Here is a 55683-nt window from a genome sequence, read left to right on the forward strand (position 1 = left end):
GTCGACAGCGAATTGCTGCCAGCCAAAACAGCGGTCGGTATCTCTAAAGGTAACAAAGACCTCAAGGCGCTTTTGGATAAAGGTATCAAAGCGTTACACGACGATGGCACCTACGCCACCATTCAGAAGAAACACTTTGGCGATCTGAATCTGTACAGCGGCAAATAATGCCCGGCGCCCATCTCGCGATGGGCGCTTTTTTCACCCGATCAGGTTGCTGATTTATGTTCGAAAACCTATTACAAAGCCTGGGGCTTTCTGCCTTCAGCCTCCAGGGCTTCGGTCCGTTGCTGATGGAAGGCACCTGGATGACCATCAAATTATCGGTGTTGTCGCTGTTGGTGGCCGTGTTGCTCGGCCTGCTGGGCGCCAGTGCCAAGCTGTCAAAAGTCAAACTGCTGCGCGTACCGGCCCAGCTCTACACCACGCTGATTCGCGGCGTGCCCGACCTGGTGCTGATGCTGCTGATTTTCTACAGCCTGCAAACTTGGCTGACCTCGTTTACCGATTTCATGGAATGGGAATACATCGAGATCAACCCGTTCAGCGCCGGGGTCATCACCCTGGGCTTCATTTATGGCGCGTACTTCACCGAAACCTTCCGTGGGGCGATCCTCGCCGTACCGCGGGGCCAGGTTGAAGCCGCCACCGCCTATGGCCTCAAACGCGGCCAACGTTTTCGTCTCGTGGTGTTTCCGCAAATGATGCGCTTCGCCTTGCCAGGCATCGGCAACAACTGGATGGTAATGCTCAAGGCCACCGCGCTGGTTTCGATCATCGGCCTCGCCGATTTGGTCAAAGCCGCGCAGGACGCCGGTAAAAGCACTTATCAACTGTTCTACTTCCTGGTGCTGGCAGCCCTGATTTACCTGCTGATCACCAGCGCTTCCAACGTCGTCCTGCGCTGGCTCGAACGCCGCTACGCCGCCGGTTCCCGGGAGGCCGTACGATGATCGAACTCTTGCAGGAATACTGGAAACCCTTCCTTTATACCGACGGCTACAACATCACTGGCCTGGCCATGACCATGTGGCTGCTCAGCGCCTCGATCTTCATCGGTTTTCTGGTGTCGATCCCGCTGTCCATCGCCAGGGTTTCGCCCAAGGTCTACATCCGCTGGCCGGTGCAGTTTTACACCTACCTGTTCCGGGGTACGCCGCTGTATATCCAGTTGCTGATTTGCTACACCGGCATCTACAGCCTGGCCGCCGTGCGTGCTCAGCCAGTACTCGATGCGTTCTTTCGCGATGCGATGAACTGCACGATCCTGGCCTTCGCCCTGAACACCTGCGCCTACACCACGGAGATCTTCGCCGGGGCGATTCGCAGCATGGCGCACGGTGAAGTCGAAGCGGCCAAGGCCTACGGCCTGTCAGGCTGGAAGCTCTACGCTTATGTGATCATGCCGTCGGCCTTGCGTCGCTCGTTGCCTTACTACAGCAACGAAGTGATCCTGATGCTGCACTCCACCACCGTGGCATTCACCGCGACCATCCCGGATGTATTGAAAGTCGCTCGCGATGCGAACTCTGCGACCTTCCTGACATTCCAGTCGTTCGGCATCGCCGCGCTGATCTACCTGACCGTTACCTTTGCGCTGGTCGGCCTGTTCCGTCTCGCCGAACGCCGATGGCTGGCCTTCCTCGGGCCGACTCACTAGGACAATTCGTACATGCGCCACCAGATTCATGACCTGCTGGCCCCGCTGCCGGGGACCGTGCGACAGATTCACAGCTTCCACTTCGGCCCGCAGTCGGCCAAAGGCAAGATTTACATCCAGTCCTCCCTGCACGCCGATGAATTGCCCGGCATGTTGGTGGCCTGGCACCTCAAGCAACGTCTGGCGGAGCTGGAAGCCGCCGGCCGGCTGCGCAGCGAAATCGTGCTGGTGCCCGTGGCCAACCCGGTCGGCCTGGAACAAGTGTTGATGGACGTTCCACTGGGCCGCTACGAGCTGGAAAGCGGGCAGAACTTCAATCGCTGGTTCGTCGACTTGAGTGAAGAAGTCGGCAACGAGATCGAAGGCCTGCTCGGCGACGATCCGCAACGTAACCTCGAACTGATCCGCGACAGCCTGCGCAAGGCGTTGGCGCGGCAGACCGCAGCCACGCAGCTGCAATCCCAACGCCTGACCCTGCAACGGCTGGCCTGCGATGCGGACATGGTGCTGGACCTGCATTGCGATTTCGAAGCCGTGGCGCACCTTTACACCACGCCTGAGGCCTGGCCGCAGGTCGAGCCGCTGGCGCGCTACATCGGTTCCGAAGCCAGCCTGCTGGCCACCGATTCTGGCGGCCAATCGTTCGATGAATGCTTCACCCTGCTCTGGTGGCAGCTGAAAGAGCGCTTCGGCGAGCAGTTCGAGATTCCGCCGGGCAGTTTTTCAGTCACCGTCGAATTGCGCGGCCAGGGTGACGTCAATCACCCGCTGGCCAGCCTCGACTGTCAGGCGCTGATCGATTATCTGATTCATTTCGGCGCGATTGCCGGTGAGCCGGCGCCATTACCCGAACTGCCCTACCCGGCCACACCGCTGGCCGGCGTCGAACCGGTGGCGACGCCGGTGGGCGGGCTGCTGGTGTTCACTGCCCTGCCTGGGGAATACCTGGAGGCCGGGCAACTGATTGCCGAAATCATCGACCCGATCAATGATCGCGTCACCCCTGTTCATTGCACCGCCGCCGGGCTGATGTATGCCCGTTCGCTGCGGCGCATGGCCACTGCCGGCATGGTGATCGCCCACGTCGCGGGCACCGAAGCCTATCGCAGCGGCTACCTACTTTCGCCTTGAGGATGCATGCCCCATGTACAAATTGACCATCGAAGGCCTGCATAAAAGCTATGGCGATCATCAGGTGCTCAAAGGCGTTTCGCTCAAGGCCAAAACCGGCGACGTCATCAGCCTGATCGGCGCCAGCGGCTCGGGCAAAAGCACCTTTTTGCGCTGCATCAACTTTCTCGAACAACCCAACGACGGCGCCATGAGCCTGGACGGTCAGACGGTCCGCATGATCCACGACCGTCACGGAATGCGCGTCGCCGATGACGATGAACTGCAAAGAATCCGCACCCGCCTGGCCATGGTATTCCAGCACTTCAACCTGTGGAGCCACATGACAGTGCTGGAAAACATCACCATGGCCCCGCGCCGGGTACTGGGTTGCAGCAAGAAAGAGGCCGAAGACCGTGCCCGACGTTACCTCGACAAGGTTGGCCTGGCGGCACGCGTGGCGGATCAGTACCCGGCGTTCCTTTCAGGCGGTCAGCAACAACGGGTAGCCATTGCCCGCGCGCTGGCCATGGAACCGGAAGTCATGCTGTTCGACGAACCGACCTCGGCGCTCGACCCGGAACTGGTCGGCGAAGTGCTCAAGGTCATCCAGGGCCTGGCCGAAGAAGGCCGGACCATGATCATGGTCACCCACGAAATGAGCTTCGCCCGCAAGGTATCGAGCCAGGTGCTGTTCCTGCACCAGGGGCTGGTGGAAGAAGAAGGGGCGCCGGAGGATGTGCTGGGCAATCCGAAGAGCGAGCGACTGAAGCAGTTCTTGAGCGGCAACCTGAAATAAAAAGATCGCAGGTTTCGCCCCCCCCTACAGATCGCTCTGTAGGAGCTGGCGAAGCCTGCGATCTTTTGATCTGGCTTTTCGGCTGTGAAATCTCGCAACCCACCAAAGATCGCAGCCTTCGGTAGCTCCTACAGGTATCAGGCAACAGGCGCAGGAGGCGGCTCATCCGGCAGGGTGGGCTCTCCAGGTTCTGTCGGTTGTTCGTTGGGGGTGTCAGGATCAGGCTGGCCGGGGATGCCCCCTGCCATGCTGACGGGCGGATGTGCCAACAAGGACCAGGCCAGCACGCCAACCTGATTGGGCTCAAGCCTTGCCAGTTCGGCACTTATTCGCGGATCGATCTTCATGAAGCACTCCTGAGCGATGGCCCGATCCGCCTTGCGCGAATCGGAGCAGTACATTCCATAGAGTGTACGCCCGCTCAGGAATTCCAACGGTTTGTCAGACGGCTGACTCAGGTACGCGGCAGGGTCACGCCACGCTGGCCCTGGTACTTGCCGCCACGGTCCTTGTAGGAGACTTCGCACTCTTCGTCCGACTCAAGGAACAACATCTGCGCCACGCCTTCGTTCGCGTAGATTTTCGCCGGCAGATTGGTGGTGTTGGAGAACTCCAGGGTCACGTGACCTTCCCACTCAGGCTCGAGCGGCGTGACGTTGACGATGATGCCGCAACGCGCGTAGGTGCTTTTACCCAGGCAAATGGTCAATACATTACGCGGGATGCGGAAGTATTCGACGGTGCTGGCCAGAGCGAAGGAGTTCGGCGGAATGATGCACACGTCGCTGTGGATATCGACGAAGCTGCCAGCATCGAAGTTTTTCGGGTCGACGATCGCCGAATTGATGTTGGTAAACACCTTGAAGTGATTGGTGCAACGCACATCGTAGCCGTAGCTGGACACGCCGTAGGAGATCACACGGCTATCGTCGCTGCCGCGCACCTGGCGCTCGACGAAGGGCTCGATCATGCCGTGCTCTTGCGCCATGCGGCGAATCCACTTGTCCGATTTGATGCTCATGGCGGGTGTCCTGAATAGCGAGGTGGAAAAATTCTGTCCGGCATCTTACCGGGCAGGCGCTCCGGGTTCAAAGTCCGGGAGACAATTCTCGACGATCCCCCGTGAATTCAGGGCCTTCACCGCCATTCGATGCACCGTCAGTCATGAAAACAGAGAAACCTTCGCACGAACCATTGGCACGTTCCGGAAAAAGGGTTAAGGTGGCGCCACTGTGCTGCTTGTGTCACTGAGAATCTCTACACGATATGTTGAATTTCGATCCAACCATCTACAAGAATTTTTCCTGCTCTTTGCACTCAGTCTCGGCCAGGGTTCTTCCTGCGTCGCAGTTATCTTTGTTCAAGGAGTTACACCATGTCTAATCGCCAAACCGGTACCGTTAAGTGGTTCAACGATGAAAAAGGCTTCGGCTTCATCACTCCACAATCCGGTGACGACCTGTTCGTTCACTTCAAAGCTATCCAATCCGACGGCTTCAAAAGCCTGAAAGAAGGCCAACAGGTTTCTTTCATCGCTACCCGCGGTCAGAAAGGCATGCAAGCTGAAGAAGTTCAAGTTATCTAACTTGTAACTGCTTTAGTAAAAAGCCCCGCCCTCAAAAGCGGGGCTTTTTTGTGCCTGAATGTTTTGCATCGCCCTATCTCCGCTTCACCTCTATATGATTCGCGCCCTGGAAAATCACATGGAAGAAGCAGGATGCAATTCATCTCCTGGAAGTCATTCGGCACCGCGCTGCTGATCCTCACACAGCCACTCACAACCCACGCGGAAACGCCTCCTGAGCATCCGACAGTAATTGTCGGCATGAACCCTCGAGCAACCTATTTGGCGAAGGGGCCCGAGGTAAATGGTCACGCCCCTATTCAGCTAAGAGCAGCGGCACTTTTGACGCTTTCGACTCCTCATGCTTGCGGGAGCAATGAGGTTTACATGACCCCCGAGTCTGCGGGCATCCCCAACGATTCGTTTCGCCGAGCCCTCGACGAAATCCAGCAACTAATCGATCAGAAAACCCCTCTTCTACTTACACATTCGGCCTGCGAACGCAAACGAGCGTTTCTCGAGAAGGTGCGCCCCTGTACGCCTGAAGCATGCGGTGAACTCATGGCATCCCTTGTGGATGGAAAACAGTACCTGAATCGCGATTTTTCACCCATAGGTCAAGGGCAAGCGTCTTACTACCTGAAGATGCCAATGGACTACGACAGCAAACGCAAGGCATGGGCAGCACAGATCTTCTATGTCGAAACCCAAACTCCGAGTCATGAATATTTCGTCGATGCCGAGGATTTTGTTTCAGGTAAGGCAGTCCATGCCTACAGAAGCTATTACCGAAGCGGCAAGCTCCGCCGAAGCTATCAGCACGACGCTAATGGCATGCGCCAAGGCAAGGCACTGACGTATTCTGAGAACCTCACCGTAATCAAACGCGAAAGCTATCTAAACAACGAGCTGGAAGGCTGGCAGACCGTTTACCACGACAATGGCAAGATATCGGAGTCGTACAACTGGCGCCAAGGCAAACGGGTGGATGGCGAATATTTGGAATACGACGAGAACGGCGCACTAATCGGCCGCATCAGTTATCGCAACGACGTATTGCACGGACCCATTTTTGGGTATTTCCCCGACGGCCAGATCAAGCATCGCGGACAGTATGTCGAGGGCAAAATGGTCGGCCCGAGCACGCATTATCACCCAGACGGCACACTCCAACACAGCGGGGATTACGTTGACAGCAAACCGCTGGGCTGGCACACCGAGTATCACCCCAACGGAAAAGTACGACAGAAAGTCTTCAACGACGAACAAAACGTGCGGCGCAGCTACGCCACCTGGAATGACCAAGGCATCCAAACTGTGCAATGGCAGTGGGATAAGCAGGGCCGCGAGCAAGGCGACTTCAAGGAATGGTACAAAAATGGCCAACTCAAGGAACAAAAGACCTACAAGGACGGCAAACTTGAAGGGTCGCTTCGCACTTGGTACGACAACGGACAGATGAACACGTCAGTTGCATACCGGGATGACCTGACGCAGGGTATTGGCCGTTTCTGGGCACAAGACGGCAGCCTGACTCTCGAGTGTCACTACGAGTCAGGTGAACGCCAAGGCGAATGCAGGCGAATGAATTAACTGAGGACTAGAGAACAATCCATCTGGTAAAAAGCCCCGCCCTTAGGCGTAATGCTGTTCACTTAAGCGCGACTCTTCAGTCATGCCTACCTTTGTGGCGAGCGAGCTTGCTCGCGTTGGGCTGCGTAGCGGCCCCAAAAATCTGATAACAATCGCCGATTTTTGTGAGCGCTACGCACTCAAGTGGGAGCAAGCTCCCTCGCCACAGGTTACTCACTGACTCAAGACTCTTAAGTGAACAGCATTACACCCTTAAGCGGGAGCTATGCTTTTGCCGGGCAAAAAAAGATCGCAGCCTTCGGCAGCTCCTACAGGACGTACCTCAATCCCGCGCAGGAGCTGCCCAAGGCTGCGATCTTTTGATCTTTCAGCGTGTTACCAGGCCACGCCAAACCCTGCGGTGTATCGGGTTTTGCTCAGGTCAGCCTCATCGCTGCCGCTGATGATATCTCTCTCGGCCTTCAGGTTCAGCGACGCCCAATCGGTGACTTTGTAGCGCAGGCCGACCTCGGCATCGAGGGCGTAATCCGCCACGCCCGACAATGGTTTTCCGACCTCACCATTGGTGAAGAACTCGACCTTCTTGCCGACCAGATAACGGTTGTAGTCCCACTTCATCGCCAAGGAATAGAAGTTTTCCTTTCTGCCGTTGGAATACTCATAATCCGTGTTATTCAGCAGCGAACCCAAGGAGAAGGCGCCCAGTTCGTTATCCCAGAATTGATAACCGGGGCCGGTGCCGATGGTGCGCTGACGGGAAAGCTCTTCGACCTTGTCGCGCTTATAGTTCAAACGACCTTGCCAGAACCACTTCTCGGTGAGGAAGCGGTCGAGAGAATATTCGGCACGCCAGTTATCAGTGGTAACGACGTCATCCTGGAACTCGCGGTTGTATTCACCTTCCGCCGTATGACGCCACCGACCGTGACGCGCGCTGGTTTTGAAGCCGACGTCATAATCATCGGTATCTTTTTCGGCCCGCCGATAATCCAGCGCCATGTCGACATTACCTTTCCACACCAGATCCTCGACCACCGGTTTGGGCTTGAGCATCTGCTGAATACTGGCCAGCTCCACGGTCTTGGGGCCATCGCCGTTGGCCAGGGTGACTTTGCCATCTTCTGCCGCGTGCAGCGACTTGGCCTTCTCGCCGGTGTAGGCATCCTGCTTGACGAGCATTTGCTGATCGCTTTCCAGGGTTTTGACCTCTTTCCAGTCAATTGGAACCGCCCCGGCATACTGGGTCTCGATCAACAGCTTGCCACCGTCGAAGAGGGTGATTTTGCCGCTCAATTTGTCACCGTTCTTCAACCAGACGGTATCGGCAAGCAAGGGAGTGGAAGCAATGACGAGAGCAAGGCACAGCAAGGTTCTGGACAACATAAGCGAATCGAAGGCTCAACTTTGCGAAAAAAAGTCGGCATTATCCTTACGAATAAGGCCCTGACAAGGACTGACCCGACTATTTCTATGGAGTTCATTTCTCAATAGGCGATCCAGGATTTACTCTACAGACGGTCAATGCGCATTTTTTCAGGAAGCCCGGGACGTGACCGATTCAACCTCTGAAACCGAAAGCGCAGCGCAAATCCGACGCACGGCGCTCTACCTGACCCTGGCACAAGTGCCCGAGGGCAAAGTCGTGAGTTATGGTCAGCTCGCCGAGCTGGCGGGATTGGGTCGTGCTGCCCGCTGGGTCGGGCGCACACTGAGCCAATTGCCCGGCGACACCAAATTGCCCTGGCACCGCGTGCTGGGTGCCGGCGGACGAATCAGCCTGCCCGTGGGCAGCCCCTCGGGGGATGAACAACGAGCCCGATTGCGCATGGAAGGCATCAGTATCCTGAACAATCGTGTTGATATTCAGCGCCATGGCTGGCGCCCGGTAGAGCACAGCGGTTAGAGTGCGCGCTTTGTTTCCGTAATTCTTGAGGCAGACTCCAGCCCATGCCCCGTAAAACCTGGCGCGCCGCGCTCGCCGCCTATGCCAGCCCCTCGACGCTCGTGCTGTTACTGCTTGGTTTCGCCGCCGGCCTGCCCTACATGCTGGTGTTTTCGACGCTTTCAGTCTGGCTGCGCGAGGCCGGTGTTGCCCGCGAAACCATCGGCTATGCAAGCCTGATCGGCCTGGCCTACGCCTTTAAATGGGTCTGGTCCCCGCTGCTCGACCAATGGCGCCTGCCACTGCTCGGCAAGCTCGGTCGACGACGCTCCTGGCTGGTATTGTCCCAGGCGCTGGTGATCCTCGGCCTGGTCGGCATGGGCTTCTGCGACCCGCAGAAACATCTGTCCTGGCTGATCGCTATTGCAGTGGTTGTCGCCTTCGCCTCCGCGACGCAAGACATCGCCGTCGACGCCTATCGCCTGGAAATCGCTGAAGACAGCCGTCAAGCAGCGCTCGCCGCCAGCTATATGTCCGGCTATCGGATTGCCGCACTGCTGGCCACCGCCGGCGCCCTGTTCTTCGCCGAAGGCTTCGGCTCCACCGGTTTCAACTATAAGCATTCGGCATGGGCCGGCACTTACCTGCTGTTTGGCGCACTGATGGTCCCGGCACTGCTGACGTCCCTCTTCATGCGTGAACCGCCGGTGCCGTTGCGAACCCAACTTCAGGCCGGGCGCTATAGCTTTGCGCATCAATTGGCCTCAGTGTTTGTACTTATCGTGCTGCTGGTGTCCGTACCGGCCATGTTCACCCAGCTCTACAACACTGACTTCGCCAGCGTACTGTTCGAAGGCGTCAGCGTGCTCGACCTGTTGCTCGAAGACCGCGCGTTCCTGCGGGCGATCCTCTATATCACGCTTACCGGCCTGTGCTTGTCGGCCATGGGCCGCCGTGGCCTGGCGCCGGTGCTGACGCCGGTCAACGACTTTATCCTGCGTTACCGCTGGCAAGCCCTGCTGCTGCTCGGGCTGATCGCCACCTATCGGATGTCCGATACGGTCATGGGCGTGATGGCCAACGTGTTCTACATCGACCAGGGGTTCACCAAGGATCAGATTGCCAGCGTCAGCAAGATATTCGGCCTGATCATGACACTGGTCGGCGCCGGCATGGGCGGCCTGCTGATCGTGCGTTTCGGCATTCTGCCCATTCTGTTCATTGGCGGTGTGACATCGGCCGGCACTAACCTGCTGTTCCTGATGCTCACGGACATGGGGGCCAATCTGCAGATGCTGATTGTCACCATTTCACTGGATAACTTCAGTTCGGGCCTGGCGACTTCTGCATTTGTCGCTTACCTGTCGAGCCTGACCAATCTCAAGTTCTCCGCCACCCAGTACGCCCTGCTCAGCTCGATCATGCTCCTGCTGCCCCGCTTGATTGGCGGCTATTCAGGGGTCATGGTGGAGAAATTCGGTTATCACAACTTCTTCCTGATCACCGCCCTGCTGGGTGTTCCGACCTTGCTGTTGATCGCCTTGCACTGGTTCCAGGAGAACCGTCGCGCAGGTCCGACACCGACGCCGGAACCGGTTCAGACCCAGGTCGCGGAAGAATCGTAGGCTCTTCACGCAGGAAGCATGGCAGAGGGCGGGCAGATTCTCGCCCTCTGCCACACAGCCGGCCGGACTCCTGTACGCCAGCAGATCTCGCCCGTACAATGTTCCGTCATTTCTCGTCATCAGCAACCGACAACGGCCAACCATGCGCACCAGTCAATTTTTGCTCGCCACACAGAAAGAAACGCCTTCCGACGCGGTCGTCATCAGCCATCAGCTGATGCTGCGCGCCGGCATGATCCGCAAACTCGCCTCGGGCCTGTACACCTGGCTGCCCATGGGCTTGCGAGTGATGCGCAAGGTCGAAGCCATCGTGCGTGAAGAAATGAACGCCGCCGGCTCTCTTGAAGTGTTGATGCCGAGCACCCAACCGGCTGAGCTGTGGCAGGAGTCCGGTCGCTGGGAAGAATACGGCCCGGAATTGCTGCGCTTCAAGGATCGCCATGGTCGCGACTTCTGCGCCGGCCCGACTCACGAGGAAGTCATCACCGACCTGATGCGTAACGAGCTGAGCAGCTACAAACAGCTGCCGATCAACCTGTATCAGATCCAGACCAAATTCCGTGACGAAATCCGCCCACGCTTCGGTTTGATGCGCGGCCGCGAATTCATCATGAAGGACGCCTATTCGTTCCACGCTGATCAGCCTTCGCTGCAGATCACCTACGACCGCATGCACCAGGCGTACTGCAACGTGTTCACCCGCCTGGGCCTGAAGTTCCGTCCGGTTGAAGCCGACAACGGCTCGATCGGTGGCGCCGGCTCCCACGAGTTCCACGTGCTGGCCGAATCCGGCGAAGACGATATCGTTTTCAGCAACGGTTCCGACTACGCTGCGAACATCGAAAAGGCCGAAGCCGTACCGCGCGAAACTTCTCGTGCCGCGCCTACCGAAGAGCTGCGCCTGGTCGACACGCCGAACGCCAAGACCATTGCGCAACTGGTCGAAGGCTTCAATCTGCCGATCGAGAAAACCATCAAGACCCTGGTGGTGCATGCTGAAGAGCAAGGCAAACTGATTGCCCTGATCATCCGTGGCGACCACGAGCTGAACGAAATCAAGGCCGCCAACCAGCCTGGCGTTGCCAGCCCGCTGGTCATGGCGTCTGAAGCCGAATTGCGCGACGCCATTGGTGCTGGCGCCGGCTCCCTTGGCCCGTTGAACCTGCCACTGCCGATCATCATCGACCGTTCCGTCGAGCTGATGAGCGACTTCGGCATCGGTGCCAATATCGACGACAAGCACTACTTCGGCGTGAACTGGGAGCGCGATCTACCGGTTCCGACCGTTGCCGACCTGCGCAACGTCGTGGCCGGTGATCCGAGCCCTGACGGCAAAGGCACCCTGGAAATCAAGCGCGGCATTGAAGTCGGGCACATCTTCCAGCTGGGCAACAAGTACAGCAAAGCGATGAAGTGTGAAGTGCTGGGCGAGAACGGCAAGCCAGTCACCCTGGAAATGGGCTGCTATGGCATTGGCGTGTCCCGCGTGGTGGCTGCCGCCATCGAACAGAACAACGACGAGAACGGGATTATCTGGAGCGACGCTCTGGCTCCGTTCCAGGTAGCCCTGGTTCCGCTGCGCTACGAAACCGAACAGGTTCGCGAAGCCACTGACAAGCTCTACGCAGAACTGACTGCCGCCGGCTTCGAAGTGCTGCTGGACGACCGCGACAAGAAAACCAGCCCGGGCATCAAGTTCGCGGACATGGAGCTGATCGGCATTCCACACCGGATCGTGGTCAGTGACCGCGGCCTCGCCGACGGCAATCTGGAATACAAGAGCCGCACAGAGGCCGAGGCGCAAGCGCTGCCGGTCGCCGACGTGTTGTCTTTCCTCCAGGCCCGTATCCGCCGCTGACACCAGATAGAGACGTCATGTTCAAGCGAAACACCTTAGGCCTCGGTAGCGCCGCCCTGTGCGGCGCGCTGCTGGTCAGCGGCTGTGCCAATCAAATGTCACAACGCAGCGAGCACGAGGAACGGGTCGAGCGCAAATTGCTCGATCACAGCCTGCAGATCGATGTCGGCGAGCCTAAGGTGCTTGAGCTGCCGCAACGTCGGGTGAAAATCCACGAGCAGAAAACCTTCGAAGTCACCGAGTTCGAAGTCACGCGTCGTTATGATCGCTATACGCCTTACCAACCCTGGAGGGAGGTGTACGAGATCCCGCTGGGCGCGGTAGCCGTGGTGGCCGGTGTCGGTGCGAACGTGGTCAACGTGTTCGCCCTCGGCAATCTGCCGGACAGCGTGACGAAGGACTGGCTCAGCTATGGTTTCGCCGGGCTCAACCCGTTCATGAACGCGCAATCTCATGGTCGGGCGCAACAGAACCTGGCGGGTATCGACGAAGTCCAGCGCGACAAGCGCACGGAATACTCGAGCCTGCCGTGGAGCGAGCGCCCGGTGCAGGTCAAGGCCGGCAAGAACACCTTCGAGCTGAGCACTGACCGTAACGGCGTGTTGCGCCTGAACCTGCTGGACAGCCCGTTCGCCGAACATGACCTCAATCATCTGGGCAAGCTGCAGATCAGTGTCGAGGACAACAAGGACGATGTGCATACTGATTCGTCCCTGGCTATCAGCAGCACCTTGCGCAGCAAGTTGCTCGAAGCGCACGGGCTGATTTACGACGACCTCGAAGACGACGAAGTGAGCCAGTGGGTACACCGGGTCAAACGTCTGTCGGAGCTGGGTCTGGAAGAAGAAGCCAGCGAGCTGGAACAGAGCCTGATCGAACTGACCCGCAACGATCCCGAGTTGCAGACCGAATTCCTCAAGTCATTGACCAAGGATGCCGGGCGACTGGTGGCGGATCCGGGGCCGAATTAAGGCCGAAAAGCATCGCGAGCAGGCTCGCTCCCACAGTTGACCGAGTTGTTCAGACGAACGCGGTCTAATGTGGGAGCGAGCCTGCTCGCGATGAGGCCCTTAAATCCCCCCCCAAACTACCGCTCAAACAACTCCATCTGCTCAAACCCGCCCCGCAAATCCTCCAGCCTCACCCCAATCCCCAACAACCGCACCGGTTTCCCGCCTCGATTAAAGGCCTGGGTCAGCAGCAACTGATAGCTCCCCAGATCCCGCCCTGCCCCGGCCTGTTCCAAAGTAGTCTGGGTAAAGTCATGGAATTTCACTTTGACGAACGGCTTGCCCGGTCGATAGCTGCTGTCGATCCGCGCCATGCGGCCATTCAGGGACTCCAGCAACTCGGGCAATTTATCCAGACAACTCACCAGATCCGGCAGATCCACGTCGTACGTGTTTTCGACGCTGATCGACTGCCGGCGACTGTCGTTATGCACCAACCGCTCATCGATCCCACGGGCCAGGCTCCAGAGTCGCTCACCAAAGCTGCCGAATTCCCGCACCAGCGCCAACTTGTCCCACTCACGTAAATGCGAGCAATCGACGATGCCGAGCCTGCCGAGTTTGTCGGCGGTCACTTTGCCAACCCCGTGCAGCTTGCTCACCGGCAAACCACTGACGAAGTCTTCCACCTGATCCGGCGTGATCACGAACAAGCCGTTAGGCTTCTTCCAGTCACTGGCGATTTTGGCGAGAAACTTGTTCGGCGCCACGCCAGCTGACACGGTGATGTGCAACTGGTTGGAGACCCGGCGACGAATGTCTTGGGCGATTCGCGTGGCGCTGCCGCCGAAATGCGCGCTGTCCGACACGTCGAGGTAGGCCTCATCCAGGGAAAGCGGTTCGATCAGGTCGGTGTAATCGCGAAAAATCGTATGAATTTCCTTCGACGCTTCTCGATAGGCCTCCATGCGCGGCTTGACGATGGTCAAGTCCGGACAGAGCTTCAAGGCATGCCCGGAAGACATGGCCGAGCGTACGCCATAAGCCCGCGCTTCATAGTTACAGGTGGCAATCACCCCCCGCCGATCCGCCGAGCCGCCCACCGCCAATGGCTTACCGGCCAAGCGCGGGTCGTCACGCATCTCGATGGCGGCGTAGAAACAGTCACAATCGACGTGGATGATTTTTCGCTGCGTCATATAAAAGCAGTGTTCATGGCGAAGAAATGAGGTGTTGGTGAGTCGTACCGGCAGTATCTCACTGACACCTGTATATAGCACCAGTACTCTGAATGTTCTTTTTCCTTTGTAGGAAAAGCGCCGGAGGAATTTATTTTCTCAATCGAAAGAGCCCTACCGATAGAGCCACAAGCCTTGCCCTGCCTGCGTTTCAGGCCGGTCAGCCATTGCTTTTTTCACCTAAGCGCTTGAACAGGAACAGGTTTTACCGAGATTGAAGGTTGACAGCCCTGCGATCCTCTGTAGAATGCCGACACACAGACGCGGGATGGAGCAGTCTGGTAGCTCGTCGGGCTCATAACCCGAAGGTCGTCGGTTCAAATCCGGCTCCCGCAACCAAACATCAAAAAAGGCTACTCGAAAGAGTGGCCTTTTTTGTATCTGTTGAAAAAGTCCTTTCGCAACAAAGACCTGTCACTGTGCAGTGAGCCGTTCGGGATCTCCAGACTGTGAGTTCAGAGCAGACTGAACCGCAGATGAAACCTTCTACGACTGATGACGCGCCATCGCCCACATCCGGTGAGAGGCGTTAATATTTGTGATTATTTTTTTCTACAGGGATTGGTAACTTGGCTGGATACCTCCATCCTGTCGCGCACAATCCAAGAGGTGATTGATGCGCGCCAACTCGTCTGATTCACAAGACACCGTCACAGCGACACAACCGATCAAAGCCGAGCGTCTGCGCTTGCTGGATCGAATCAGCAAATATCGTCAGCCCATCGGGCTGGCGGTCACTTTGCTGTTGTTCGCCATTGCGCTGATTGCCTGTCGTCACCTGCTGAGCGAACTCGATCTGTACGCATTGCACGACTCGATTCTGGAAGTGCCGAAACCGGCCTTGCTGGGTGCGCTCGGCGCGACTGTCATCGGCTTCATCATTCTGCTGGGTTACGAATGGTCGGCCAGCCGTTATGCCGGCGTGACGCTGGCGCCGCGAATATTGGCATTGGGTGGCTTCACCGCGTTTGCCATTGGCAATGCTATCGGCCTTTCGCTGCTGTCAGGCGGCTCGGTTCGCTACCGTTTATATGCACGTCATGGCGTGGGGGCTTCGGAAGTCGCGCACATGACCTTGTTTGCCAGCCTCTCGCTCGGCTGTGCCCTTCCGCCCCTGGCCGCCCTCGCCACCCTCAGTAACCTGCCCGCCGCCTCCATGGCCCTGGGCTTCTCCGAAACATTGCTGGGTGCGATTGCAGTGGCCGTGCTGCTGCTCTCCACCGTACTGGCCATCGGCATCTATCGCCGTCGCTTGCCGGAACAGCCTTACCCCGACAACCTGCTGGTCAAGGTCGGCCGTCGCACCTTGCGCCTGCCGGGTCGGCGCCTGACGTTCCTGCAACTGGTCATCACCGCTCTGGACGTGGCCGCCGCCGCGACGGTGCTCTATTTGTTGCTGCCGGAAGCACCGCCCTTTGGTGCGTTCCTGCTGGTCTATCTATTAGCCCTGGCCGCTGGCGTGCTCAGCCATGTACCGGGCGGTGTCGGGGTATTCGAGGCGATTTTGCTCGCGGCCTTCGCCGACAAGCTCGGTGCCGCGCCACTGGCTGCGGCCCTGCTGCTCTACCGCCTGATCTACGTGGTGTTGCCGCTGCTGGTGGCTTGCGTACTGCTGCTGGTCAATGAAGGCCAGCGCCTGTTTCAATCGCGCCAGTCCTTGCGTGCTGCATCTGGCATGGCCGCGCCGATTCTGGCGGTGCTGGTGTTCCTGTCCGGCGTGGTGTTGCTGTTTTCCGGCGTGACGCCGGAGATCGATACCCGCCTTGAACACATCGGCTTTCTGATTCCGCATCGATTGGTCGACGCCTCGCACTTCGGCGCCAGCCTGGTGGGCGTGCTCTGCCTGCTGCTGGCTCAGGGGCTGCGTCGCCGCCTGTCAGCCGCGTGGATGCTGACTACCATTCTGTTGTTGGTCGGCGCCCTGCTCTCTCTGCTTAAAGGCTTCGACTGGGAAGAGGCTTGCCTGATGACCCTGACGGCGAGTTTGCTGGGGGTATTCCGGCGCTCGTTCTATCGCCCCAGTCGCCTGACCGAAGTGCCGTTTTCGCCGCTGTATCTTGTATCCAGCCTCTGCGTACTCGGCGCGTCGATCTGGTTGCTGCTGTTCGCCTATCAGGACGTTCCCTACAGCCATCAACTCTGGTGGCAGTTCACCCTCGACGCCGATGCTCCCCGTGGCCTGCGCTCGCTGCTCGGCGCCGCGGTCCTGCTGGTGGTGGTGTCCCTGACCTGGCTGCTGCGTACCGCGCGCCCGGTGATCCATCAGCCAACGCCCGATGAGCTGGAGCGCGCGGTAAAGATTCTCATGGCCTCGTCCCAACCGGATGGCGGCCTGGCCCTGACCGGTGACAAGGCGCTGCTGTTTCACCCCAACGACGAGGCGTTTCTGATGTACGCCCGCCGCGGCCGCAGCCTGGTGGCGCTGTATGACCCGATCGGCCCGACCCAGCAACGGGCGGAAATGATCTGGCAGTTCCGCGACCTGTGCGATATCCATCACGCCCGCCCCGTGTTCTATCAAGTACGCGCCGAGAATCTGCCGTACTACATGGACATCGGCCTGACCGCGATCAAGCTCGGCGAAGAAGCCCGGGTCGATCTGCACCGCTTTGATCTCGAAGCCAAGGGCAAAGAGATGAAGGACCTGCGCTACACCTGGAACCGCGGCACCCGTGACGGCCTGTCGCTGGAGATCCATGAGCCGGGGCAAGCGCCGATGGACGAGCTCAAGGTGATTTCCAATGCCTGGCTGACCGGCAAGAACGTGCGCGAGAAAGGCTTCTCGCTCGGGCGTTTCAGTGATGACTACCTCAAGCACTTCCGTGTCGCGGTGATTCGTTTCGAAGGGCGCCCGGTGGCGTTCGCCAACCTGCTCGAGACCTACGGCCATGAACTGGCCAGCCTCGACCTGATGCGCGCGCACCCCGACGCCCCGAAGCTGACCATGGAGTTCATGATGGTTGGCCTGATTCAACATTATAAAAATCATGGATACGCGCGCTTCAGCCTGGGCATGGTGCCGTTGTCGGGGTTGCAACCCCGGCGCGGCGCACCATTGACCCAGCGCCTGGGCTCGATGGTATTCCGCCGTGGTGAGCAGCTGTACAACTTCCAAGGTTTGCGCCGCTTCAAAGACAAGTTCCAGCCCGACTGGGAACCCCGTTATATGGCCGTGCCCGCCGGACTCGATCCGCTGGTTGCCCTGGCCGACACTGCCGCCCTGATTGCGGGCGGCTTGACTGGATTGGTGAAACGCTGATGATTCAACGCTCCCTGCGGTACGTACTGGCCACACTGGTAGTGCTGGCCCTGATTGTCGGTGGCGGTTACTGGTACCTGAAACGCCCGGCACCGGAACCGACCCTCGAACGGCTGACGCCGGCCGATGGCGCCGCGATGACCCGCGTCATCCCCGGCAGCACGCCGAAGGCTCAGGTGCTGGTGGCGGTCAATGAAGACCAGAAACTCAATGACAAGCAATTGACCACCCTGAGCCGCAGCGCCTCGGCACAGATCGTCCAGGTGATTCTGCCCAAAGACTGCCTGCTGCAAAGCCGCGCCCTGCAAGCGGGCCTGCGCGAACTGAAAGGCCCGGCCACTCTGGTTAGCGGCATCGGCCCTGGTGCCGTGCTGGCGTGGCGCTGGCTGGCCGAGCAGAAGGACGACAAGGCCCAGGCCATTTCGGTTGACCTGGCCCTGGAAAAACCCGAGGGCTGCACTCACCTGCTGCCAAAAGGCGCCGCCCACGGCCACTGGCTCGTGGCATGGAACGACAACCCGGACGACACCAGCGCCGGCTTCGTGCGTGACCAGCCCAACGCCGAAACCAGCATCAGCGACTACGACATCAACCTGCCGCAAGTGCTGAACAACGAACTGCGCAAAATCCTCGTCGGTGGCGATAAAGCCGCCGGTGGCCTGCAGATTCCGGTGGTCGAAGTACCGGCCGGCCAGGCCAAGGACACCGTCACCCTGTTCCTTTCCGGCGACGGCGGCTGGCGCGACCTGGACCGCGACGTGGCCGGCGAGATGGCGAAGATCGGCTACCCGGTGGTGGGCATCGACACCCTGCGCTACTACTGGCAGCACAAGAGTCCAGAGCAAAGCGCTCTGGACCTGACTGAACTGATGCAGCACTACCGGCAGAAATGGGGTACCAAGCGCTTCATCCTGACCGGTTACTCGTTCGGCGCGGACGTATTGCCCGCCATCTACAACCGCCTGCCTGAAGCCGAACAGCAGCGCATCGACGCAATCATCCTGCTGGCCTTCGCCCGCACCGGCAGCTTCGAAATCGAAGTCGAAGGCTGGCTCGGCAACGCCGGCAAAGAAGCCGCCACCGGCCCGGAAATGGCCAAGCTACCGCCTGCAAAAGTGGTGTGCATCTACGGTGAAGAAGAAGTCGACGAGAGCGGCTGCACCGACAAGACTGCCGTGGGCGAAGCGATGAAACTGCCTGGCGGCCATCACTTCGACGAGAACTACCCGGCCTTGGCCCAACGGTTGGTCGATGCTATCGAGAAGCGTCAAGCGAAGGACACGGCGGCTCAAGAGTGATCTGAGCCGCGCTCACAAAAAAGCCCCCGCAGCCTTATGGTTGCGGGGGCTTTTTCATTCTCGCAGATGCCACAGATCCCTTGTGGGAGCGAGCCTGCTCGCGATATCGAGCTGACCTTCACCATTGGTGTATCTGACAGACCGCTATCGCGAGCAGGCTCGCTCCCACAGGGATAACCTCTAACTTCAAGGGTTTCGTCGTTAAAGACGGCGCTCTGCTGCGTCGTAAACCTCTTCGTCACGTCGCGCACCGACGGCGACGATCAAAACCTGGATCGCTTGTCCATCGACTCGATAAACAATTCGCGTGTCACCTGTGCGGATACGCCTACAACCCGCGAGACTGGCCCTTAGGGGCTTACCGCTCTTGTCTGGCTCGCCATTGATAATCCGCTCTTCGATAACATCAAGAATGCGATTCGCCGCCACAGCTCCCAGCAGATCCAGATCCTTCTGGACCTCTGGATGATAGATAACGCCCCAAACCATCCATAGCTCCTTTAGTCTTTCCTGGCATACCGCGCCCGCATATCGTCGTGGCTGATGGCCTTGGCCTGATCAAAACCGATCAATCGCTCCCGAGCCGCTGCTTCAACCCGAAGGTCCTCAAGCTCGTCGAGCATTTCCTGATACGCGTCGACATTGATGATGACCGCTGCTGGCTGATTGTCTTTGAAAATGACCAGCCGCTCAGTGGCTCGGCTGGAAATTTCTTTTAGCCTCGCGCTGAACCCCCTGACCATTGCCGTCACCGAAATCGCTTGGTCAGCACGCTCCAGTAATGCCGTCATACTCACCTCTCTACACATTCATGCAAATTTGAACATACAGTTCTACGCAGAGTATCGCGTCGAATTAGACATACAGCAAGCTGCAAAAAAACGCGAATCTACCAACCTGCGTTTTTCCATTCCTACAAAAAATGAGCCGAACGGCTTGTGAATGCTCTGCCCCGTTTAGTTTCGTTTACTTAAGGTGTCGCAATATCAGATGACGCCCGCAGACCTTGTAGGCAAACTCCTAATCTTGCCAATTGGGTGCATTTGGGCACTTTGCCGCCTTGTTGCGTTTTTCTTCGAAGGGATACTCTCCGGACGTCGCTGAACCTTCAGCGATCGGGCTTGGAAACCCGTCGGATACTAGCCGCAACAGCGCCCCGTCATGATTGCATGCGTTTTGTGATCATGAGTTATGGCAGCTGTGCGTGGGACGTCCTCGGGCGTGCCGGTTCCTAGTTCCCGGTTTTCCAACCTGCGTACAGCTGTCACCCATTCGCTTGGAAACGAATGTGTCAGCTCCTCGACTAGGATTTTGATATGACTAAAATAGATTCATCCGCGATTTCAGAACTAAAAACCATCGGCTTCACCCCGCTCATCTACTGCTCGGATCAAGCGTTGTTCAACGTCCGCGCCGGCGTCCCCATCGTTGATGCATTGTCACAAGCCTCCGATCTGCTGTTCCTCGCCAAATCATTTACCGAGGATGCAGCCTACGCAAAAAACACCGACCGCCACGCCTGGGCCGCGCATTATTTGACGGCTATGTCCAAGGCAGTGATTGATGATGTGGTGAAGGTGCTGACACCGCGACCTGCCCGGACAAAGACCGAATCTGAAGAAGAGCTGCCTGAAAGCAAGTAAAGGCGCCAACACCGCAGATCCCTCGTGGGAGCGAGCCTGCTCGCGATGAGGCCATTACATTCAACATCTGCGTTGGCTGACAGATCCTCATCGCGAGCAGGCTCGCTCCCACAGGGGATTGTCAGTGGATTCAAGTCACCGGACACAAAAAAGCCCCCGATACCTTCATGGCAACGGGGGCTTTTTGATGGGGCTTACATCTCGACTTGCGTACCCAGCTCAATCACCCGGTTCAGCGGCAAATTGAAGAACCGCAGGTTACCGTTGGCATTCTTCAACATGAAGGCAAACAACGCCTCGCGCCAGCGAGCCATGCCTTCGAGTTTGGAGGCGATGACCGTTTCGCGGCTGAGGAAGTAGGTCGTGCGCATCGGGCTGAAATTCAGGTCATCCAGATGGCACAGTTTCAAGGCCTCAGGCACGTCCGGCTCGTCGGTGAAGCCGAAGTGCAGGATCACCCGGAAGAAGCCTTCGCCGTAGGAATCGACATCGAAACGTCGTTGTGGCGGGACGCGCGGAATGTCTTCGTACACCACCGTCAGCAGCACCACTTGCTCGTGCAGCACCTGGTTATGCAGCAGGTTGTGCAACAGCGCGTGAGGCACGGCATCCGGGCGAGCGGTAAGGAACACAGCCGTGCCCTGGACCCGATGCGGCGGTTGCACGCGGATACTGCTGATGAAGATCGGCAGCGGTAATCCGCCTTCGTCGAGACGCTCCACCAGCAGTTGCTTGCCGCGTTTCCAGGTAGTCATCAGTACGAACAGCACGATACCGGCGATCACAGGGAAGGCACCGCCCTGAACAATTTTTGGCACGTTGGCAGCGAAGTACAAACCGTCTACCAGCAGGAAGCCAAGCAACACCGGGACCGCGAGAACCGGTGGCCATTTCCACAGCAGCAGCATCACCGCCGACACCAGAATCGTGGTCATCAGCATGGTCCCGGTCACTGCCACGCCATAGGCCGAGGCCAGGGCGCCGGAGGACTCGAAGCCCAGCACCAACAGAATGACGCCAACCATCAACGACCAGTTCACCGCGCCGATATAGATCTGGCCTTGCTCGGCACTGGACGTGTGCTGGATGTGCATGCGCGGAATGTAGCCGAGCTGGATCGCCTGACGGGTCAGGGAGAACGCACCGGAGATGACCGCCTGCGAGGCAATCACCGTGGCCATCGTCGACAACCCCACCAACGGAATCAACGCCCAGCTTGGCGCCAGAAGATAGAACGGGTTACGCGCGGCTTCCGGATCACCAAGCAGCAATGCGCCCTGCCCGAAGTAGTTCAGCACCAGGGCCGGCAGAACCAGAATGAACCAGGCCCGCGCGATCGGCTTGCGACCGAAGTGGCCCATGTCGGCGTACAACGCCTCGGCACCGGTCAATGCCAGCACCACGGCGCCAAGAATCGCAATCCCCATGCCCGTGTGGACCATGAAAAAGCGCACGCCCCACACTGGATTGATCGCTTGCAACACTTCTGGATGCTGACTGATGCCATAGACACCCAGTGCGCCCAGCACCAGAAACCAGGTGACCATGATCGGCCCGAACAGAATGCCGATCCGCGCCGTACCGTGGCGCTGAATCAGGAACAACGCCACCAGCACGACCAGCGACAGCGGCACCACCCAATGGTCGATGCCCTCGAATGCCAGTCCCAGGCCTTCAATCGCCGACAGCACGGAAATCGCCGGGGTGATCATGCTGTCGCCATAGAACAGCGCCGCGCCGATCAGCCCGCAGACCACCAGCAACGTGCGCAATTTTGGATGCCCCGCCGCTGCTCGCCGTGCCAGTGCGGTCAGGGCCATAATTCCGCCCTCACCCTGGTTGTCGGCACGCAGCACGAACAGCATGTATTTGATCGAGACGACCCAGATCAGCGACCAGAAGATCAGTGCCAGAATACCCAGCACGCCGTCATGGTTGACCGGCACGCCATAGCCACCGGAAAACACTTCTTTGAGGGTGTACAGCGGGCTCGTGCCGATATCGCCATAAACCACCCCGACTGCCGCGACCAGCATGCCGATCGGCTTCGCCGCCGAATGCTCGGCGCCCGCCGCCTGACTACTTGCCTGCCCCATCCAAAACTCCTACTACTCAGACCCGGACTTCTTATAAGAAGCACTATGCTTTGCCGTGGCAGCATGCGCTGTTTTACTTAAGGTTACAGACGTTTTGTTGACTGTAAAAATTCGGTAAAACGTAACGGCGCGAAGCATAGCGCAGCACTCGTCGTAATTCCCTGCATAAAGCTGGTCAAGTGCGCCTCTCACCGCTAGAATTGCGCACTTTTTGACCAGAGGCGCAACATAGCGCCCGTCTGTCGCCTTGCCGTCTTCGGCTGGAGGCGTCCCAAAACACCGAGGTTAGACATGTCCACCACTCCTGCGCCGGCCAATCCAAAGGTTGGCTTCGTTTCCCTGGGTTGCCCGAAAGCACTGGTCGACTCCGAGCGCATCCTTACCCAGCTGCGCATGGAAGGCTATGACGTTGTGTCCACTTATCAGGACGCCGACGTCGTGGTGGTCAACACCTGCGGCTTCATCGACTCGGCCAAGGCTGAGTCCCTGGAAGTGATCGGCGAAGCCATCAAGGAAAACGGCAAGGTCATCGTGACCGGCTGCATGGGCGTCGAAGAAGGCAACATCCGCAACGTGCATCCAAGTGTGCTGGCCGTGACCGGTCCGCAGCAGTACGAGCAAGTGGTCAACGCCGTGCATGACGCCGTGCCGCCGCGTCAGGATCACAACCCGCTGATCGACCTGGTGCCGCCGCAAGGGATCAAACTGACCCCGCGCCACTACGCCTACCTGAAGATTTCCGAAGGCTGCAACCACAGCTGCAGCTTCTGCATTATCCCGTCGATGCGCGGCAAGCTGGTCAGCCGCCCGGTCGGTGACGTGCTCGACGAGGCCCAGCGCCTGGTCAAGGCCGGCGTCAAAGAGCTGTTGGTGATTTCCCAGGACACCAGCGCCTACGGCGTCGACGTGAAATACCGCACCGGCTTCTGGAACGGCGCGCCGGTGAAAACCCGCATGACCGAACTCTGCGAAGCCCTGAGCACCCTCGGTGTCTGGGTGCGTCTGCACTACGTTTACCCGTACCCGCACGTCGATGAGCTGATCCCGCTGATGGCCGCCGGGAAAGTCCTGCCGTACCTGGACATCCCGTTCCAGCACGCCAGCCCGAAAGTCCTGAAAGCCATGAAACGCCCGGCCTTCGAAGACAAGACCCTGGCGCGGATCAAGAACTGGCGCGAGATCTGCCCGGACCTGATCATCCGTTCGACCTTCATCGTCGGCTTCCCTGGCGAAACCGAAGAAGACTTCCAGTACCTGCTGAACTGGCTGACCGAAGCGCAGCTGGATCGCGTTGGCTGCTTCCAGTACTCGCCGGTCGAAGGAGCACCAGCCAACCTGCTGGACGCAGCCATCGTGCCGGACGACGTCAAGCAAGACCGCTGGGACCGCTTCATGGCGCACCAACAGGCCATCAGCTCGGCGCGCCTGCAAATGCGCATCGGCCGTGAAATCGAAGTGCTGGTCGATGAAGTCGACGAGCAAGGCGCGGTCGGCCGTTGCTTCTTCGATGCCCCGGAAATCGACGGCAACGTGTTCATCGACAACGGCAGCAACTTGAAGCCGGGCGACAAGGTCTGGTGCAAAGTGACCGACGCCGACGAATACGACCTGTGGGCTGAACAGATCTAAACGCAAAAAATACAAAAAGCCCCGCTCTCTTGACGAGATGCGGGGCTTTTTTACGTCTATTGTTTTGTGAGAGAAAGAACTCGCGTCATCCACGCAAGAGAGGCCAGCGGGCATGCGTCAACACTCGGTCATTCACACACCGAAACAGAGCGACTACGAAGAACTTACCCAAGTGTGGGAAGCCTCGGTGCGCGCCACCCATGACTTTTTGCCCGACAGCTACATCGACCTGCTGAAAAATCTGGTGCTGACCCGCTACCTCGACGCGGTGATGCTGATCTGCACCAAAGACTCGCGCCAGCGCATCACCGGGTTCGCCGGCGTGGCGGCGGGCAAGATCGAAATGCTCTTCATCGACCCGGCACATCGGGGCAAGGGCCTGGGCAAGCAATTGCTGCGCTATGCCATGGAACACCTGAACGCCGATGAGCTGGACGTCAACGAGCAAAACCCGCAGGCGTTGGGGTTTTACTTCAAACAGGGCTTTGAGGTGATCGGTCGCTCGGAAGTCGATGGCATGGGGCAGCCGTATCCGTTGCTGCACATGCGTTTGCGCCAGTCTCAACAACTGACGCGTAATGGCTGACACAACATGAAACCCTTGTGGGAGCGAGCCTGCTCGCGAAAGCGGCCTATCAATCGACATTGATGTTGAAGCTGATGACGCTTTCGCGAGCAGGCTCGCTCCCACATTAAAAGCACATGCGGCAAATGGAGCCGGGATTAACCGGCGCCAGACAGGTACAATGCCCACCCCTTTTTTGTTACGGCCCTGTCATGACTGACCCGATTCGTCTCTCCAAACGCCTCATCGAACTCGTCGGCTGTTCCCGTCGGGAGGCTGAGCTGTTCATCGAGGGCGGCTGGGTCACCGTGGACGGCGAAGTCATCGACGAGCCGCAGTTCAAGGTCGACACCCAAAAAGTCGAGCTTGACCCAGAGGCCAAGGCCACTGCACCGGAGCCCGTGACCATTCTGTTCAACGTCCCTGCGGGCATGGACGCGGACACGGCCATGGCGGCCATCAGCGCCGAGACCCTGAGCGAAGAACACCGCTACGGCAAACGTCCGCTCAAGGGCCACTTCCTGCGCCTGACCGCCAGTACCGATCTGCAGGCCAATGCCAGCGGTCTGCTGGTGTTCACCCAAGACTGGAAGATCCTGCGCAAACTCACCGCAGACTCCGCCAAGATCGAGCAAGAGTATGTGGTCGAAGTTGAAGGCGACATGGTGGCTCACGGCCTCAACCGCCTGAATCACGGCCTGACCTACAAAGGCAAGGAACTGCCGCCGGTCAAAGCCAGCTGGCAGAACGAAAACCGCCTGCGTTTTGCGATGAAGAACCCACAACCGGGCGTGATCGCCCTGTTTTGCCAGGCCGTGGGCCTGAAGGTCGTCGCCATCCGCCGCATCCGCATCGGCGGCGTGTCCATCGGCAAAGTGCCGTTGGGGCAATGGCGCTACCTGTCCGGCAAAGAGAAGTTCTAAGACTTTTCACGCCGCCATACATTTCGGCGCCGCTGCTTATGCGGCGCCCACTGCTGAATATCAGGATTGCACACCATGATTCATAACGACGTACTGCGCAGCGTGCGCTACATGCTCGACATCAGCGACAAGAAAGTCATCGAGATCATCAAGCTCGGCGGCATGGACGTGTCCATGGAAGACCTGCTGACCTACCTCGACAAGAAAGAGGAAGACGAGGAAGGCTTCGTACGCTGCCCGGACGAGGTCATGGCGCATTTCCTCGATGGCCTGGTGATCTTCAAGCGCGGCAAGGACGAAAGCCGTCCACCGCAGCCGATCGAAGTGCCGGTGACCAACAACATCATCCTGAAGAAGCTGCGTGTGGCCTTCGAACTGAAGGAAGACGACATGCACGCCATCCTCAAGGCCGCCGAGTTCCCGGTGTCCAAGCCTGAACTGAGCGCGCTGTTCCGCAAGTTCGGCCACACCAACTACCGTACCTGCGGCGACCAGTTGCTGCGCAACTTCCTCAAGGGCCTGACCCTGCGCGTTCGCCCGCAGTAACGTGCGAGACGGATCTACTTTGTAGGAGCTGTCGAGAGCAACGAGGCTGCGATCTTTTGAATTTCACTGGGCCGAAAAAGGTCAAGATCAAAAGATCGCAGCCTCGTTGCACTCGACAGCTCCTACAGGGCTGTATAGACCCTCATTCCTCGCAAAAATAGTGGCTCCGCTTCTGGCGGCTGACGACTAGGGTGTATTGACCCTCAGCTCTCAGGACTCGCCATGCATCCCTACTTTTCCCTGCAAGGCCGCACCGCTCTGGTGACCGGCGGCACCCGTGGTATCGGCAAAATGATCGCCAAGGCTTATGTCGAGGCTGGCGCCACTGTGTACGTGTGTGCCCGCGATGCCGACGCCTGTCAGCAAACTGCCAACGAACTGAGTGCCTTAGGGGTTTGTCACGCGGTAGCTGCCAACCTGGCCCATGAAGAAGGCGCCCAGCAATTGGCTGCGCACCTGAGTGAACAGATCGGTCAGCTGGATATTCTGGTGAACAACGCCGGTACCACGTGGGGCGCGCCGCTGGAGAGTTACCCGGTCAAGGGCTGGGAAAAGGTTATGCAGCTCAACTTGACCTCGGTGTTCACCTGCATCCAGCAGTTTCTGCCGCTGCTGCGCAAGGCCGGGTCCGAAGCGAATCCGGCGCGAATCATCAACATTGGTTCGGTGGCCGGGATTTCGTCCTTTGGCGAACAGGCGTATGCCTACGGCCCGAGTAAAGCCGCCCTACATCAACTGTCGCGGATTCTGGCGCGGGAGCTGGTGAGCCAGCACATCAACGTCAACGTGATTGCACCGGGGCGGTTCCCGAGCAAGATGACTCAGCATATTGGCAATGATGAGCAGGCATTGGCGGAAGATACCGCGCTGATTCCGATGAAGCGCTGGGGGCGGGAGGAGGAAATGGCGGCGTTGGCGATCAGTTTGGCGAGTACGGCCGGGGCGTATATGACTGGGAATATTATTCCTTTGGATGGTGGGTTCAGTCTCTGAGATTGGTGGTGCGGCTATCGCGAGCAGGCTCGCTCCCACAGGGGCCTGCTGTGACCACAACATTTGTGCCCGCCGCAAATCAAATGTGGGAGCGAGCCTGCTCGCGATGGCCGAGAGACAGGCGCCACCGATCTTCCGGTCGATCGGGTTATCATGCCAGCCCACACCCCGCCTCGACCCCAAACCATGACCTACAGCGTTTCCCCCATCGGCTTCGTGCGCTCCTGTTTCAAGGAGAAGTTCGCCATTCCGCGCCAGCCGCAACTGGCCCCGGCCGCTCGAGGCGTGCTGGAGCTGGTGGCGCCGTTCGATCAGGGTGATGCGGTGCAGGGACTCGAGCAGGTCAGCCATGTCTGGCTGCTGTTCCTGTTCCATCAGGCCCTGGAAGAAAAGCCACGCCTGAAAGTCCGCCCTCCGCGTCTGGGTGGCAACAAATCCATGGGCGTGTTCGCCACTCGGGCGACGCACCGGCCCAATGGCATTGGTCAATCGGTGGTCAAACTGGACAAGGTCGAAGCCAATCGGCTGTGGATCTCCGGCATCGACCTACTCGACGGGACGCCGATTCTCGACATCAAACCCTACGTGCCCTACGCCGACATCATCGACACAGCGTCCAACAGCATCGCCAGCGCCCCGCCATTGCTGATTCCCGTGCAGTGGACAGACTCAGCGCTGCAACAGGCTCATGGCCACGCTCAGCGGCTTGATGAGCCCTTGATCGAGCTGATCGAGCAATGCCTGGCACAAGACCCACGCCCGGCGTACCAGACTCCTGCACCGGAAAGGGAATATGGCGCGCAGTTCTGGGATGTGGATGTGCGCTGGCATTACCCCACGCCTGACCTGATCCGCGTCCTCGAAGTCATTCCTGTGTACAACACGTAGGAAATTTCGTCCGGCATAAAAAAGCCCGCGCAGCCTTAAGGCTATGCGGGCTTTTTATGGTCAACACCAAACCAATGTGGGAGCGGGCTTGCTCGCGATGGCGGCGTAACATTCAACGATTGACTGACAGTCCGCTATCGCGAGCAGGCTCGCTCCCACAGGTAGAGCAGTGCTGCGGCTTCTTACTTCTCGACGAACGCACGCTCGATCAGGTAATCACCCGGCTCGCGCATCCGCGGCGAAACTTTCAGGCCGAAGCTGTTCAACACTTCGCTGGTCTCGTCGAGCATGCTCGGGCTGCCGCACAGCATGGCGCGGTCGTCCTGCGGGTTGATCGGTGGCAGACCGATGTCGCTGAACAGCTTGCCGCTGCGCATCAGGTCGGTCAGACGGCCTTCGTTCTCGAATGGCTCGCGGGTCACGGTCGGGTAGTAGATCAACTTGTCACGCAGGGCCTCGCCGAAGAACTCGTTCTGCGGCAAGTGCTCGGTGATGAACTCGCGGTAAGCGACTTCATTGACGTAACGCACGCCGTGGCACAGGATCACTTTTTCGAAACGCTCGTAGGTTTCCGGGTCCTGGATGACGCTCATGAATGGCGCCAGACCGGTACCGGTGCTGAGCAGGTACAAATGTTTGCCAGGCTTCAAGTCGTCCAGTACCAGCGTGCCGGTAGGCTTCTTGCTGATGATGATCTCGTCGCCTTCCTTCAGATGCTGCAACTGGGAAGTCAGCGGGCCATCAGGCACCTTGATGCTGAAGAACTCGAGATGCTCTTCCCAGTTCGGGCTGGCAATCGAGTAAGCGCGCATAAGCGGGCGGCCGTTGGGCTGTTGCAGGCCGATCATCACGAACTGACCGTTCTCGAAGCGCAGGCCCGGATCGCGGGTGCACTTGAAGCTGAACAGAGTGTCGTTCCAGTGGTGAACACTGAGGACACGCTCGTGGTTCATGTTGCTCATGTACGTGGGACTCCTGGAGATTTGCCTGCGCCGATGATGTGCGCAATTGCAGCGCATTCTAATGGCAGCGACAATATCTGTTAACTGGATTATTAAGATAAGGGTTATCGGTTATATCGATATGCGATTTACTCTCCGTCAACTTCAAGTATTCGTCGCCGTCGCCCAGCAGGAAAGCGTATCCCGTGCTGCCTTGACGCTCAACCTCTCGCAATCGGCGGCGAGCACCTCGATCACCGAGCTAGAGCGTCAGTGCAGCTGTCAGCTGTTCGATCGCGCCGGCAAACGGCTGAGCCTCAACGCCCTCGGCAAACAGCTGTTGCCGCAGGCGGTGGCCCTGCTCGATCAGGCCAAGGAGATCGAAGACTTGCTCAACGGCAAGTCCGGTTTCGGCTCTTTGGCGGTCGGCGCGACCCTGACCATCGGCAATTACCTCGCCACCCTGCTGATCGGCAGCTTCATGCAGCGCCATCCGGAAAGCCAGGTGAAGCTGCATGTGCAGAACACCGCCAACATCGTGCAACAGGTCGCGCACTATGAAATTGATCTGGGTCTAATCGAAGGCGATTGCAGTCATCCGGACATCGAAGTGCAGAGTTGGGTCGAGGATGAGCTGGTGGTGTTCTGTGCGCCTCAGCATCCGCTGGCCAAACGCGGCATAGCAACCATGGAGGAGTTGAGTCATGAGGCGTGGATTCTCCGCGAACAAGGTTCGGGCACCCGGCTGACGTTCGACCAGGCCATGCGACACCATCGCAGCGCGTTGAACATTCGCCTGGAGCTGGAACACACCGAAGCGATCAAGCGCGCGGTGGAATCAGGTTTGGGGATTGGTTGCATTTCGCGCCTGGCGCTGCGCGACGCGTTCCGCCGCGGCAGCCTGGTGCCGGTGGAAACGCCGGATCTGGACCTGGCGCGGCAGTTCTATTTCATCTGGCACAAACAGAAATATCAGACATCAGCCATGCGCGAGTTCCTTGAACTGTGCCGCGCGTTCACCGCCGGGGTTCAGCGCAGCGACGAGATCGTCCTGCCCACCATCGCTTAAAGCAGGATCACCGCCCACACCAGCGCAATCATGCTCAGCGCCACCAATTGAGCGGCGCTGCCCATGTCCTTGGCGTTCTTGGACAGCGGGTGCAACTCAAGGGAAATGCGGTCGATGGCCGCTTCCACCGCCGAATTGAGCAACTCGACGATCAAGGCCAACAGGCAGACCGCAATCAGCAGCGCCTGCTCGACGCGGCTGACGTTCAGGAAGAACGACAGCGGAATCAGGATGACGTTAAGCAACACCAGTTGCCGGAAGGCCGCTTCACCGGTGAAGGCCGCGCGCAGGCCGTCCAGGGAGTAGCCGGAGGCGTTGAGGATGCGTTTGAGGCCGGTCTGGCCTTTGAAAGGTGACATAAAGTGGGCAACTGACAAAAAAGGAGTGGGAAAGCTAGATCAAGCAAAGTCAAAAAAGCGTGAACATGTAGCACTTAGTGGCTCGAAATTGACTCCAGTTGTTGCAAGAGCAGCGCTGCCTGAGTCCGGGTCCGCACATTCAGCTTACGGAAAATTGCCGTGACGTGGGCCTTGATCGTCGCTTCGGAAACGCTCAACTCGTAAGCAATCTGTTTGTTCAGCAAACCTTCACAGACCATGGTCAACACCCTGAACTGCTGAGGTGTCAGGCTGGCAAGGCCTTCGCTGGCAGCCTTGGCTTCGGCGGAAACGCTGACCGCTTCAAAGGCCTGGGGTGGCCAGAAAACGTCGCCATCGAGCACCGCGCGTACGGCCTTCTGAATGACGCTCAAATCACTGGACTTGGGAATGAAACCGCTAGCGCCGAATTCACGGGATTTCACCATGATCGACGCTTCTTCCTGAGCCGACACCATCACCACCGGAATCTGCGGGTACTGCCCACGCAACAGCACCAACCCGGAAAAACCGTAAGCCCCCGGCATGTTCAGGTCCAGCAATACCAGATCCCAGTCGGCCTTTTCGTCCAGGCGGGTTTCCAGCTCGGCGATGCTCGCCACTTCCACCAGACGGACATCCGGGCCCAGGCCCAGGGTCAACGCTTGATGCAGGGCGCTACGAAAAAGAGGGTGATCATCGGCAATCAGGATTTCGTATGTGGCCATTTTTCAAATGATCCTGTTTTTTTATGGGACGCCTGATGCATTTCAGGCCTCGCCAAAACAACTCGAGGTGCAGCCACGCAGCAGCACCAACAGGGCACGTTCAACGCCAATTACGTAAAAAAAAGCAGCGTTTCAAACCTTGGCCGCGCCCTAATCGGCGCCAAGCATGCCCAGCGAAGCCGGGGTGGTCAAGTTGCATGGCCCTGCCAGCAAGCCTGGTTCTTTTGCAGTATGGGCGACTCTCAGCAAACGACGGGAGCCGCGTGCTGCACAAAGGGCATCAGCTCGGCATGGGCCGGTGTTGCAACATTCATATCCAGCTGATGTTTAGCGTCCAGGTAATGCTGACTGAACACATCAAAATAAGCGTCCAGCGCCGAGGCAGCGTCTGTATCACCGGCAAGATCAAGGCACAGCGCCGCCACTTCAGCCGTGCACAGGTGCTCGCTGCGAGTGGACCTGCGCAATCGGTACCGTGAAAGCTTCTCAGGAAGCAGGCTCAGAATCGGGAACGCATCAAAATAGGGGCTTTTACGGAAAATCTTCCGGGCTTCGGTCCAGGTGGCATCCAGCAGAATAAACAGTGGGCGCTTGGTGCTATCGACCTCGACGCTGTGGGTCACTCGCTCGGGCTCGACGTATTCGCCCGGAAACACCAGATAGGGCTGCCATTGCGGGTCGGCCAACAGCGCCAGCAGTTGTTCATCGACTTCCGTGCGCGACCAGATGAATGCATGGTTGTCGCGCACCACATCGGCAATCAGCCAACCGGTGTTGCTTGGTTTAAACACTTCTTTATTGGTCATGATCAGGCACACGCCGCTACGGGTGTCGACTTGCGGGCGCCAGGCGCATAGGCAGTGGCTCTCGATCACACGGCAGGCACGGCAACGGGGTGCTCGCCAGCCACGGGCCTGAATCGGCTTGATGCCCTCTTCCTCTCGCTGATCACGCAATCGGGCTACGGCGTTGGGAGCTTGGTTCATCGTGGGCAACACCGGCAGACAGGAAAACTCGACACAAACGGCACTCGGCAAGGCAATAAAGGCCAGCAGTTTACCAGAGCGGCCGGCGCAAGCCTGTACCGACCAGGCCACCTCCCCTATAATTCGCCGCCACTGAACGCACAGTCACGTGACGGGTCGAACCACCAGTCACTGAACCAGGAGAGTTTCATGCTGCGCCTTATCGTTCCCACCGCTGCCATTCTGCTGGCGTCGTCCTTCAATGCTCAGGCTGCGTCCTTGAGTGAGCAGAATCTCAACAGAGAGCTGCGAAACGTCGCCGTACAAAGCAGTGTCGGCACGCCACGGGCGATCAACGAAGACCTTCTGGATCAGGGTTATACCGTCGAAGGCAAACAGCTGATCAACCATCTGAGCGTTCAAAGCAGCCACGCCGACAAGATGCGCGCCGATCCGAAAGCCGTGTACTTCCAGCTTGGCGCCTCCGTCTGCAGAAACGAGGGGTTCCGCAAGCTGATGGCCAAGGGTGCGATCATGCGTTACGACTTTACCGAAGTGAAAACCAATCGCCCGGTCGGCTCCGCAAGCTTCCAGGAATCGGATTGCCCGAAAGCCACACCGGCCAAGAAAAAGTAATCAACGGGAATTGGCGCGTCGCTGTTCATCCTCGGCGCGCAGTTCTGCCAACAGCGCCTGTAAGTAGCGCGAACGTCGCTCTCCGCCCTCCAGACGTCGGCAGCACTCCTCTTCAAGACTCAAATGATTGGTCTCGGCTGATAATTTCAGCAATCGATACAGTTGCGCATCGATCTCCAGAGTGACTCTGGGCATGGTTTCCCGCCTCCTTGCACGCATTGATCGTCGTTGATCACGCGAAAAATCCCTGAATTGCTAAAACGTTGCGTCCTGCCATTGACGCAAAGTTGTCGTGTCACGCCTGTAACTTAGTAAATCAGAGCGCAGGACATACGGCTTGTGTTCAGACGAGCGGTGAAAGCACCTTGCAAATCGTCAATAAGCGGTTGCCAGGAAAGACTTTGCGGCGCAATGATCAAGCAGCAAAAATCGTTGCGAGGGTCTAAATTCAAAGTGTTCACGTTGATTTTTTTCAGGACAGAAAAGGGGCTGCCCATTGCGTGTCTTATTGTGCAAACGTTTCTTTCATTCAAGGGATAAGCAGAGCCCGTATGGATGGCTCGATTGCAAACGAGTCAGGTGGAGCGCCCAGGCAAGGGCCTGGGCAGACAGCGACACAAGGGGTGTCGCGGCGCCGACGATTGTTTTGTCGGGCCAAGGGTTCTGCGCAGAAGGAGAAGTTGAATGCCTTACCAACCGAATGACCTCCTGAGCCGTCATTTTCAAGAAAGCGGCCACGACCTCACCAGCAAGGTCGAAGAACAACTCAACCTGGTTTCACCCAACAGTCCCAACATCCCGATTTACCGCGACATGATCCTGACTGTGCTGCGCATGGCCCAGGAAGATCACAACCGCTGGAATGCCAAGATCACCCTGCAAGCCTTGCGCGAACTCGAGCATGCCTTCCGTGTGATGGAGCAGTTCAAGGGACGACGCAAAGTCACTGTTTTCGGCTCGGCCCGCACGCCGATAGAACACCCACTGTATGGTTTGGCCCGAGAACTTGGCGCCGCTCTGGCGCGCTCGGACATGATGGTCATCACCGGTGCCGGTGGCGGCATCATGGCAGCGGCCCATGAAGGTGCCGGCCTGGAACACAGCTTGGGATTCAACATCACCCTGCCCTTCGAGCAGCATGCCAATCCCACGGTCAATGGCACCGGGAATCTACTGCCCTTCCACTTTTTCTTTACCCGCAAGCTGTTCTTCGTCAAAGAAGCCGATGCGCTGGTCCTGTGCCCAGGCGGTTTCGGTACGCTGGATGAAGCGCTGGAAGTGCTGACCCTGATCCAGACCGGCAAAAGCCCATTGGTGCCCGTGGTGCTACTGGATGCGCCGGGCGGCAAGTTCTGGCAAGGCGCGCTGGACTTCATTCACCATCAACTGGAGGAAAATCGCTACATCCTGCCAACCGACATGAAGCTGTTGAGTCTGGTCTACAGTGCCGAAGAGGCAGTGGAGCAGATCAATCAGTTCTACAGTAACTTCCACTCCAGCCGCTGGCTCAAACATCAGTTCGTGATTCGCATGAACCACAAACTCAGCGACCGGGCGCTTGAACACATGCAGGAGGCATTCGCCGACCTGTGCCTGAGCGATCATTTCCATCAGCACGCCTACAGCGGTGAGGAGCACGACGAACCGCAATTCAGTCATCTGGCGCGACTTTCCTTCACCTTCAACGCCCGTGATCATGGTCGCCTGCGGGAGTTGGTGGATTACATCAACCTGCCGGAAAACTGGGCCCAATCCAAACCCCAGGCGCAACAACGCACACGGGAACCGTCCAAGGTAACGTGAGGCAAAAAAAACGGCCCGCTATCGAAATAGCGAGCCGTTTCAGTCAATCGTCCATCCCTCGGCCGCTGAACAAGCGGCTGATCATTTCCATGGAATACCCCCGATAACTCAGGAACCTGCCCTGTTTGGCACGTTCCCGGGCATCTATCGGTAGGTGCCCAGCAAATTTGCGCCGCCAGGTGTCTTCCAGTTGTTCCTGCCAGTTGATACCGCTCTCGCGTAATGCCAGTTCGATGTCGGTACGTTGCAGGCCGCGCTGGCTCAACTCTTCACGAATTCGCAAAGGGCCATAACCGGAACGGGCACGGTAGGAAACAAAGCTTTCGAGGTAACGGGACTCGGACAGCAGGCCCTCTTCCGTTAAGCGGTCGAGTGCTGTGTCGATCATTTCAGGGAGGGCGCCGCGCTGACGCAGTTTACGCGTCAGCTCGACTCGACCGTGCTCGCGTCGCGCGAGCAGGTCCATTGCGGTTCGCCGCACCGCGACGAGTGTATCGAGTACGGCGGTCATCGGATCAATCAGATATCAGCGTCAGCCAGGTCATCAGCCGTCTCTTTGACTGGCGATGCTTTGACGTCCGGCGCTGGAGTCAACAGCTTGTCGCGCAGTTGCTTCTCAAGTTTCGCGGCGATTTCCGGGTTGTCCGCCAGGAACTTGGCCGAGTTGGCCTTGCCCTGACCGATCTTGGTGCCTTCGTAGGCATACCATGCACCGGATTTCTCGACGAAACCGTGCAGAACACCCAGGTCGATCATCTCACCGTTGAGATAGATGCCCTTACCGTAAAGAATCTGGAACTCGGCCTGACGGAACGGCGAAGCCACCTTGTTCTTCACGACTTTGACGCGGGTTTCGCTACCGACGACTTCATCACCTTCTTTCACCGCGCCAGTACGGCGGATGTCCAGACGAACCGATGCGTAGAACTTCAGCGCGTTACCACCAGTAGTGGTTTCCGGGCTGCCGAACATCACGCCGATTTTCATACGGATCTGGTTGATGAAGATCACCAGGCAGTTGGCGTTCTTGATGTTACCGGTGATTTTACGCAGCGCCTGGGACATCAGACGGGCTTGCAGGCCCACGTGCATGTCGCCCATCTCACCTTCGATTTCAGCCTTTGGCACCAGAGCCGCCACGGAGTCGACGATGATCACGTCAACCGCGTTGGAACGCACCAGCATGTCGGTGATTTCCAGGGCCTGCTCGCCGGTGTCCGGCTGGGAAACCAGCAGATCGTCGACGTTGACGCCCAGTTTGCCGGCGTACTCAGGGTCGAGGGCGTGTTCGGCGTCGACGAATGCGCAGGTCGCGCCGGCTTTTTGAGCCTGGGCGATTACCGACAGCGTCAGGGTGGTTTTACCGGAGGATTCAGGACCGTAGATCTCAACGATACGGCCTTTTGGCAGACCGCCAATGCCGAGCGCGATGTCCAGACCCAGAGAGCCTGTGGAAATAGCCGGGATCGCCTGACGGTCCTGATCGCCCATACGCATTACGGCACCCTTGCCGAATTGACGTTCGATCTGACCCAGGGCCGCAGCCAAGGCTTTCTTCTTGTTGTCGTCCATTAAAGTCCTCACGTAATCAATAAGGCCTGACGGCCAACACCTGTATAAGTAGCCAGTATTATTCCACAGCGTTTCAGGATCGCCTACCCCTGATTTGAGATTTCTCCAGCGGCATGCCGCAGCAGCCCCTCTAGCGCGGCCTTCACCGTTTGTCGGCGGACCTCGTCACGGTTGCCGGGAAAGTACTGCACCTCGCTGAACACCTGCTCACCGACGCCCCAGGCCAGCCACACCGTGCCCACGGGCTTGTTCGGCGAACCGCCGTCCGGCCCTGCCACACCGCTGACCGCCACGGCAAAACGCGCCCGGCTTTTTTCCTGCGCGCCGCGAACCATGGCCTCGACTACCTCGCGACTGACCGCCCCGACCGTTGGAAACAACTCGGCCGGGACGTCCAATTGCTGGGTTTTCTGGCGGTTGGAGTACGTGACATAACCGGCCTCGAACCACGCCGAACTCCCCGGAATGCGGGTGATCGCCTCGGCAATCCCGCCACCGGTACAGGATTCGGCGGTGGTGACGTGGGCATTGAGAACCTGCAAGCGCCTGCCAAGTTCAGCGGCCAGCTGAGTGATATCTTTCACGGCTCTCTCCTGATCGAGCGGAATGAGGCCTACCGTACACGAGCCGATCACGCTTGCAAGGTTCAGGATCGATCAAAATGTTAGCGAGCGAGGGCTCTGACATAGGCCTGACACGCCTGAAGGGCAATCAGTCCGCTATCGCCTGCGGCGGTGATGAGGATAATTCGCTGAGCATCGGTTTTTTTTCGATGATGGCAGGCATTAATGGCCACCCTAATAACAACGCGAAGATCAGCGACGCCGCTTCACCGTTGATCGGGACGAGGAATCGCGCGGTGGCACTTCGCAAACGCCAATCCGCTTGGCGGCCCAGCGCTCATAAAGTCCGATGGCCACGTCCGCCCCGGCCATCGCCGTCAGGCAGCCGAAGGCACCTGCGGCCCAGATCGACACGCCGGCGGCGTATAGCAGCATGATTGCCGAGATCCCGCAGATCATGCAGGCCCCGGAACGCAGTGCCAGGCGCCGCAACAGCGACCAGCCCCGAGCACCCTCCTTGTCGGCGCGCCACATTTCGCCGGATACCCCGCCCACCAGGGCGAGACCGATACCCAGCCAGATCGGCATGTCCAGCAACGCTTGCTGCTCGTTTGCCATGTCGCGCCTCCCGGAGGTGAGTGAAGTGTGTTGGGTTCAAACGGTGTCTCTTGCAGTAGGCATTCCAAAAAACTTTGTCACCCAGGCTTTTCAGTAAAGTGGTCCTGCGCCTTTCCTGACCGACAGCCCTTTGTTGAACGGCTTGGGACAAAGAATATGCATGGATGCATATCCAGTCAATGCATTAATGCATTTATTTTCAGTCAATGAAATGCACAAACGCATTGGATACCCGGTAGACAAAAGGGTTTGGTCGGTTTTCGCCAGGCGAAAAAAACCCGCTGGGGAGCGGGTTTTATCTGACCGCGGTGCGGTTAACGGGCGTACATGCCCCACCAGAAGACGTGACCGAGGATGACAATCTGCTCTTCCTGGATTTCCTGGAAGCTGTAGTCCTCATCCGGATGCTCATCGCGATTGAAGCTACGCAGGCGAATCCCTGTCGGCAGGCGATAAAGCTGTTTCACCCGCAACTGGCCATTGTGGTTGATGGCGTACAGGTCGCCGTCGACGATGTCGCCAATCCCGCATTTGCCGGCATTCACGCCAACGGTGGCGCCATCGCGCAGCACCGGCAACATACTGTTGCCGCGCACGGTTACGCATTTGGCCTGGTCGAACTGCACACCGTTGTGGCGCAAGCTACGCTTGCCGAAGCGCAGGCTAGAGCGTTCGCTCTCTTCGATGACGAATCTTCCTGATCCCGCAGCCAATTCAACCTCGCGAAGAAAGGGAACCGACACCTCGTCGTCATCGACTGGCGTATCGTCGTCCCACAGGCTTATGTCCTTGAGTTCCGAATGCGACTCATCGCGCCCAGCGCTGGCGGCATGCGCGACAGCTGCGCGCCCCCGCAACTGATCGGTGCTCACGGCGAAGTATTCGGCAATCTTCGAAATATGCTTATCCGAAGGATCGACGATCTTCCCGCTGAGGATCCGCGAGAGAGTGGATTGAGGCACGCCGGTGCGACGATGAAGCTCCGTGGGGGAGATCCCGTGCTGATCGAGCAGTGCTCTTAAGACGGTAGAAACGTTGCGTTTTTGCATAACGCGCATAGTGCTTGATCTTTTTTCGGAAGACAAATGCTGATTTGCATAAATCGTGCATAGCCAGCAGAAATGTGCCTTGGAGCTTTCATGCCTGCGTAGGTCGGACCGCCCATGTTAACCTTGCGTCCATCGCGGAAAAGCCGGGCCAATGCCCCTCCTTTGCCCTACACCTTTCAACGAGTTTTCCTGAATTTCCGATGAATAAAGCCCTCTCCGATCTGTCCTCCCACACTCCGATGATGCAGCAGTACTGGCGCCTGAAGAACCAGCACCCTGACCAGCTGATGTTCTACCGCATGGGCGACTTCTACGAGATCTTCTATGAAGACGCGAAGAAGGCCGCCAAGTTGCTGGACATCACCCTGACGGCTCGTGGGCAATCGGCGGGCCAGGCGATTCCGATGTGTGGGATTCCTTACCACGCCGCGGAAGGTTACCTGGCGAAACTGGTTAAGCTCGGCGAGTCGGTGGTGATTTGTGAGCAGGTCGGCGACCCGGCCACCAGCAAAGGCCCGGTGGATCGTCAGGTGGTGCGGATCATCACCCCCGGTACGGTCAGCGATGAAGCGCTGCTGGATGAGCGTCGGGATAACCTGATCGCGGCGGTGCTGGGGGACGAGCGTCTGTTCGGTCTGGCGGTGCTGGACATCACCAGCGGCAACTTCACTGTGCTGGAGATCAAAGGCTGGGAAAACCTGCTGGCGGAACTGGAGCGGGTCAATCCGGTAGAGCTGATGATCCCGGACGACTGGCCGAAAGACCTGCCGGCGGAAAAGCGCCGTGGGGTTCGTCGCCGTGCGCCGTGGGATTTCGAGCGTGACTCGGCGCTGAAAAGTCTTTGCCAGCAGTTTTCCACCCAGGACCTGAAAGGTTTTGGCTGCGAGAACCTGACCCTGGCGATCGGCGCTGCTGGCTGCCTGCTCAGCTATGCCAAGGAAACCCAGCGCACTGCCCTGCCGCACTTGCGCAGCCTGCGCCATGAACGCCTGGACGACACCGTGGTGCTGGACGGCGCGAGCCGTCGCAACCTGGAACTGGACACCAACCTGGCCGGCGGTCGCGACAACACCTTGCAATCGGTGGTCGACCGTTGCCAGACCGCCATGGGCAGCCGCTTGCTGACTCGCTGGCTGAACCGTCCGCTGCGGGATTTGACCGTATTGCTGGCGCGTCAGAGCTCGATCACTTGCCTGCTCGACGGCTACCGCTTCGAGAAACTGCAACCGCAGCTCAAGGAAATCGGTGACATCGAGCGGATTCTGGCGCGAATCGGCCTGCGCAATGCCCGTCCTCGTGACTTGGCGCGTCTGCGCGATGCCCTCGGTGCATTGCCAGAGTTGCAGGTAGCGATGGCCGAGCTTGAGGCTCCGCACATCATTCAACTGGCCACCACCACCAGCACCTATCCGGAACTGGCGGCGCTGCTGGAAAAAGCCATTATCGACAACCCGCCCGCCGTCATCCGTGACGGCGGCGTGTTGAAAACCGGTTACGACAGCGAACTCGACGAACTGCAATCGCTCAGCGAAAACGCCGGGCAGTTCCTGATCGATCTCGAAGCGCGTGAGAAGGCCCGCACCGGCCTGTCGCACTTGAAGGTCGGCTACAACCGGATTCACGGATACTTCATCGAGTTGCCGAGCAAGCAGGCCGAATCGGCGCCCGCAGACTATATTCGCCGGCAGACCCTCAAAGGTGCCGAGCGCTTCATCACGCCGGAACTGAAGGCGTTTGAAGACAAGGCGTTGTCCGCCAAGAGCCGCGCCCTGGCTCGCGAGAAGATGCTCTACGAAGCGCTGCTCGAAGACCTGATCGCCCAGTTGCCGCCCTTGCAAGACACGGCCGCCGCACTGGCCGAGCTGGACGTGCTGAGCAACCTCGCCGAGCGTGCATTGAATCTGGACCTGAACTGCCCGCGTTTCGTCAGTGAGCCGTGCATGCGCATCACCCAGGGTCGTCACCCGGTGGTCGAGCAAGTACTCACCACGCCGTTCGTGGCCAACGACCTGAGCCTTGACGACAACACCCGCATGCTGGTGATCACCGGTCCGAACATGGGCGGTAAATCCACCTACATGCGTCAGACCGCGTTGATCGTGCTGCTGGCGCACATCGGCAGTTTCGTGCCGGCGGCCAGTTGCGAATTGTCCTTGGTAGACCGAATCTTCACCCGGATCGGTTCCAGCGATGACCTGGCGGGAGGGCGCTCGACCTTCATGGTCGAAATGAGCGAAACCGCAAACATCCTGCATAACGCCACCGAGCGCAGTCTGGTGCTGATGGACGAAGTCGGTCGCGGCACCAGCACCTTTGACGGTCTGTCCCTGGCCTGGGCCGCGGCTGAGCGTCTGGCACACCTGCGGGCCTACACTCTGTTCGCTACCCACTATTTCGAGCTGACAGTGCTGCCGGAAGCCCAGCCGCTGGTGGCCAACGTTCACCTCAATGCCACTGAACACAACGAACGCATCGTGTTCCTGCACCACGTGTTGCCTGGGCCTGCCAGCCAGAGCTATGGCCTGGCGGTTGCGCAGTTGGCCGGTGTGCCTGGCGAAGTGATCGTGCGTGCTCGCGAACATCTGAGTCGACTGGAATCCACAGCGCTGCCTCATGAAGTTCCAAAGCCAGCGAAAGGCAAACCGGCCGCGCCGCAGCAGAGCGACATGTTCGCCAGCCTGCCGCATCCGGTACTGGATGAGCTGGCCAAACTTGATCTGGACGACATGACGCCGCGTCGTGCGCTCGAAATGCTCTATACATTAAAGACACGGATCTAACGCACTTGCCTGCAAGCTGTTAGAATCTCGCGCGGTTTGGGATGCTGCAGGCTAATAGCCTGGCCTGCAGACTATCGCTCCCGAACCTGGCGACCCCGTCCTGAAGGGGCTCCGCTGCCGCCGCCTGAGGAGAGAATTAGAAATGACCTTCGTCGTCACCGACAACTGCATCAAGTGCAAGTACACCGACTGCGTAGAAGTCTGTCCGGTGGACTGCTTTTACGAAGGCCCGAACTTCCTGGTGATTCACCCGGATGAGTGCATCGACTGCGCACTGTGCGAACCCGAATGCCCTGCCGTGGCCATCTTCTCCGAAGATGAAGTTCCGGAAGATATGCAGGAGTTCATTCAGCTGAACGTTGAGCTGGCGGAAATCTGGCCCAACATTACCGAGAAGAAAGAATCGTTGCCCGATGCCGAAGAGTGGGATGGCGTCAAAGGCAAGATCAAAGATCTCGAACGCTGATTACCCCGTGTTCTCGAAAAGGCCCCTTGTGGGCCTTTTTGCTTTTCTGCAGGCAAAAAAAAGGGGCGGTATGAACCGCCCACATTTTTTCCCTATTCCTTGTGTTCCTTTTCATCGTCCTGATGAACCGCTTCCTGCGATGTCCGTTCCCCTCTTCCTTGAAGGGCGTGTCTATCCGTCGACACAGTTCAGATACTAGAGAATTCCCCACCAAGAGCAATCGCCCTTCATGGCTGAAATCATCTGTAATATGCCGTCAATCTAATAAAATAACGATACAAATCAAATAGTTATTCTAGAACTACACTTTGAATAGACGACTTCCCGAGTGTAAAAATAACGAACACTTACGAAAGAGTAAGCAAAGACTTACAACACGAGACTACAAACCTGAGGTGGTGCAAAAAACATCGCACCTCTCATATTCCGGGCAACAAAAAGCCCCAAACCAGTCGGGGCTTTTTGTACCGGCTGAACGAGTTGCTTATTGGAACAGCGACTCGCTCGACAGGCCGTTTTTCTCGAGAATCTCCCGAAGACGCTTGAGGCCTTCAACCTGGATTTGCCTGACCCGCTCCCGGGTCAAACCGATTTCCAGGCCTACGTCTTCAAGTGTGCTGCTCTCGTGACCTCGCAAGCCGAAGCGGCGAATGACCACCTCGCGTTGCTTGTCGGTCAGCTCCGAGAGCCATTGATCGATGCTCTGTGACAGGTCGTCGTCCTGCAACAGTTCGCATGGATCGGTCGGGCGGTCGTCGGTAAGGGTGTCCAGCAGGGTTTTATCCGAATCAGGACCCAGCGAGACGTCGACCGAAGAAACCCGCTCGTTCAGGCCGAGCATGCGCTTGACCTCGCCTACCGGTTTCTCCAGCAGGTTGGCGATTTCTTCGGGTGAGGGTTCATGATCGAGCTTTTGAGTCAGCTCCCGTGCAGCTCGCAAGTACACGTTGAGCTCTTTGACCACATGGATCGGTAACCGGATGGTCCGGGTCTGATTCATGATCGCGCGCTCGATGGTCTGACGAATCCACCAGGTGGCGTAGGTCGAAAAGCGGAATCCACGTTCGGGATCGAACTTTTCTACTGCCCGGATCAGGCCGAGGTTGCCCTCTTCGATCAGGTCCAGCAACGACAGCCCACGATTGACGTAACGCCGGGCGATTTTCACCACCAGCCGCAGGTTGCTTTCAATCATGCGCTTGCGTCCGGCCGGATCGCCACTTTGCGACAAGCGCGCAAAATGAACTTCTTCTTCCGGGGAAAGCAATGGGGAAAAGCCGATTTCGTTGAGGTACAGCTGCGTGGCATCGAGTGCCCGTGTGTAGTCGATGTACTTGTGTTGCTTAAGCGAAGCGGAGTGTTTGGATTTGGCACGAACGGAAGGTGGTGCATCCCCTTCATCATTCGACATCGAATCCGTGGCGATGCCGGTCTCCATCAGGAGAACCTCATCGTCGATGTCAAACTCCGGCACTTCTTTACTGAGAGCCATTGTTATAGTCCTTTGGTGAGTTCGACCTCAAGCTCAAGCGGCGCCTTTATCCCTGGCAACGCTGGAGCCTGTTCCCTCTACGTGACGGAACAGGCTGGCTAACAAATCAACGACGTGGCAGGAATTGCAGCGGATCTACAGGTTTACCTTGTCGGCGAATCTCAAAATGCAGTTTCACCCGGTCTGTACCCGTTGACCCCATTTCGGCAATTGTCTGTCCGACTTTGACCTGCTGCCCCTCCCGAACCAACAGCCTGCGGTTATGTCCGTAGGCACTGACGTAGGTATCGCTGTGTTTGATGATGACTAATTCGCCGTAGCCCCTTAAGCCACTCCCGGCGTATACCACCGTCCCATCAGACGCAGCTAAAACAGGCTGTCCCAAATCTCCGGCGATATCAATTCCTTTATTCAAACTACCGTTTGAAGAGAATTTTCCAATCAGAATGCCACTAGAAGGCCACCCCCAGCCCGTCGGGGCCGGACCGGCAGGAGGTAGTGGCGCGAGTGCCGGCTTGTTGGCGACGGACGGTGCAAGCACTGTTGTACTGGTCGTCGTGCCATTTGCCTGGCGCCGAATTACGGTGGTTTTACTCGACGACGAAGGTGAGGAACTGGACGAACTCACTACCGCCGTCGCCGTTGAACCGCTACGACCGTCGAAGCGAATTGTCTGACCTGGATGAATCGTGTAAGGCGTAGGAATGTTGTTCCGCGCCGCGAGGGCTTTGTAGTCCCAACCGTAGCGAAAAGCGATGGAGAACAAAGTGTCCTTGGGGCGGACAACGTACTGGCCGGTGGTCACGGCCGGGCGCTGGGCGACCGCGTTGTTACGATCGACGACGTTCGCACTACCTGATTTGGTGCTGGAACATCCGACCAGCAAGGTACTCAAGACAAGGCCAGTCACCAGACGCTGAAAACTCGTTGTACCCATTCGCTGCGCAATGACTGTGAGACTCACCCGCCGCTCCCTTTGTGGTGGCTGAAAATATGGATTGCCGTGCTCCGGCACGAAATGTCGCAAGTATAACGGGCCGAACAGGCTTTACCTTTAATGAAGCGGATTCGCTTCGCGCACACGTTTGCTGTCTGACGATGAATTCCGTTTAACCAATCGATGCCGCTGTAAGACCTGGGCAATCGAAGAGAATTCAGCGTGCTTAAACAAATGCTCAGGCCAACGGCCCGTTGAGCAATGGCACAAAGCGCACCGCCCCCAGAACACGCCTGGAAAAGCCCTGTTCTTCACGGATGATCAACATCAATTGTTGAACTTCACCGGAGCCGACCGGGATCACCAGTCGCCCGCCCGGTGCCAACTGATCGAGCAGTGCCTGAGGCACGTCGGTGGCCACGGCGGTGACGATGATGCCGTTGTATGGCGCCAGTGCTGGCCAGCCTTCCCAGCCATCGCCCCAGCGAAATACCACGTTGCGCAGGTTCAGCTCCACCAGGCGCTCCTTGGCCCGGTCTTGCAGCACCTTGATACGTTCCACGGAAAAAACCCGCTCAACCAATTGCGACAACACGGCCGTCTGGTAACCCGAACCGGTGCCGATTTCCATCACCTTGTCCAACGGACCGGCTTCCAGCAGCAGCTCGCTCATGCGCGCCACCATATAAGGCTGGGAGATGGTCTGGTTATGCCCGATCGGCAGCGCCGTATCTTCATAGGCGCGATGGGCCAGCGCCTCATCGACGAACAGATGACGCGGTGTACGGCGGATGACTTCCAGTACCTTGGCGTTGGATATTCCCTCTTCATAGAGACGCTGAATCAGACGCTCACGGGTCCGTTGAGAGGTCATCCCGATACCGCGATGCAGAATATGGTCTTGTTCACGAGCCATTAACGCAGACCCTCCAGCCAGCCATCGAGACTTCTGAAGGCATCATTAAAGGTGCGATCCAGTTGCAGTGGCGTGATTGAAACATAGCCTTGCATCACCGCATGGAAATCGGTACCCGGGCCGCCATCTTCAGCGTCCCCCGCCGCAGCGATCCAGTAACCGGATTTACCGCGCGGGTCGACCACTTTCATCGGTGCCGCGGCGCGGGCGCGATGGCCGAGGCGGGTCAGCTGGATACCGCGGATGTGCTCCAGCGGCAAGTTGGGAATGTTCACGTTCAGTACCGTGCGCGGTGGCAGATCAAGGTCCGCGTGAGCCTCTACCAGTTTGCGCGCAAAATAAGCGGCTGTGGGAAGGTTCTCTACTTGCCGTGAGACGAACGAAAAAGCAAACGAAGGACGTCCAAGGAAACGACCCTCGAGAGCCGCCGCCACGGTGCCGGAATACAGCACGTCATCTCCCAGGTTGGCCCCCAGGTTGATACCGGAAACCACCATGTCCGGCTCGAACTCCAGCAAGCCGTTAAGGCCCAGATGCACGCAGTCGGTGGGTGTGCCGTTGAGGCTGATAAAGCCGTTGGCCAGGGTTTGCGGGTGCAACGGACGGTCGAGCGTCAGCGAGCTGCTGGCGCCGCTTTTGTCCTGGTCCGGGGCGATAACCACGCATTCGGTGTAATCCGCCAGCGCAGCATAAAGCGCGGCAAGACCGGGTGCGGTTACCCCATCGTCGTTAGAAATCAGAATACGCATGGGCTGTCCGTCTGCCCCACCGGCACCAGATCGACGAGTTCACGCACCAATACGGTGGCGAAGCATCCGGCCGGCAGGACGAATTCCAGTTGCAGAATGTCAGGCTCGGGATAATGCCACGTCAACCCACCAATGGGCAGCCGCAGGATGCGACGTTCGTGGCTCATTCCAGCGTTAATCAACCAATCGCGCAGATCCGCTTCGCGCGCGGCGATTGCCTGTTCCAGTTCATGGACTGCGCCCGCCGTCGGCGAGTCACCTTCGCCCCACTGCGGGCCGGTCGGGTGCAGGTCAAGAATTGCCAAGCGCGGGTCGCTGCATTCGGCAACACCTGCCGGAAAAAAGCTGCGGCTGTCGGTGAACGCCAGCAGATCGCCCACTTGAGCGTGCTGCCAGGTGCCATCGGCGACACGCGCCGCCAACACTTGATTGAACAGAAAACTGCGCGCGGTGGAGAGCAGCCGCGAACGCACATTACGTTGTTCCGGCAGGGCCTTGCGCGCCGCCCAGGCACGGGCATCGACCACGTTGCCGCCATCAAAGCCGAAACGCTGGGATCCGAAATAATTGGGAACACCTTGCTTGGCGATCAGTTGCAGACGCTCTTCGATCGCCGCTTTGTCACCGGTGAACTGGGTCAAGCGCAAGGTGAAACCGTTGGCCGAGTGGGCACCGCGTTGCAGTTTGCGTTTATGCCGACCGGTCTTGAGGATTTTCAGCGTGTCGTTTTCCGCCGCCGACAGATCAGGATCGGCCTTGCCCGGCAGTTGCACGCTGAACCACTGGCGAGTCAGTGCCTGACGGTCCTTGAGGCCGGCATAGCTGACGGTGCGCAACGGCACACCCGCCGCCTTGGCGATGCGCCGTGCCGCTTCTTCGGTATTCAGACCGCGCTTTTCCACCCAGATCCACAGGTGTTCGCCGTCGCCGCTCAGGGGAATATCAAGGACTTCGTCGACCTGAAAATCTTCCGCTGTGGCTTTCAGTACCGCAGTACCGAGAGCGTCACCATAGGCCCGAGGGCCGAGCAATTGCAGTTCGTTCATGCGCGCAGCAACAGGGCAACGGAGTGTACGGCAATGCCTTCTTCGCGACCGACAAAGCCAAGCTTTTCGGTGGTGGTAGCTTTCACGTTCACTTGATCCAACTCAACTTGAAGATCCGCGGCAATCAGCGCGCGCATCGATTCGATATGCGGGGCCATTTTCGGGGCCTGGGCAACGATGGTGTTATCGACGTTGCCGACTTTCCAGCCTTTGGCGTGGATCAGTGCGACGACATGACGCAACAGCGCACGGCTGTCGGCGCCCTTGAATTGCGGGTCGGTGTCTGGAAAGTGTTTGCCGATATCACCCAGCGCGGCAGCGCCGAGCAAAGCGTCGCTCAAGGCATGCAGCAGGACATCACCGTCGGAATGGGCGAGCAGCCCGAAGCTGTGTGCAATCCGCACGCCGCCCAGAGTGATGAAATCGCCTTCAGCGAAACGATGCACATCGTAGCCGTGGCCAATACGCATAAAAAAACGCCCCGATTTTTGTCAGGGCGTGATTCTACCTGCTTTGTCGGACATTAGGCGCCTAGAGCGCGCGCATGATGTTGCAGGTGGTCGTCGATGAAGCTGGCGATGAAGAAATAACTGTGGTCGTAGCCCGGTTGCAGACGCAACGTCAGCGGATGACCCGCCAGTTTGGCGGCCTGTTGCAAGGCTTCAGGCTTGAGCTGGGTGGCCAGGAAATCATCGCGATCACCCTGATCGACCAGCAGCGGCAGTTTCTCGTCAGCCTCGGCGATCAATGCACAGGCATCCCATTCGCGCCATTTCGAACGGTCTTCTCCCAGGTAACGGGAAAAGGCTTTCTGGCCCCAAGGGCAATCCATCGGATTGTTGATCGGCGAAAACGCCGACACCGACAGATAACGCCCCGGATTGCGCAACGCACAGACCAACGCACCGTGGCCGCCCATGGAGTGACCGCTGATGCCACGCTTGTCTGATGTCGGGAAATGCGCTTCGACCAATGCCGGCAATTCCTGCACGACATAGTCATGCATCCGATAGTGCCGGGACCAGGGTTCCTGCGTGGCATTCAGATAAAACCCGGCACCGAGGCCGAAGTCCCAGGCGCCGTCCGGATCACCCGGCACATCAGGACCTCGTGGACTGGTGTCCGGCGCGACGACGATCAGCCCCAGCTCGGCGGCCATGCGCATGGCGCCGGCCTTTTGCATGAAGTTCTCGTCGGTGCAGGTCAGGCCGGACAACCAGTACAGCACCGGCAGTTTACCGCCCTGCTCCGCTTGCGGTGGCAGGTACACGGCAAACACCATGTCACAACCGAGCACGTCGGAGCGGTGCCGATAGCGCTTGTGCCAGCCGCCGAAGCTTTTCTGACAGGAGATATTTTCCAGGCTCATGACCAACCTCAGAAATGGATGACGCTACGGATGCTTTTGCCTTCATGCATCAGGTCGAATGCCTTGTTGATGTCTTCCAGGCCCATCGTATGGGTGATGAAGGTATCCAGCGGAATCTCGCCGCTCTGGGCCATTTCGACATAGCTTGGCAACTCGGTACGCCCACGCACACCACCGAACGCCGAACCGCGCCAGACGCGACCGGTCACCAGTTGGAACGGACGAGTAGAGATTTCCTGACCGGCGCCGGCCACGCCGATGATCACCGACTCCCCCCAACCTTTGTGGCAGCACTCAAGTGCAGCACGCATCAACTGGACGTTGCCGATGCATTCGAAGGAAAAATCGACGCCGCCATCGGTCATGTCGACGATCACTTCCTGAATCGGACGATCGAAGTCTTTCGGGTTTACACAATCGGTAGCGCCCAATTGCTTGGCGATCTCGAACTTGGCCGGGTTGATGTCGATGGCGATGATCCGCCCTGCCTTGGCTTTGACCGCGCCAATCACAGCCGACAGACCAATGCCGCCCAGACCGAAGATCGCGACGGTGTCACCCGGTTTGACCTTGGCAGTGTTGATTACCGCGCCGATACCAGTGGTGACGCCACAACCCAGCAGGCAGACTTTTTCCAAGGGTGCTTCTTTAGGAATTTTGGCAACGGAGATTTCCGGCAGCACGGTGTACTCGGAAAAAGTCGAGGTGCCCATGTAGTGGAAAATCGTTTCGCCCTTGTAGGAAAAACGCGAAGTGCCATCCGGCATCAGGCCTTTACCCTGAGTCGCACGAATCGCCTGGCAGAGGTTGGTTTTGCCCGACAGACAGAATTTGCACTTGCCGCATTCCGGGGTGTACAGCGGGATCACATGATCACCTACGGCGACCGAAGTCACGCCCTCGCCGATCGCTTCAACCACCGCGCCACCTTCATGACCCAGGATCGACGGGAAGATACCTTCCGGGTCCGCGCCCGAGAGGGTGTAGGCGTCGGTATGGCAGACACCGGAGGCGACTACGCGCAGCAGGACTTCACCCGCCTTGGGCATGGCGACATCAACTTCAACGATCTCGAGGGGTTTTTTGGCCTCGAAGGCAACGGCGGCGCGTGACTTGATCATGCTGACTCTCCAGTGAATAAAAACGAGCCAAGGAGTGTAATACAACGCCGTACGATGAATAATCAGGATAAAAGCAAAACATTATTGCCATACAGGGATAATCCTGATGTCCGAAAACCGCTGGGAAGGCATCGATGAGTTCGTCGCCGTCGCCGAATGCAGCCAATTCACTGCCGCGGCCGAACGCCTTGGGGTGTCTTCCTCCCACATCAGTCGCCAAATCGTACGACTGGAAGAACGCCTGCAAACCCGTTTGCTCTATCGCAGTACCCGCCGGGTCACATTGACCGAGGCCGGGCAAACTTTTCTGCAACATTGCCAGCGTTTGCAGGACGGTCGCGAAGAAGCGTTGCGCGCTGTCGGCGACTTGACCAGCGAACCCAAAGGCATGCTGCGCATGACCTGCGCCGTGGCCTACGGCGAACGATTCATCGTGCCACTGGTGACTCGCTTCATGGGGCTGTATCCGCAACTACGCGTCGACATCGAACTGAGCAACCGCCCGCTCGATCTGGTACATGAAGGGTTGGACCTGGCCATCCGCCTCGGCCGTCTGCAGGATTCAAGATTGGTCGCCACACGTCTGGCACCACGGCGCATGTACCTGTGCGCCTCGCCGTCCTACCTGGAACGGTATGGTCGCCCACACAGCTTGTCGGAATTGAGTCGCCATAACTGCCTCATCGGTAGCTCGGACATCTGGCAACTGGAACAGAACGGGCGGGAATTTTCCCAGCGCGTGCAGGGAAACTGGCGCTGCAACAGTGGGCAAGCAGTGCTGGATGCGGCGCTACAAGGGGTTGGGTTGTGTCAGTTACCGGATTACTACGTCCTGGAATACCTGAAAAGCGGCGAATTGATTTCGCTGCTGGAAGCCCATCAACCGCCAAACACAGCGGTTTGGGCGCTTTACCCACAGCAACGGCATCTGTCGCCGAAGGTGCGCAAGTTGGTGGATTACTTGAAGGAAGGCTTGGCCGAACGGCCGGAGTATCGAACTTAAGATCAAAAGATCGCAGCCTGCGGCAGCTCCTACGGGTGTACACATAACTTTGTAGGAGCTGCCGAAGGCTGCGATCTTTTAGCGGCGGTTAGCCCAACGCTGCCGCAACCACTCCAGATCTTCGGGGCGAGTGACTTTGATGTTATCGGATCGCCCCTCAATCAAGCGCGGCGCCTGGCCTGACCACTCCATGGCCGAGGCTTCATCGGTGATGACAACGTCCGCCACCAGACTGTCCGCCAACGCCCGATGCAATGTGCCAAGGCGAAACATTTGCGGCGTATACGCCTGCCAGATCACACTGCGATCCACCGTTTCCAGCACGCGCCCATGCTGGTCGACCCGCTTGAGGGTATCGCGCGCAGGCACCGCCAACAGACCGCCTACCGGATCGTCAGCGAGTTCACTGAGCAATTTATCAAGATCATCACGCGCCAGATTCGGTCGTGCGGCATCGTGAACCAACACCCAATCCTCATCGTCAGCGCCTTGAGCATGCAGATGCAGCAACGCATTGAGCACCGACCCGGAACGCTCGGCGCCACCCTCAACCCGCTGAATACGCGGATCGGCAGCACACGCCAGGTTCGGCCAATAAGGATCGTCGATTGCAAGACTGACCACCAACCCTTTCAGGGAAGGGTGATCGAGGAAACAGCCGAGGCTGTGTTCGAGAATAGTGCGCCCGCCCAGTTGCAAGTATTGCTTGGGACGGTCCGCGGCCATACGGGCACCGACGCCCGCGGCAGGAATCACGGCCCAGAAGGCCGGTAACGAATTAATCATTGGGCCAACTGGTAAAGGGTTTCACCGTCCTTGACCATGCCCAACTCATGACGAGCCCGCTCTTCAACGGTCTCCATGCCCTTTTTCAATTCGCTGACCTCGGCGTCCATCACCCGATTGCGCTCCAGCAACGCCTCGTTCTCGGCGTGTTGATCCGCAATCTGCTGCTTCAGCTCGGCCACTTGCGCCAGACTGCCATTACCCACCCACAGGCGGTACTGCAGGCCAGCCAGCAGCAAGAGCAAGACGAGGAACAACCAATTGGGACTGCGCATCGAATATCAGGTATCCAGTGAAAAAAGACAGCCATGCCAAAACTTTGAAGCTTCTGATAGCACGAAGCCTGGAAGAACCAGGCTTGTGCTCTTAAGGCATCAGATTAGTGGCAAATCCATCGCTGCTGCGATTTTTTCGACACAATCCGGTGTCTTTTTACCAGTTAACAATTAACCGCGGAATTCGCTACGACCGTTGTACTTGGCTTTGCCATTCAACTGCTCTTCGATACGCAGCAGTTGGTTGTACTTGGAAACACGGTCGGAACGGCACAGGGAGCCGGTCTTGATCTGGCCAGCCGCGGTGCCCACAGCCAGGTCGGCAATGGTCGAATCTTCGGTTTCGCCGGAGCGGTGCGAGATTACGGCGGTGTAACCAGCGGCCTTGGCCATCTGGATCGCTTCCAGAGTTTCGGTCAGGGTGCCGATCTGGTTGAACTTGATCAGGATCGAGTTGGCGATCTTTTTATCGATGCCTTCTTTCAGGATCTTGGTGTTGGTTACGAACAGGTCGTCGCCCACCAGCTGAGTCTTCTCGCCGATCTTGTCGGTGAGGATTTTCCAGCCCGCCCAGTCAGACTCGTCCAGACCGTCTTCAATGGAGATGATCGGGTAACGCTCGGTCAGACCTTTCAGGTAATCGGCGAAACCTTCAGCGGTGAACACCTGGCCTTCGCCGGACAGGTTGTACTTGCCGTCTTCGTAGAATTCGCTGGCTGCGCAGTCCAGAGCCAGGGTCACGTCGGTGCCCAGCTTGTAACCGGCATTGGCCACGGCTTCGGAGATCACTTTCAAAGCGTCTTCGTTGGAGGACAGGTTCGGCGCGAAACCACCTTCGTCACCAACAGCAGTGCTCAGGCCGCGAGCCTTCAGAACGGCTTTGAGGTGATGGAAAATCTCGGTGCCCATGCGCAGACCTTCCGAGAAAGACTTGGCGCCTACTGGCTGAACCATGAATTCCTGAATGTCGACGTTGTTATCGGCGTGCTCGCCACCGTTGATGATGTTCATCATCGGAACCGGCATCGAGTAAACACCCGGGGTGCCGTTCAGGTTAGCGATGTGTGCGTACAGCGGCAGGTCCTGGTCCTGTGCTGCTGCCTTGGCCGCGGCCAGGGAAACGGCGAGGATCGCGTTGGCGCCCAGGGTCGCTTTGTTTTCGGTGCCGTCCAGCTTGATCATCGCGTGATCCAGCGCTTTCTGGTCGCTTGGGTCTGCACCCAGCAACAGGTCGCGGATCGGACCGTTGATGTTGGCGACGGCTTTCAGAACGCCTTTGCCCAGGTAACGGCTCTTGTCGCCATCACGCAGCTCGAGTGCTTCACGCGAGCCAGTGGAAGCACCGGATGGCGCGCAAGCGCTGCCGATGATGCCGTTATCGAGAAGCACGTCTGCTTCCACAGTGGGATTGCCACGGGAGTCGAGAACTTCACGACCTTTGATGTCGACGATTTTTGCCATTGTTGTAAACACTCCAAAGTTGACGAAAACGACGCAGCTGAAGGAAATCTTTTATCGTCGGCAAGTGACGGACAGCGGGCAGGCTTGCGGACGATAAGGCTCAAGCCCGAGGGCCTGAGCATTAAATCGTGCGGTACTTTACCGGAGAATTGAGGTTTACGCGGTTTCTACCGTCGGAAAACTCTTCACCAGTTCGTCCAGTGCTTTGAGCTGGGCCAGGAAGGGTTCCAGTTTGTCCAGGCGCAAGGCGCAAGGGCCATCGCATTTGGCGTTGTCCGGATCCGGGTGCGCTTCGAGGAACAGACCGGCCAGCGACTGGCTCATGCCGGCCTTGGCCAGGTCGGTAACCTGGGCGCGACGACCACCAGCGGAATCGGAGCGACCGCCGGGCATTTGCAGCGCGTGGGTCACGTCGAAGAACACCGGGTATTCGAATTGCTTCATGATGCCGAAGCCAAGCATGTCGACCACCAGGTTGTTGTAGCCGAAGCTCGAACCACGCTCGCAGAGAATCAACTGATCGTTACCGGCTTCTACGCATTTGTTCAGGATGTGCTTCATTTCCTGAGGCGCGAGGAACTGGGCTTTCTTGATGTTGATCACCGCGCCGGTCTTGGCCATCGCAACCACGAGGTCGGTCTGGCGCGACAGGAAGGCCGGCAACTGGATGATGTCGCAGACTTCAGCGACAACCGCGGCCTGATCAGGCTCGTGGACGTCGGTGATGACCGGCACGCCGAAGGCTTGCTTGATGTCCTGGAAAATCCGCATGCCCTCTTCCAGGCCGGGGCCACGGTAAGAGGTCACAGAAGAACGGTTCGCCTTGTCGAAACTGGCCTTGAACACGTAAGGGATACCGAGTTTTTCGGTGACCTTTACGTACTCTTCGCAGACCTGCATCGCCATGTCGCGGCTTTCCAGCACGTTCATGCCACCGAACAGCACCATTGGCTTGTCGTTGGCAATCTCGATGTTGCCTACGCGGATGATCTTCTGCGCCATCAGGTTTATGCCTTCTTCTGGTGTTGGGTCAAAGCGGCTTTAACGAAGCCGCTGAACAATGGGTGACCATCACGTGGCGTCGAGGTGAACTCAGGGTGGAACTGGCAAGCGACGAACCATGGATGATCCGGTGCTTCGACCACTTCAACCAGCGCGCCATCACCGGAACGACCGGAGATTTTCAGACCGGCCTCGATGATTTGCGGCAGCAGGTTGTTGTTCACTTCGTAGCGATGACGGTGACGCTCGACGATCACGTCTTTGGCATAGCAATCGTGCACCAGGGAACCTGGCTCAAGCAGGCAATCCTGAGCGCCAAGGCGCATGGTGCCGCCCAGATCGGAGGTTTCGGTGCGGGTTTCGACTGCGCCGGTGGCATCTTCCCACTCGGTGATCAGACCCACGACCGGGTGACCGCTGGTGCGATCGAACTCAGTGGAGTTGGCGTCTTTCCAGCCCATGACGTTACGAGCGAACTCGATAACGGCCACTTGCATGCCCAGGCAGATACCCAGGTATGGAACCTTGTTTTCGCGAGCGTATTGAACGGCAGTGATCTTGCCTTCAACGCCACGCAGACCAAAGCCGCCCGGTACCAGAATCGCGTCGACACCTTCCAGCAGCGCGGTGCCCTGGTTTTCGATGTCTTCGGAATCGATGTAGCGCAGGTTGACCTTGGTGCGGTTGCTGATGCCGGCGTGACTCATCGCTTCGATCAGCGACTTGTAGGCGTCCAGCAGCTCCATGTACTTGCCGACCATGGCGATGGTGACTTCGTGTTCCGGGTTCAGCTTGGCATCAACCACCGCTTCCCACTCGGACAGATCAGCGCTGTCGCATTGCAAGCCGAAACGCTCGACGACGAAATCATCCAGGCCCTGGGAGTGCAGAATGCCCGGGATCTTGTAGATGGTGTCGGCGTCTTCCAGCGCGATCACCGCACGTTCTTCAACGTTGGTGAACTGGGCGATCTTGCGACGCGAAGAGATGTCGATCGGGTGATCGGAACGGCACACCAGCACGTCTGGCTGCAGGCCAATGGAACGCAGTTCCTTGACCGAATGCTGAGTCGGCTTGGTTTTGGTTTCGCCGGCAGTGGCGATGTACGGCACCAGCGTCAGGTGCATCAGCATCGCGCGCTTGGCGCCGACTTCGAAACGCAATTGACGGATCGCTTCGAGGAACGGTTGCGACTCGATGTCACCCACGGTGCCACCGATCTCGACCATGGCCACGTCGGCATCACCGGCGCCCTTGATGATCCGGCGCTTGATTTCGTCGGTGATGTGCGGGATCACCTGAATGGTTGCGCCCAGGTAATCACCACGGCGCTCTTTGCGCAGGACGTGTTCGTAGACACGGCCGGTGGTGAAGTTGTTGTTCTGGGTCATGGTCGTGCGGATGAACCGCTCGTAGTGGCCCAGGTCCAGGTCGGTCTCGGCGCCGTCGTGGGTGACGAACACTTCACCGTGCTGGAACGGGCTCATGGTGCCCGGGTCAACGTTGATGTACGGGTCCAGCTTCAGCATGGTGACCTTAAGTCCCCGCGCCTCCAGGATGGCCGCCAATGAAGCCGAGGCAATGCCTTTCCCCAATGAAGAAACAACACCGCCCGTGACGAATATGTAGCGCGTCATGAAAAACCCTAGAAGTCTGCGTTAAAGCGGTCCGAGCCGCCGGGGAAAGCGAAGGAAGGCCGAAGCCCCCGATCACCTGCATTAATCACAGTGCACCTTTCAAAAAAACCGCCGCGTTGGGACAGACCGGTAGATGAAACACCAGTAGGTTGCTCGCTACACATTTTTTGGAATCGCCCAGCAAAGACTGCTTGGTAATCGGCAACTCCTGCGATTCAGGCGAA

Annotated in this window: 56 protein-coding genes, 1 tRNA gene and 1 pseudogene (1 of these 58 running past the window's edge); 27 read left to right on the forward strand and 31 right to left on the reverse strand. The window is 58.3% G+C overall.

Going from position 1 to position 55683, the window contains the following annotated elements; translation table 11 throughout:
* The 5 genes in view from BK662_RS30035 to BK662_RS30055 are tightly spaced (at most 56 nt apart) and all read left to right on the forward strand, a layout consistent with a single transcriptional unit that may run on beyond the window.
* On the forward strand, positions 1–168 hold the 3' portion of the coding sequence (locus BK662_RS30035) for a transporter substrate-binding domain-containing protein (protein WP_123360580.1). 615 nt of this gene lie to the left of the window's left edge; only the last 168 of its 783 coding nucleotides appear in the window; its start codon lies beyond the left edge, outside the window; the stop codon is at positions 166–168.
* A gap of 56 nt (positions 169–224) precedes the next feature.
* Positions 225–953: an ABC transporter permease gene (locus BK662_RS30040; protein ID WP_123360581.1), complete on the forward strand. Its 729-nt coding sequence runs from the start codon at positions 225–227 to the stop codon at positions 951–953.
* The gene (locus BK662_RS30045) at positions 950–1660 is read left to right on the forward strand and encodes an ABC transporter permease (RefSeq protein WP_123360582.1); all 711 of its coding nucleotides are present in this window, start codon (positions 950–952) and stop codon (positions 1658–1660) included. The genes BK662_RS30040 and BK662_RS30045 overlap by 4 nt, the downstream gene beginning before the upstream one ends.
* A gap of 12 nt (positions 1661–1672) precedes the next feature.
* Positions 1673–2791, forward strand: a complete 1119-nt coding sequence (locus BK662_RS30050; RefSeq protein ID WP_123360583.1) for a succinylglutamate desuccinylase/aspartoacylase family protein — start codon at positions 1673–1675, stop codon at positions 2789–2791.
* A gap of 13 nt (positions 2792–2804) precedes the next feature.
* The gene (locus BK662_RS30055; RefSeq protein ID WP_123360584.1) at positions 2805–3569 is read left to right on the forward strand and encodes an ABC transporter ATP-binding protein; all 765 of its coding nucleotides are present in this window, start codon (positions 2805–2807) and stop codon (positions 3567–3569) included.
* Between the two features lie 137 nt (positions 3570–3706).
* On the opposite strand, the gene BK662_RS30060 is transcribed toward BK662_RS30055, so the two are convergent.
* The gene (locus BK662_RS30060; RefSeq protein WP_008060697.1) at positions 3707–3916 is read right to left on the reverse strand and encodes a hypothetical protein; all 210 of its coding nucleotides are present in this window, start codon (positions 3914–3916) and stop codon (positions 3707–3709) included.
* A 107-nt stretch (positions 3917–4023) separates the two neighbouring features.
* Positions 4024–4590 carry a dCTP deaminase gene (dcd, locus tag BK662_RS30065; RefSeq protein ID WP_007904652.1) on the reverse strand — a complete coding sequence of 189 codons (567 nt, stop codon included), beginning with the start codon at positions 4588–4590 and terminating at the stop codon, positions 4024–4026.
* A 354-nt stretch (positions 4591–4944) separates the two neighbouring features.
* Between dcd and BK662_RS30070 the strand changes: the two genes are divergently transcribed.
* Both BK662_RS30070 and BK662_RS30075 read left to right on the forward strand, forming a co-directional pair.
* On the forward strand, positions 4945–5154 hold the full coding sequence (locus tag BK662_RS30070) for a cold-shock protein (RefSeq protein ID WP_002554837.1): 210 nt from the start codon (positions 4945–4947) through the stop codon (positions 5152–5154).
* A gap of 132 nt (positions 5155–5286) precedes the next feature.
* Entirely contained in the window at positions 5287–6726 is a 1440-nt protein-coding gene (locus tag BK662_RS30075) for a toxin-antitoxin system YwqK family antitoxin (RefSeq protein ID WP_259695967.1), read from the forward strand.
* Positions 6727–7101: 375 nt separating this feature from the next.
* Here the strand turns inward: BK662_RS30075 and BK662_RS30080 are convergent, their stop codons facing one another.
* Positions 7102–8109 (reverse strand): DUF481 domain-containing protein, encoded by a 1008-nt coding sequence (locus BK662_RS30080; RefSeq protein ID WP_123360585.1) that lies wholly within the window; start codon positions 8107–8109, stop codon positions 7102–7104.
* A gap of 166 nt (positions 8110–8275) precedes the next feature.
* Between BK662_RS30080 and BK662_RS30085 the strand changes: the two genes are divergently transcribed.
* The 4 genes from BK662_RS30085 to BK662_RS30100 all read left to right on the forward strand — a co-directional run bounded on the left by BK662_RS30085 (position 8276) and on the right by BK662_RS30100 (position 13062).
* Complete coding sequence (locus BK662_RS30085) at positions 8276–8629, forward strand: MGMT family protein (RefSeq protein WP_123360586.1); 354 nt, start codon at positions 8276–8278, stop codon at positions 8627–8629.
* 44 nt (positions 8630–8673) lie between these two features.
* Entirely contained in the window at positions 8674–10233 is a 1560-nt protein-coding gene (locus BK662_RS30090) for an AmpG family muropeptide MFS transporter (protein ID WP_123360587.1), read from the forward strand.
* Between the two features lie 142 nt (positions 10234–10375).
* Positions 10376–12091, forward strand: coding sequence for a proline--tRNA ligase (locus tag BK662_RS30095; protein WP_123360588.1), 1716 nt, complete (start codon positions 10376–10378; stop codon positions 12089–12091).
* Positions 12092–12108: 17 nt separating this feature from the next.
* The gene (locus BK662_RS30100; RefSeq protein WP_123360589.1) at positions 12109–13062 is read left to right on the forward strand and encodes a hypothetical protein; all 954 of its coding nucleotides are present in this window, start codon (positions 12109–12111) and stop codon (positions 13060–13062) included.
* Positions 13063–13178: 116 nt separating this feature from the next.
* Here the strand turns inward: BK662_RS30100 and dinB are convergent, their stop codons facing one another.
* Positions 13179–14240 carry a DNA polymerase IV gene (gene dinB, locus BK662_RS30105; protein WP_008010121.1) on the reverse strand — a complete coding sequence of 354 codons (1062 nt, stop codon included), beginning with the start codon at positions 14238–14240 and terminating at the stop codon, positions 13179–13181.
* A 301-nt stretch (positions 14241–14541) separates the two neighbouring features.
* On the opposite strand from dinB, the gene BK662_RS30110 reads away from it, so the two are divergent.
* From BK662_RS30110 to BK662_RS30120, 3 genes are all read left to right on the forward strand, one after another.
* Positions 14542–14618, forward strand: a tRNA-Met gene (locus tag BK662_RS30110).
* A gap of 277 nt (positions 14619–14895) precedes the next feature.
* A complete protein-coding gene (mprF, locus tag BK662_RS30115) occupies positions 14896–17538 on the forward strand; it encodes a bifunctional lysylphosphatidylglycerol flippase/synthetase MprF (RefSeq protein ID WP_123360590.1) in 2643 nt (880 codons plus the stop codon).
* Positions 17538–18836 (forward strand): virulence factor family protein, encoded by a 1299-nt coding sequence (locus BK662_RS30120; RefSeq protein WP_123360591.1) that lies wholly within the window; start codon positions 17538–17540, stop codon positions 18834–18836. Before mprF ends, BK662_RS30120 begins: the two co-directional genes overlap by 1 nt.
* A gap of 201 nt (positions 18837–19037) precedes the next feature.
* Here BK662_RS30120 and BK662_RS30125 read toward each other — a convergent pair whose 3' ends face one another.
* Both BK662_RS30125 and BK662_RS30130 read right to left on the reverse strand, forming a co-directional pair.
* Entirely contained in the window at positions 19038–19325 is a 288-nt protein-coding gene (locus tag BK662_RS30125) for a type II toxin-antitoxin system RelE family toxin (protein ID WP_123360592.1), read from the reverse strand.
* Between the two features lie 11 nt (positions 19326–19336).
* On the reverse strand, positions 19337–19627 hold the full coding sequence (locus tag BK662_RS30130) for a Phd-YefM (protein WP_008010129.1): 291 nt from the start codon (positions 19625–19627) through the stop codon (positions 19337–19339).
* A gap of 525 nt (positions 19628–20152) precedes the next feature.
* Here BK662_RS30130 and BK662_RS30135 point away from each other — a divergent pair.
* Positions 20153–20479 carry a DUF3077 domain-containing protein gene (locus BK662_RS30135; RefSeq protein WP_123360593.1) on the forward strand — a complete coding sequence of 109 codons (327 nt, stop codon included), beginning with the start codon at positions 20153–20155 and terminating at the stop codon, positions 20477–20479.
* Between the two features lie 194 nt (positions 20480–20673).
* Here the strand turns inward: BK662_RS30135 and BK662_RS30145 are convergent, their stop codons facing one another.
* A complete protein-coding gene (locus BK662_RS30145) occupies positions 20674–22575 on the reverse strand; it encodes a potassium transporter Kup (protein ID WP_123360595.1) in 1902 nt (633 codons plus the stop codon).
* Between the two features lie 291 nt (positions 22576–22866).
* On the opposite strand from BK662_RS30145, the gene rimO reads away from it, so the two are divergent.
* The 6 genes from rimO (at position 22867) to tsaA (ending at position 28119) form a co-directional block, all read left to right on the forward strand.
* Positions 22867–24204 (forward strand): 30S ribosomal protein S12 methylthiotransferase RimO, encoded by a 1338-nt coding sequence (gene rimO / locus BK662_RS30155; RefSeq protein WP_123360597.1) that lies wholly within the window; start codon positions 22867–22869, stop codon positions 24202–24204.
* A 112-nt stretch (positions 24205–24316) separates the two neighbouring features.
* Positions 24317–24790 carry a GNAT family N-acetyltransferase gene (locus tag BK662_RS30160; protein ID WP_123360598.1) on the forward strand — a complete coding sequence of 158 codons (474 nt, stop codon included), beginning with the start codon at positions 24317–24319 and terminating at the stop codon, positions 24788–24790.
* Positions 24791–24981: 191 nt separating this feature from the next.
* Positions 24982–25692, forward strand: coding sequence for an rRNA pseudouridine synthase (locus tag BK662_RS30165; protein ID WP_123360599.1), 711 nt, complete (start codon positions 24982–24984; stop codon positions 25690–25692).
* Positions 25693–25767: 75 nt separating this feature from the next.
* A complete protein-coding gene (locus BK662_RS30170; RefSeq protein WP_008010137.1) occupies positions 25768–26238 on the forward strand; it encodes a YehS family protein in 471 nt (156 codons plus the stop codon).
* 222 nt (positions 26239–26460) lie between these two features.
* The gene (locus BK662_RS30175) at positions 26461–27231 is read left to right on the forward strand and encodes an SDR family oxidoreductase (RefSeq protein WP_123360600.1); all 771 of its coding nucleotides are present in this window, start codon (positions 26461–26463) and stop codon (positions 27229–27231) included.
* Between the two features lie 186 nt (positions 27232–27417).
* Complete coding sequence (gene tsaA, locus BK662_RS30180) at positions 27418–28119, forward strand: tRNA (N6-threonylcarbamoyladenosine(37)-N6)-methyltransferase TrmO (RefSeq protein ID WP_123360601.1); 702 nt, start codon at positions 27418–27420, stop codon at positions 28117–28119.
* Between the two features lie 182 nt (positions 28120–28301).
* Here tsaA and fpr read toward each other — a convergent pair whose 3' ends face one another.
* Positions 28302–29081 carry a ferredoxin-NADP reductase gene (gene fpr / locus BK662_RS30185; RefSeq protein WP_003443014.1) on the reverse strand — a complete coding sequence of 260 codons (780 nt, stop codon included), beginning with the start codon at positions 29079–29081 and terminating at the stop codon, positions 28302–28304.
* A 121-nt stretch (positions 29082–29202) separates the two neighbouring features.
* Between fpr and BK662_RS30190 the strand changes: the two genes are divergently transcribed.
* Positions 29203–30129: a LysR family transcriptional regulator gene (locus BK662_RS30190; protein WP_007907288.1), complete on the forward strand. Its 927-nt coding sequence runs from the start codon at positions 29203–29205 to the stop codon at positions 30127–30129.
* Here BK662_RS30190 and BK662_RS30195 read toward each other — a convergent pair.
* The 3 genes from BK662_RS30195 to BK662_RS30205 form a co-directional block, all read right to left on the reverse strand.
* Positions 30126–30488, reverse strand: coding sequence for a diacylglycerol kinase (locus BK662_RS30195; RefSeq protein ID WP_008153979.1), 363 nt, complete (start codon positions 30486–30488; stop codon positions 30126–30128). The two genes, BK662_RS30190 and BK662_RS30195, sit on opposite strands and share 4 nt — an antisense overlap.
* A 74-nt stretch (positions 30489–30562) precedes the next feature.
* Positions 30563–31213 (reverse strand): response regulator transcription factor ErdR, encoded by a 651-nt coding sequence (gene erdR / locus BK662_RS30200; protein WP_052966391.1) that lies wholly within the window; start codon positions 31211–31213, stop codon positions 30563–30565.
* A gap of 242 nt (positions 31214–31455) precedes the next feature.
* On the reverse strand, positions 31456–32199 hold the full coding sequence (locus BK662_RS30205; protein ID WP_123360602.1) for a tRNA-uridine aminocarboxypropyltransferase: 744 nt from the start codon (positions 32197–32199) through the stop codon (positions 31456–31458).
* Positions 32200–32388: 189 nt separating this feature from the next.
* Here BK662_RS30205 and BK662_RS30210 point away from each other — a divergent pair, with 189 nt between their 5' ends.
* Positions 32389–32814: a PA3611 family quorum-sensing-regulated virulence factor gene (locus BK662_RS30210; protein WP_123360603.1), complete on the forward strand. Its 426-nt coding sequence runs from the start codon at positions 32389–32391 to the stop codon at positions 32812–32814.
* Here BK662_RS30210 and BK662_RS30215 read toward each other — a convergent pair whose 3' ends face one another.
* Positions 32815–33009, reverse strand: coding sequence for a hypothetical protein (locus BK662_RS30215; RefSeq protein WP_007907277.1), 195 nt, complete (start codon positions 33007–33009; stop codon positions 32815–32817). It abuts the gene before it with no gap.
* A 489-nt stretch (positions 33010–33498) separates the two neighbouring features.
* Between BK662_RS30215 and BK662_RS30225 the strand changes: the two genes are divergently transcribed.
* On the forward strand, positions 33499–34617 hold the full coding sequence (locus BK662_RS30225; RefSeq protein WP_123360605.1) for an LOG family protein: 1119 nt from the start codon (positions 33499–33501) through the stop codon (positions 34615–34617).
* A 43-nt stretch (positions 34618–34660) separates the two neighbouring features.
* On the opposite strand, the gene recX is transcribed toward BK662_RS30225, so the two are convergent.
* The 6 genes and pseudogenes from recX to BK662_RS30255 form a co-directional block, all read right to left on the reverse strand.
* Entirely contained in the window at positions 34661–35128 is a 468-nt protein-coding gene (gene recX, locus BK662_RS30230) for a recombination regulator RecX (RefSeq protein ID WP_048393833.1), read from the reverse strand.
* An 8-nt stretch (positions 35129–35136) separates the two neighbouring features.
* The gene (gene recA / locus BK662_RS30235; protein ID WP_007907270.1) at positions 35137–36189 is read right to left on the reverse strand and encodes a recombinase RecA; all 1053 of its coding nucleotides are present in this window, start codon (positions 36187–36189) and stop codon (positions 35137–35139) included.
* Positions 36190–36272: 83 nt separating this feature from the next.
* Positions 36273–36773, reverse strand: a complete 501-nt coding sequence (locus BK662_RS30240) for a CinA family protein (protein ID WP_123360606.1) — start codon at positions 36771–36773, stop codon at positions 36273–36275.
* Positions 36774–36853: 80 nt separating this feature from the next.
* Positions 36854–36946: pseudogene (locus tag BK662_RS35615) on the reverse strand (lysis protein); the annotation flags it as partial.
* A gap of 58 nt (positions 36947–37004) precedes the next feature.
* Positions 37005–37370, reverse strand: a complete 366-nt coding sequence (locus BK662_RS30250; RefSeq protein WP_095054138.1) for a phage holin family protein — start codon at positions 37368–37370, stop codon at positions 37005–37007.
* Positions 37371–37684: 314 nt separating this feature from the next.
* Positions 37685–38419, reverse strand: coding sequence for a LexA family transcriptional regulator (locus BK662_RS30255; RefSeq protein WP_123360738.1), 735 nt, complete (start codon positions 38417–38419; stop codon positions 37685–37687).
* Between the two features lie 200 nt (positions 38420–38619).
* Between BK662_RS30255 and mutS the strand changes: the two genes are divergently transcribed.
* Both mutS and fdxA read left to right on the forward strand, forming a co-directional pair.
* Positions 38620–41199 (forward strand): DNA mismatch repair protein MutS, encoded by a 2580-nt coding sequence (gene mutS / locus BK662_RS30260; protein ID WP_123360607.1) that lies wholly within the window; start codon positions 38620–38622, stop codon positions 41197–41199.
* Positions 41200–41341: 142 nt separating this feature from the next.
* The gene (gene fdxA, locus BK662_RS30265) at positions 41342–41665 is read left to right on the forward strand and encodes a ferredoxin FdxA (RefSeq protein WP_003222178.1); all 324 of its coding nucleotides are present in this window, start codon (positions 41342–41344) and stop codon (positions 41663–41665) included.
* Positions 41666–42149: 484 nt separating this feature from the next.
* Here fdxA and rpoS read toward each other — a convergent pair whose 3' ends face one another.
* From rpoS to BK662_RS30310, 8 genes are all read right to left on the reverse strand, one after another.
* Positions 42150–43157 carry an RNA polymerase sigma factor RpoS gene (gene rpoS / locus BK662_RS30275; protein ID WP_008072688.1) on the reverse strand — a complete coding sequence of 336 codons (1008 nt, stop codon included), beginning with the start codon at positions 43155–43157 and terminating at the stop codon, positions 42150–42152.
* 106 nt (positions 43158–43263) lie between these two features.
* Complete coding sequence (locus BK662_RS30280; protein WP_123360609.1) at positions 43264–44121, reverse strand: peptidoglycan DD-metalloendopeptidase family protein; 858 nt, start codon at positions 44119–44121, stop codon at positions 43264–43266.
* A 211-nt stretch (positions 44122–44332) separates the two neighbouring features.
* Positions 44333–44968 carry a protein-L-isoaspartate(D-aspartate) O-methyltransferase gene (locus BK662_RS30285; protein ID WP_177318845.1) on the reverse strand — a complete coding sequence of 212 codons (636 nt, stop codon included), beginning with the start codon at positions 44966–44968 and terminating at the stop codon, positions 44333–44335.
* Between the two features lie 41 nt (positions 44969–45009).
* Positions 45010–45759 carry a 5'/3'-nucleotidase SurE gene (surE, locus tag BK662_RS30290; protein WP_095054141.1) on the reverse strand — a complete coding sequence of 250 codons (750 nt, stop codon included), beginning with the start codon at positions 45757–45759 and terminating at the stop codon, positions 45010–45012.
* The gene (gene truD / locus BK662_RS30295) at positions 45747–46805 is read right to left on the reverse strand and encodes a tRNA pseudouridine(13) synthase TruD (RefSeq protein ID WP_123360611.1); all 1059 of its coding nucleotides are present in this window, start codon (positions 46803–46805) and stop codon (positions 45747–45749) included. Before truD ends, surE begins: the two co-directional genes overlap by 13 nt.
* Positions 46802–47275, reverse strand: a complete 474-nt coding sequence (ispF, locus tag BK662_RS30300) for a 2-C-methyl-D-erythritol 2,4-cyclodiphosphate synthase (RefSeq protein ID WP_034149878.1) — start codon at positions 47273–47275, stop codon at positions 46802–46804. The genes truD and ispF overlap by 4 nt, the downstream gene beginning before the upstream one ends.
* A gap of 53 nt (positions 47276–47328) precedes the next feature.
* A complete protein-coding gene (gene fghA / locus BK662_RS30305; RefSeq protein ID WP_123360612.1) occupies positions 47329–48174 on the reverse strand; it encodes an S-formylglutathione hydrolase in 846 nt (281 codons plus the stop codon).
* Between the two features lie 8 nt (positions 48175–48182).
* Entirely contained in the window at positions 48183–49295 is a 1113-nt protein-coding gene (locus tag BK662_RS30310; protein ID WP_123360613.1) for an S-(hydroxymethyl)glutathione dehydrogenase/class III alcohol dehydrogenase, read from the reverse strand.
* A gap of 106 nt (positions 49296–49401) precedes the next feature.
* Between BK662_RS30310 and BK662_RS30315 the strand changes: the two genes are divergently transcribed.
* Positions 49402–50298 carry a LysR substrate-binding domain-containing protein gene (locus BK662_RS30315; RefSeq protein WP_123360614.1) on the forward strand — a complete coding sequence of 299 codons (897 nt, stop codon included), beginning with the start codon at positions 49402–49404 and terminating at the stop codon, positions 50296–50298.
* Between the two features lie 78 nt (positions 50299–50376).
* On the opposite strand, the gene ispD is transcribed toward BK662_RS30315, so the two are convergent.
* From ispD to pyrG, 5 genes are all read right to left on the reverse strand, one after another.
* Positions 50377–51084, reverse strand: a complete 708-nt coding sequence (ispD, locus tag BK662_RS30320; RefSeq protein ID WP_123360615.1) for a 2-C-methyl-D-erythritol 4-phosphate cytidylyltransferase — start codon at positions 51082–51084, stop codon at positions 50377–50379.
* Positions 51081–51359 carry a cell division protein FtsB gene (gene ftsB / locus BK662_RS30325; RefSeq protein ID WP_007907178.1) on the reverse strand — a complete coding sequence of 93 codons (279 nt, stop codon included), beginning with the start codon at positions 51357–51359 and terminating at the stop codon, positions 51081–51083. The genes ispD and ftsB overlap by 4 nt, the downstream gene beginning before the upstream one ends.
* Before the next feature lie 171 nt (positions 51360–51530).
* Positions 51531–52820: a phosphopyruvate hydratase gene (eno, locus tag BK662_RS30330; protein ID WP_123360616.1), complete on the reverse strand. Its 1290-nt coding sequence runs from the start codon at positions 52818–52820 to the stop codon at positions 51531–51533.
* A 156-nt stretch (positions 52821–52976) separates the two neighbouring features.
* A complete protein-coding gene (kdsA, locus tag BK662_RS30335) occupies positions 52977–53822 on the reverse strand; it encodes a 3-deoxy-8-phosphooctulonate synthase (protein WP_008072675.1) in 846 nt (281 codons plus the stop codon).
* A gap of 5 nt (positions 53823–53827) precedes the next feature.
* Positions 53828–55459 carry a CTP synthase gene (pyrG, locus tag BK662_RS30340; RefSeq protein ID WP_007907172.1) on the reverse strand — a complete coding sequence of 544 codons (1632 nt, stop codon included), beginning with the start codon at positions 55457–55459 and terminating at the stop codon, positions 53828–53830.
* Positions 55460–55683: the final 224 nt, after the last annotated feature.

It is taken from the genome of Pseudomonas frederiksbergensis, from assembly GCF_003732275.1.
Taxonomy (GTDB): Bacteria; Pseudomonadota; Gammaproteobacteria; order Pseudomonadales; family Pseudomonadaceae; genus Aquipseudomonas; species Aquipseudomonas frederiksbergensis_H.

What these genes read in the sequence shown, in the direction of transcription:
- BK662_RS30040 (WP_123360581.1), top strand. Translation starts at nt 225, where the DNA reads ATGTTCGAAAACCTATTACAAAGCCTGGGGCTTTCTGCCTTCAGCCTC.
- BK662_RS30045 (WP_123360582.1), top strand. Translation starts at nt 950, where the DNA reads ATGATCGAACTCTTGCAGGAATACTGGAAACCCTTCCTTTATACCGAC.
- BK662_RS30050 (WP_123360583.1), top strand. Translation starts at nt 1,673, where the DNA reads ATGCGCCACCAGATTCATGACCTGCTGGCCCCGCTGCCGGGGACCGTG.
- BK662_RS30055 (WP_123360584.1), top strand. Translation starts at nt 2,805, where the DNA reads ATGTACAAATTGACCATCGAAGGCCTGCATAAAAGCTATGGCGATCAT.
- BK662_RS30060 (WP_008060697.1), bottom strand. Translation starts at nt 3,916, where the DNA reads ATGAAGATCGATCCGCGAATAAGTGCCGAACTGGCAAGGCTTGAGCCC.
- dcd (WP_007904652.1), bottom strand. Translation starts at nt 4,590, where the DNA reads ATGAGCATCAAATCGGACAAGTGGATTCGCCGCATGGCGCAAGAGCAC.
- BK662_RS30070 (WP_002554837.1), top strand. Translation starts at nt 4,945, where the DNA reads ATGTCTAATCGCCAAACCGGTACCGTTAAGTGGTTCAACGATGAAAAA.
- BK662_RS30075 (WP_259695967.1), top strand. Translation starts at nt 5,287, where the DNA reads ATGCAATTCATCTCCTGGAAGTCATTCGGCACCGCGCTGCTGATCCTC.
- BK662_RS30080 (WP_123360585.1), bottom strand. Translation starts at nt 8,109, where the DNA reads ATGTTGTCCAGAACCTTGCTGTGCCTTGCTCTCGTCATTGCTTCCACT.
- BK662_RS30090 (WP_123360587.1), top strand. Translation starts at nt 8,674, where the DNA reads ATGCCCCGTAAAACCTGGCGCGCCGCGCTCGCCGCCTATGCCAGCCCC.
- BK662_RS30095 (WP_123360588.1), top strand. Translation starts at nt 10,376, where the DNA reads ATGCGCACCAGTCAATTTTTGCTCGCCACACAGAAAGAAACGCCTTCC.
- BK662_RS30100 (WP_123360589.1), top strand. Translation starts at nt 12,109, where the DNA reads ATGTTCAAGCGAAACACCTTAGGCCTCGGTAGCGCCGCCCTGTGCGGC.
- dinB (WP_008010121.1), bottom strand. Translation starts at nt 14,240, where the DNA reads ATGACGCAGCGAAAAATCATCCACGTCGATTGTGACTGTTTCTACGCC.
- mprF (WP_123360590.1), top strand. Translation starts at nt 14,896, where the DNA reads ATGCGCGCCAACTCGTCTGATTCACAAGACACCGTCACAGCGACACAA.
- BK662_RS30120 (WP_123360591.1), top strand. Translation starts at nt 17,538, where the DNA reads ATGATTCAACGCTCCCTGCGGTACGTACTGGCCACACTGGTAGTGCTG.
- BK662_RS30125 (WP_123360592.1), bottom strand. Translation starts at nt 19,325, where the DNA reads ATGGTTTGGGGCGTTATCTATCATCCAGAGGTCCAGAAGGATCTGGAT.
- BK662_RS30130 (WP_008010129.1), bottom strand. Translation starts at nt 19,627, where the DNA reads ATGACGGCATTACTGGAGCGTGCTGACCAAGCGATTTCGGTGACGGCA.
- BK662_RS30135 (WP_123360593.1), top strand. Translation starts at nt 20,153, where the DNA reads ATGACTAAAATAGATTCATCCGCGATTTCAGAACTAAAAACCATCGGC.
- BK662_RS30145 (WP_123360595.1), bottom strand. Translation starts at nt 22,575, where the DNA reads ATGGGGCAGGCAAGTAGTCAGGCGGCGGGCGCCGAGCATTCGGCGGCG.
- rimO (WP_123360597.1), top strand. Translation starts at nt 22,867, where the DNA reads ATGTCCACCACTCCTGCGCCGGCCAATCCAAAGGTTGGCTTCGTTTCC.
- BK662_RS30160 (WP_123360598.1), top strand. Translation starts at nt 24,317, where the DNA reads ATGCGTCAACACTCGGTCATTCACACACCGAAACAGAGCGACTACGAA.
- BK662_RS30165 (WP_123360599.1), top strand. Translation starts at nt 24,982, where the DNA reads ATGACTGACCCGATTCGTCTCTCCAAACGCCTCATCGAACTCGTCGGC.
- BK662_RS30170 (WP_008010137.1), top strand. Translation starts at nt 25,768, where the DNA reads ATGATTCATAACGACGTACTGCGCAGCGTGCGCTACATGCTCGACATC.
- BK662_RS30175 (WP_123360600.1), top strand. Translation starts at nt 26,461, where the DNA reads ATGCATCCCTACTTTTCCCTGCAAGGCCGCACCGCTCTGGTGACCGGC.
- tsaA (WP_123360601.1), top strand. Translation starts at nt 27,418, where the DNA reads ATGACCTACAGCGTTTCCCCCATCGGCTTCGTGCGCTCCTGTTTCAAG.
- fpr (WP_003443014.1), bottom strand. Translation starts at nt 29,081, where the DNA reads ATGAGCAACATGAACCACGAGCGTGTCCTCAGTGTTCACCACTGGAAC.
- BK662_RS30190 (WP_007907288.1), top strand. Translation starts at nt 29,203, where the DNA reads ATGCGATTTACTCTCCGTCAACTTCAAGTATTCGTCGCCGTCGCCCAG.
- BK662_RS30195 (WP_008153979.1), bottom strand. Translation starts at nt 30,488, where the DNA reads ATGTCACCTTTCAAAGGCCAGACCGGCCTCAAACGCATCCTCAACGCC.
- erdR (WP_052966391.1), bottom strand. Translation starts at nt 31,213, where the DNA reads ATGGCCACATACGAAATCCTGATTGCCGATGATCACCCTCTTTTTCGT.
- BK662_RS30205 (WP_123360602.1), bottom strand. Translation starts at nt 32,199, where the DNA reads ATGAACCAAGCTCCCAACGCCGTAGCCCGATTGCGTGATCAGCGAGAG.
- BK662_RS30210 (WP_123360603.1), top strand. Translation starts at nt 32,389, where the DNA reads ATGCTGCGCCTTATCGTTCCCACCGCTGCCATTCTGCTGGCGTCGTCC.
- BK662_RS30215 (WP_007907277.1), bottom strand. Translation starts at nt 33,009, where the DNA reads ATGCCCAGAGTCACTCTGGAGATCGATGCGCAACTGTATCGATTGCTG.
- BK662_RS30225 (WP_123360605.1), top strand. Translation starts at nt 33,499, where the DNA reads ATGCCTTACCAACCGAATGACCTCCTGAGCCGTCATTTTCAAGAAAGC.
- recX (WP_048393833.1), bottom strand. Translation starts at nt 35,128, where the DNA reads ATGACCGCCGTACTCGATACACTCGTCGCGGTGCGGCGAACCGCAATG.
- recA (WP_007907270.1), bottom strand. Translation starts at nt 36,189, where the DNA reads ATGGACGACAACAAGAAGAAAGCCTTGGCTGCGGCCCTGGGTCAGATC.
- BK662_RS30250 (WP_095054138.1), bottom strand. Translation starts at nt 37,370, where the DNA reads ATGGCAAACGAGCAGCAAGCGTTGCTGGACATGCCGATCTGGCTGGGT.
- BK662_RS30255 (WP_123360738.1), bottom strand. Translation starts at nt 38,419, where the DNA reads ATGCAAAAACGCAACGTTTCTACCGTCTTAAGAGCACTGCTCGATCAG.
- mutS (WP_123360607.1), top strand. Translation starts at nt 38,620, where the DNA reads ATGAATAAAGCCCTCTCCGATCTGTCCTCCCACACTCCGATGATGCAG.
- fdxA (WP_003222178.1), top strand. Translation starts at nt 41,342, where the DNA reads ATGACCTTCGTCGTCACCGACAACTGCATCAAGTGCAAGTACACCGAC.
- rpoS (WP_008072688.1), bottom strand. Translation starts at nt 43,157, where the DNA reads ATGGCTCTCAGTAAAGAAGTGCCGGAGTTTGACATCGACGATGAGGTT.
- BK662_RS30285 (WP_177318845.1), bottom strand. Translation starts at nt 44,968, where the DNA reads ATGACCTCTCAACGGACCCGTGAGCGTCTGATTCAGCGTCTCTATGAA.
- surE (WP_095054141.1), bottom strand. Translation starts at nt 45,759, where the DNA reads ATGCGTATTCTGATTTCTAACGACGATGGGGTAACCGCACCCGGTCTT.
- truD (WP_123360611.1), bottom strand. Translation starts at nt 46,805, where the DNA reads ATGAACGAACTGCAATTGCTCGGCCCTCGGGCCTATGGTGACGCTCTC.
- ispF (WP_034149878.1), bottom strand. Translation starts at nt 47,275, where the DNA reads ATGCGTATTGGCCACGGCTACGATGTGCATCGTTTCGCTGAAGGCGAT.
- fghA (WP_123360612.1), bottom strand. Translation starts at nt 48,174, where the DNA reads ATGAGCCTGGAAAATATCTCCTGTCAGAAAAGCTTCGGCGGCTGGCAC.
- BK662_RS30310 (WP_123360613.1), bottom strand. Translation starts at nt 49,295, where the DNA reads ATGATCAAGTCACGCGCCGCCGTTGCCTTCGAGGCCAAAAAACCCCTC.
- BK662_RS30315 (WP_123360614.1), top strand. Translation starts at nt 49,402, where the DNA reads ATGTCCGAAAACCGCTGGGAAGGCATCGATGAGTTCGTCGCCGTCGCC.
- ispD (WP_123360615.1), bottom strand. Translation starts at nt 51,084, where the DNA reads ATGATTAATTCGTTACCGGCCTTCTGGGCCGTGATTCCTGCCGCGGGC.
- ftsB (WP_007907178.1), bottom strand. Translation starts at nt 51,359, where the DNA reads ATGCGCAGTCCCAATTGGTTGTTCCTCGTCTTGCTCTTGCTGCTGGCT.
- eno (WP_123360616.1), bottom strand. Translation starts at nt 52,820, where the DNA reads ATGGCAAAAATCGTCGACATCAAAGGTCGTGAAGTTCTCGACTCCCGT.
- kdsA (WP_008072675.1), bottom strand. Translation starts at nt 53,822, where the DNA reads ATGGCGCAGAAGATCATCCGCGTAGGCAACATCGAGATTGCCAACGAC.
- pyrG (WP_007907172.1), bottom strand. Translation starts at nt 55,459, where the DNA reads ATGACGCGCTACATATTCGTCACGGGCGGTGTTGTTTCTTCATTGGGG.